The following is a 54,732-nucleotide window of genomic DNA, read 5'->3' on the forward strand; positions in this document are numbered from 1 at the left end:
TCGCTGGCCTACATTGCCAGTCGGTTTTAGCAGACCGTAGATCCATGGCGGGTTATAGTTCCACTATAAGTCGTTAGACCCTTGCGTCCCTTTTCTTTGCGGTAGGACGGGAGGGGGACGCGCTCGCGCGTGCTGGTTCCTTGGATCCCAGTCTGCTAACCCCCTTTCGTTCTACCACCATAATCAATTGACGGTGATCTTTGGTGGTAGAGCTCCATAAATTCTAGGAGTTGACCATGACCTTTTTTATATTAATCCCCTATCCTCTCTCGTAATTTTATTTATTTAAAATTTAGGCTTTCTCTCACCTAAAATATTTTAAATTTATAAATAATTTTATTTTAAAATTTTAATCATTTTATTTTCCTGTATTACAGGCGGGTTAACTATTGCCTTTAAAAATGATTTTAATACCTTAAATATAAGCGGCTTATTTTTTATTAATAACTTAGTGAAAATTATCACGAGAATAATATGAAACTTTATAAACCTATTTTGGCTTTAAGCCTTTTAATAGGCGATTACGGTGTTTCTGGTTGCGACATTCACACTCAGCAGGATTTTGAAGAAATTTGCCTGTCTGGTGGGCACACCCAAGCCAGTTGCGACTGTATTTACCAACGGCTTGAACAAGTGTATTCGCATAAGCTCATACAACGTCTAGAACATGTCAGTTTGCAAAGTCCTGCTCTCCCACAGGACTTTGCCCCTACTTTTTTTAGTGTGATGCGGCGGTGCGATAAAGAAGACATGGGCTAAGCGTTTGGCTTAGCTCCCTTATCTCTGTGTCGCAATGGTGGATAACTTTAAATCAGCGCAAAAAATTAAAGTTCTGTTGTGGCACGGGGGCCTTGGGGGAATCAAAGCGAACTGATCATGACTAAGATATAGGCTTATCTGTCAGCCTTCTGAGTTCGCTCTACAGTAATATAGTGATTAGGAATCACTAACTGCTTTTCAATATCTTTTACCTTGTGTAAGACATTAAGGAAATTAGACATACAGTGATACCAATATAAACATTAATTTTCCAGTCTAATGGCCAATCATCAATAGCGGTATATTTCTTATTTTCTATGAGCCAATAAGCAAAAAAAAATGTAACTTTGTTAATAAAAATTAAAAGAGGAATATCTTTCAATAATTTTAAAATCATTAATCAAATCAGATGTATGAAATTAGAAAAACCGAGCTAATGTTTAACTCGGTTAAAAAAGGCTGTCAATTTATTTTAGGGTAGGCAGTTATTATATTTCTACACTCACTCTGTATTGTTTTAACCAACTATTTAAACCGATGGCTAATTCCATTCCCATACGGTCGTACATTGGTGAAGAAGAACCTAAATTTTTCTGTAAGAGCTGATTTACATTATGCTTTTCAAGCAAGCCGTAAACTGGGGCGTTACTATCATTTATAATTGCTTCAATACCCTGTCTTAATGCTTTTTCGTACGATGGATCTTGTGTTGATGGATAAGGGCTTTTCACACGCTGCGAGATTGATTCAGGTAAAATATCTTTGGTAGCAGCGCGTAAAATACTTTTTTCACGACCATCAAAAGACTTCATTTGCCACGGAATATTAAAAGCATATTGTACTAAACGATGGTCACAAAATGGCACACGTACTTCAAGCCCAACAGCCATACTCATTCGGTCTTTACGATCCAACAAAGTCTGTACAAAACGAGTTAAATTTACATAACTCATCTGACGCATTCGTTTATCAACAAGACTCTCATTTGATAATATTGGGGATTCAGCCAAAGCTTGTGAATAACTATCTTGGACAAAATCATCCAAATCTAATTTTTTCAAAAGATCATTTGAAAACAATGTTTTTCCATCAAAATATTTTGCTGTAACCGAGGTTAGCCAAGGAAAAGTCGTCGAATTAATCGCTTCAGGGTCATGGAACCAACGATATCCACCAAAAACTTCATCCGCAGACTCTCCTGATAAAGCAACTGTAGAATTTCTTTTTACTTCTTCAAAAAGTTTATATAGAGATGGCCACATATCTCCCCAGAATGCAGGAGGGAGGTCCAAAGCGCGAATAATCTTTTCTCTTAAATGACTGTCTGCCATATCTTTACTATCTATTAAAATTTCCTTATGAGATGATCCGATCATATCAACAAGATCTTTAACAAAAGGAGCATCAGGAGTTCCTCGAACGGAATCACTTACAAAACCAGACCCATGATTCACAAAGTCCAAGGAGAAAGACCGGATATTTTCATGACCACCATTTAATAATTTTTTTGAAGCTAAAGAAGTAATAATGGAAGAATCTAAGCCTCCTGAAAGTAAGCTACATAATGGAACATCAGATACAATCTGTTTTGAAACAATATCTTCTAGTAGATCACGCGTAGTGCCTATAGTTGTTTCCAAATCATCAGTATGTTCAATAGCCTCTAACTTCCAATATTGAAATTTTTGAATACCGGATGAATCAATTTTTAAAAATTGACCTGGACGAATTTCATGCATTCCATGAAAAATACCATGCTCTGGAGTTTTCACCATTTCAAAAATTTCACGCAAACCATCCGCTTTTACAACAGATTTTGCCAAATCATTTGCTAATATTGCTTTCGGTTCAGATCCAAACAAAACACCATCTGCTGTGGGGTAATAATATAAAGGTTTAACCCCCATACGATCACGAACCAGAAATAAACTACGAATACGATCATCCCAAATCGCAAATGCGTACATTCCATTCAGTTTATCTACAAAATCTATTCCCCATTCAACATAAGATTTTAAGACAACCTCTGTATCACTTTTAGTATTAAAAACATGACCACGAGATATCAGCTCAGCACGTAATTCTTGAAAATTATAAATTTCACCAGTGTAAATCAAGGCAACTTTATTATTATCATCCACTAAATCAACCATAGGCTGTTTACCACCAGCCAAGTCAATAATAGAAAGTCGTCTATGCCCCAAAGCAATTGGACCATTAATCCAAATGCCTTCCTCATCAGGACCACGATTCATCATAGTCTGTACCATACGACAAATCGTTTTTGCTTCATTATTCAAATCACGACTAAAAGAAAGCCAACCAGCGATACCACACATAAATCACCTATATAATATTAACCAAGTTTTTCTAAATCATTACTACTAAATAAAAATCGTAAATTAGTATTTTTAAAATACTTATACTTAACATCCTCTCCAATATTAATATCAATTTGATTTAATAAATCTTGAAGATATAGAGCATAATTTAAATCCGAAAAATCAGTTTCTGGCATTTGTTTAAATTTAATAAAATTTAAAACATCAACCACCATTTTTGACAGCTTTAAAATAGTCTTGTATTGCTCTTCAACCGAAGAAAAAGTTTTATTTTCATGTAAAATAATTTCATTAAAATCACTATCATATTTCCAGATTTTCAAATAATCTGAATCCCAAGTTGGATTATCATAAACAAGTGTGACATATATTAAATTTTGATCTTTATCCTTAAAAATAAAGTCAATATTTCTATTTCTAGTTAAATTAACAAAGCTACTATAACCAATCACCTTTGCTTGATTCAATTCTGCGATTAAAGAAACAGAATCAGCAACATTATCACCAGAAATTGAGAAATCCGAACGCAATCCAATGATTTTTTTTAAAATCAATTTATCTTTTGGATAGCAAATATAATTAATCAAATCCAAAGGATGAATTACTTCACTAATAACACCAGTTGTAGATCTATAATCACCTAAACGATTTTTAGCCCAAGCAAAATTACATTTAACTAATCTAAGGTTTTCAATAAATATAAAGTTTTTCAAAAAAAATGTATTTTCAGAATATCTTTCAACCAAATCCATACAAAAACCAGAGATATTCGCTAAGTTTTCTTTAGTGAGGCTACAACTATCAGATGGTGAAATTAAGGGCTTTTCTGCTATAACAAACCCCTTAAAGTCTTTTAATTCTTTGATTACATCAAAATGAAATCCATCCGAATTAGAAATAATAACAAGATCAGGTTTAAAATTAGACAATGCAATAAATGCTGATTCAAAATAAAGAATATCTAATCCTTTGTTTTCAAGATCACAGTATGCAACTTCTAAACTGTATCTGTCTGAAATATTTTTTAAACAATTAAGATATCTATTTCCTGCATACCCCATACCTATAATCAATACTTTCATAGTTGGCTCAAACTCTTATAAAAATATTTTTCACCAGTATCATTAAACCCGATATTTAAATATGAACTCTCCGCCATAACTGTTGTTTGTAAATAAATTTTAAAGACTGAATTTTCCAGAAACCAACTCTCTATTACTGACATATTTTCACGCATTATTCCTTTTTTTCTATAATTTGGATCAACTACGACTGTTTGAATCCAGCCAGACTTTCCATTTAAACAACCATTAATAGGTACACGCTTATCTATTATAGCAATAGCGCAACCTATAACCTTTTGTCTGTCTAAATCTTCATTAACTAAAATTAAGAAACTTGAGTTACCAATATTTTCTTCCAACCATTTTTTATAAGCATTTAACCATTCAATTTCCTCTTTCGCATTTTGAGAAGAATAATGCCCACTACTATTGGAAAGTAAAATTTTTCTTAATCCGCATAACTGATTAATGTCTTTATATTCAGCTTCACGAATACAATAATCTTTTTTTACAATTATATTAGACATAACGCTTTAACCCAAAATAATCAAAGACATCTTTTAAAGAACTAACTAAATGATTAATATGCTCGTCAGAATGATTAGGAGTAACATTAATCCTAAACCTTTCTGTGCCCACGGGAACACTTGGAGAATTAATAGGTTGGATATAAATATTGTGTTTTTCTAATAAATAACTTGCAGCTTGTTTGCATTTAGTTGAATCACCGATGATTACCGGTAAAATATGAGTTGAACTATCAGGATGAATAGGTATACCTGCTTCATCAAATAGGCATCTTATTTTTTTTGTCTTTTGTGTTAATATTTCTCTCTCAATATTTGATTTTTTTAAATATTCAATACTTACATAACAAGCAGCAACTATTGATGGAGGTAAAGCAGTTGTAAAAATGAATCCTGAAGCATATGAGCGAATTGCATCTATAATATAGTTACAACCAGCGACATAACCACCAATTACCCCCACAGCTTTAGCCATAGTTCCTTGTATAATATCTATTTTATTCGCAATGCCTAAACTAGCTGCAATACCCGAGCCATTTGGACCATACATGCCAATTGCATGAACTTCATCTAAATAAGTCAAAGCATTATATTTTTCTGCCAAAGCCACGATTTCTTTAATTGGGCTAATATCACCATCCATAGAATAAACAGATTCAAAAGCGATAATTTTTGGTCTACTTATAGGCTCTGCTTTTAAAAGCTCTTCTAAATGATTTACATCATTATGATGAAATACTTTCTTAGAAATACCTGAGCTTTTAATACCATTAATAATTGATGCATGATTTTTTTCATCAGAAAAAACTATACAATTGTCATAAATATTCAACAAGCATTGTAAAGTTGCATCATTAGAACTGTATCCCGTAGGAAAGACTAGAGCTGCTTTTTTACCATGCCAATCTGCAATACTACTTTCCAATTCTTTAAAAAAAGAATGTGTACCGCCAATATTCCTTGATCCGCCAGAGCCCACACCGTGACTATCGATTACTTTATGCATTGTTTCTTTTAAAATTTGATGTTGAGACATACCTAGATAATCATTACTACACCAAACAATAACTTCATTATTTGTATTCAAACATTTTGCAAGCGGGTACTGCTTACATATCCTATCTATAGTCGTAAAATCCCTATACTGAGAATTATCCTTTAATTCCTGTACCTTTTTTTCAGCCAACAACGTATACATGATTGCACTCCATTATGATTTTTTGAAATTTAATTGAATGAAAAGCCCAATTAATGCAACTAATCCAGCAAGGATAGGTAATAACCATGGGCTAAGATTAAAGTAATAAATTAACCCACCTAACCCAGAACCAATTGCACCACCTAAATATAATGCAGACTCATTTAAAGCTACTGCTAAATTACCACCTCCTTTATTTTCTCTTGCATTAATTAACTGATCATTTTGGGGAACTTGTAAAGCCCAACCCACAGCACCCCATATTGCAATAGGGATTAATACCAGCCAAGAATTAATATAGGCCAAAAAAGGAATTACGATCAGAGATAAAGCAAGAATCAGCATAATAATTGCTATTAATTTTGTATTTTTTACTTTATTAGAAAAATGACCAATAATGTAACTACCGACTATTCCACCTACCCCCCAAACCCAAAGAAACGGAGTAATATTACTAACAGAACCAAAATCTGAATAAGCCATAAAAGGAGCTAAATATGTATATAAACCTAAACTAGAAATAGCAGCAATTAATGAAATAGATAAAATACCTAAAACTTTTTTATCTTTTAATATCTTTAATTTATCAATAAGACTCTGCTTTTCTAAACTAATTTGAGGAAGTTTAACAACTAAACCAATCAGGGAAATCAGTCCTAAAATCGCTATGATAAACATTGAAATCTGCCAACCATAAGCTTGTGATATTAGCAGACCAATTGGTACACCTAAGACTGTACCTGCCGCCATTCCACTCATAATTAATGAAATAGCTTTCCCTCTATTCTCGACAGATACGACGGCAGTAGAAACTGAGATACCAATTGCCAGATAAACTCCCGCACCTATTCCCGAAAATATTCTCGAAATAAATAATGTTTTAAAGTCAGGAGCAATACCGCTTATAAAATTAGCTATTGCAAATACGAATAATGCTAATATGATACCAAGTTTTTGTTTATTTTCTGGCAACAATGCCACAACTAATGGTGAACCTATACCATAAGCAAGAGTAAAAGCAGTAACTAATTGAGCAGTTAAAGCTATAGATATATTAAATTCATTTTGAATAAATGGAATTAGCCCAGCAGTAATATAAGATGACATTCCCAAAGAAAATGCACCTAAGGCTACAAAATATACAATTTCAAAATTTATTTTATTCGACTTTGTAGAACTCATATTAATGTGTCTTAGCTGATATTTGTTTTTAAAATACAAAATATATAAAAAAAGTAAATAACTCACTTTTTTGGTACTATATTTAAATAATGTTATTAGGTATAATTTTTGGTAGTTAGTAACGAAAACTGAATAATGAAAGAAAATAGATCAGGTTGTCCTGTAGAAGAAGTTATGATTCAACTTGGTGGTAGATGGAAAATGATGATTCTGTCTTATTTATTAGAACAGCCACGTCGATTCAATGAAATTAAAAAAAGTATCCCAAATATTTCCCAGCGTATGCTTGTTTTAGAATTAAAATCACTTGAAGATCAGGGTTTTATATCTCGAAAAGTCATCGATGAAAAGCCCGTAAAAGTTGAATATTCTATTACTAATGATGGAAAATATTTAGAACCACTAATTATAAATTTGCGAATTTATGGGCAATGGATTAGAGATAGGAATGTTGAATTTTCATAAGAACTTTCACAGTAAGATTTTCTTTTAAAACTAAAAAAGAGAAAAAAATTGTTACGTGATTTCCCTGTTTTTATGGATAAAATTCATAAAAAGTTCATGTTTTTTTTTGTTAATTTTTTTACCAATCGGTATATTTATTCCAATTTTCTTCAAACTTGCTTTGGAGTTTCAATATGAAACCAACTTAATTCAATGAATCCAAAAATTTCTTGTGTCTAGCCCTCTCAAAATGATGTGTACGGATCAAGATTTATTCATAGTTAATTAATAGCTACTAAATTATTAATATAAATAGGCAATTATACCAATATGTTTAACTATATTAGTAAACAAAAATTTTCTCCAATTTTTTTATAATATATTGAATAATTTAAATTTTTAAAAAACTGGGAGCAAGTGATTTTATAATATCCCCAATTTGTATTTGTATTTGTATTTAATAGCTTTCTCCAATATTAATATAACACATTGTTATTAAATAGGTTTTAAAAGTTAATATCTTTATTACTTGTGGATATCTAATACATAATTTAATTAAAATCTTGGCTGCGCCAGAGGGATTTCGTTTACATTGTTCCCAAGCTTCAAGTGATAGTTTAGCCAAGCCTCTTACAACAAGATAAGACTTTACTCTAGATCTATATTTGTAATCTGTTATGTATGTGCAGTTATTTTTGGTAGTAAATCTAGTACAGCCCTATCTCTAAAAGATACATTTAATATTAAAGATAAAATTCTTTAACTACATAACTTAAATAATAAAAAACCCCGAAACTTACGTTTCAGGGTTTTTCACGAATCTTGGTGGAGATGGCGGGAGTTGAACCCGCGTCCGCCAGCATTACGCTCGAGAATACTACATGCTTAGATATCGTCTATTGTTTTAACACCAAGTGACCCGACGAACAGGGTACAAGTTGCGATCCTCTAAGTTTGGTATAAAGCCCCGAGGCTTGACTCTATACGGACTTGTGTGCGTGCGCTACGGTCGGGTTCCTAAACCACAAGTATTCTAGGAAGCGGACAAACTGCCCTTAGGCAGCTAGAGCGTAAGTTTCGTCGTTTGCGACTAAAATATGCAAATTTGATTTACGAGAGAAAATGCGCTCTCGGCATGCATCTATGAGTTTCATCACCAGCGTCGAAGCCAATAACATCCCCATGAATGTCTGAACATCATAGCATAACTAAAATAAAATACTGTGCATTTTATCAACAGTCTGCTACTGATGAACATATTTACATAATTGAGTCCGTTTTGTTTTTTTCAAGGGTCACATAAAAAAGCTGCCAAAATGACAGCTTTTTTAAAGTTTGGTCTATAAAGCACCATTGCCTAACACAATACCTTCACGGCGTGGGTCTACCCCACCTGCGTATTTACTCTGATTATTAATATTTACTTTCATAATCGTAGAAATACCGCTGGTTTGCGCAGTGTTGGCAACGCCATGCCCTTTTGCTTTTAAGCCTTCAATCAAATCAAGCAAAGAAAGCTGCACATTCGAGCTATCCACATTGGTGTTTTTGCTATTGGTCGCACCAAAGTTAACAAGCGAGGTCGCCTGCTGTGCATTTAAGTTCCAGTCCAGCGCACCCACCAAAGTTTTAACCACATATTGAATGATCGTACCACCACCTGGTGAACCTGTTGCCATATAAAACTCATCTGGCGTGGTGCCTTTAAACACCAAAGTTGGCGCCATGGTACTGCGTGGGCGTTTGCCTCCTTCTACACGGTTGGCAACCAGTGCTCCCGTGCTGTCTAGCGGGTTGGCACTAAAGTCAGTTAACTGGTTTGACAGCAAGAAACCATCTACCATGTGGAATGAACCCATGCTCGATTCAACAGTCGATGTCATTGAAACCACATTGCCATAGGCATCTACAATCGTGAACTGAGTTGTTCCGTGTTCAACAGTCGTGTCGACACCCGAAGCTGGGTTGAAATTACCCGCTGGCGCAACGCCCATACTTTGATTCGGGTTAATCAGTCCTGCACGTTGCTTCAAGTAATTTTTATCAATAAAGCTTGCAATACCCTGTGCTGGTAAGGCAACAAAGTCAGTGTCTGCCACATATTTATCGCGGTCAGCGTAGGCCAAACGCTCTGCCTCAGACACTAAATGCACGCCCATTACATCTGGCACACCACCTTCATTTTCAGGGTTTTTAGGTGGATAAAGCGACATATCAAAGTTTTCTAAAATACCCAGCGTCTGTGCAACTGCAATTCCTCCCGAAGATGGAGGCGGCATGGTACAAACATAGTAACGGTCACGGTACGTCGTACAAATCGGGTCGCGTTTTTTAACCTGATAGTTAGACAAATCCTGCAAGGTCATTAAACTTGGCGTAATTGGAGTTCGTGCTGGGTCATCCCCTAATGTCTGTCCTGCTTTTGCCACAATCGCTTGGGCAATTGGACCCGTGTGCAGCGCATTTGCGCCTTGTGTGGCAAGTGCTTCTAGAGTTTTTGCATAGGCTTTATTGGTCATGGTCTCACCCACTTTACGAGGTGAACCATCTGTGTAGAAATAGGTTGCCATTGCATTTGCATCGAGCGCTAAGTTGTTTGCATTACTTGCAATTGCATCTGCCAAACGCCCCGGAATACGGAAACCGTTATCAGCCAAACCAATCGCTTCACCAAAAAGCTGGTTCCACTTAAGCTTGCCATGTTCTTGTTGAGCTTGTTCAAGTAAACGCATTACACCCGGTACACCAATCGAGCGACCACTACGGCGGGCACTTGGTACAGGCGCTGGTGAATTGGGGTCATATATATCTTGGCGAATTAAATAATATTCGTTGGCTGCGGCTGGTGCGGTTTCACGGCCATCGTATGCAGTGACTTTTTTGGTTTTGGCGTCGTAATACATCATAAAACCACTACCAGCAATGGTGCTCGATTGAGGTTCGACTAAACCTAGCACCGCTTGTACCGCAACGGCTGCATCGACTGCGCTACCGCCTGCTCTTAAAACATCACAACCCGCTTTTACCGCAAGTGGCGTATTTGCCACCACCATATATTTATCTGCGTATTTGACCGTGTTACCGAGTCTATAACCCGATGCCCCCTCAGGCGCTGCTGGGTCACCATTTTGGTTTGAACCGACCACCACGTTTGATCCGTCTTGTGCCAGTTTGCTACAACTGGTGGGGTCATTATCAACAATTAAATTGGGCGGGGTTGTATTTGAATCATCCTTGGGCTGATCTGACGAGGAGTCATCTCCACATCCTTGTAATAAACCGACTGCTAATAAACTACTGAACAAAAATGAATATCTTTTATTCACGTGATAACTCCAATATATACGCCTGCCTATCCATGCAATTGCCATGCAAGCTTCTTTGTTTTCAGGTATTAAGTTTTTTTAATCTTTGATAAAAATAAGGTTTTATAATATTGAATGTTTAAGGGCGTTTTATCCTGTGCCCTGTCTTATGCCTCCTTACTTGATATCACACTCTTTTATAACTGATTTGCCCGATTCTGGCATGCTTTATTTCGCTAAATACAGGCAAAATCTGCCATTTATAGACTCGCTCTATTTTTTAATAGATCTAAAAAAAAGCACCTCCGAAGAGATGCTTTTTTTGTTTAGTGAGATGGCATTCCGCTGACATCTCCTTTGGGTTTCGGACACAGCCAAATGACCAGCCCCGCAAAAACAAACACCATTGCAAACAGCAAAAATACATGGTTTGCCGACATGGTAATCGCTTCTTTATCAACAAGGTTTGAAATAATCCCTAAAGTCGAGTCAGCCGAAAAACCATTTTGCGCAAGGTTATTTTGAACTTCGGCAGTATTTAGGTTTGATACCATTTCACTACGTGCAACTTTAGCGTGGTCGTCCCACACGGTCACTGCAATTGACGCACCAATCGCCCCTGCCATGGTTCTTAAGAAGTTCATAAGACCGGCAGCAGATGCAATCTCTTGCTGGAGTACTGAACCGAGTGCAATATTCGACAGTGGAATAAAGAAGAACGGTACAGCAAAACCTTGCAAGATTTGCGGCCAAGCCAGTGCCATAAAGTCGGCATCTGTGGTCCAGAATGCCCGCATTAAGGTCACGCCACCCAGCAATATCAAACCAAAACTCGCTAGTGCTCGTGGGTCATGTTTGGTCGAAAGCTTTGCCACAATCGGTGACATGGTCAAACTACCAAAGCCCATGGTTGCGGTTAAATAACCAGCCCACGTGGCGGTGTAGGAAAGGTTCATTTGCAGCCACTGTGGAATCAGTACAATACTGCCAAAGAACGCTCCAAAGCCGAGCGACAAGGCCAGTACTGAAATTGCAAAGCCCCTATGCCTAAAGACTTTCACATCCACGACGGGATGCTTATCTGTCAGCTCCCATATGAGGAACACCACAAAGCCTATGGCGGCAGTCAAGCCTAACACCACAATGCTGGTGCTATTAAACCAGTCGCGTTCGTGCCCTAAATCGAGCATAAGCTGTAGCGCACCAATCCACAGAATTAACAGACCTAAACCGACGGTATCGATTCTTAAAGAAATCGTTTCTGTTTCGGCTGGTTTAAGCAAACGGATTGCCGCTAAAACACAAACAATGCCGACCGGAATGTTAATAAAGAAAATCCAGTGCCAAGACAGGTTATCACTAATGAGACCACCCAAAATTGGTCCTAAAATTGGCCCAACGACGGTCGTCATTGCCCATAGGCCCATCGCCTGTGCATGCTTTTCTTGAGGGAAAATACGCATGAGCAAAGTTTGGCTGAGTGGCATGAGTGGGCCACCGCATAGACCTTGTCCAATACGGAAAAACACCAACATGCCTAACGAGTTTGCTAGACCGCACAAGAAAGAAAAAATGGTAAAACCAATCAGGCCAAAAATAAAAACCCGAACAGTTCCAAAGCGCCCTGCAAGCCAACCGGTTAAAGGTACACAAATCGCTTCTGCAACTGCATACGACGTAACAACCCATGTTCCTTGTGTACTTGAAACAGCAAGGTTACCGGTAATATGCGGTACAGATACGTTGGCAATGGTCGTATCAAGCACGACCATAAAGTTCGACAAGGCAATAACAAACGCTGCCAGTAATAAACGGCCACCGCTTAGTTCGGCAAAAGGTGTTTGCGTTTTCATAAGCGTTTACTTCGCAGATAAGTCGACTTTTGCTTCCATCGACAAGCCAACACGCAGTGGGTGTTCAGCAAGTTCTTTCGGGTCAAGTGCAATACGAACTGGTAAGCGTTGAACCACTTTAATCCAGTTACCTGTTGCGTTTTGAGCCGGAATTAAGGCAAAGGCAGAGCCTGTACCACCAGAGAAGCCCATCACTTTGCCGTGATATTCAACATCGTCACCATATAAATCTGAAGTAAGCGTAACGATTTGACCCGGACGGACTTTTTTCAACTGACTTTCTTTAAAGTTCGCATCTACATATAAATCATTCAGCGGCACAATCATCATCATGCTGGTGCCCGGTGCAACACGTTGACCAACTTGAATATTACGACGTGTGACCACACCATCAACTGGCGCACGAATCACGGTACGTTCTAAATCAAGCTGAGCTTGTTCAACATGTGCCTGTGCAACTTGTACATCAGGTGTTGAAACTTCGCTTACACCCTGAATTAAGGCTTCGTTTGCAGCTAAGGTGCTTTCGGCAGCTTTACGACTTGAAGACGCTTGCGCTAAACCAGCTTTAGCAAGCTCTAGCCCGGCTTTGGCTGTTTCAACTGCACTTTGTGCCTTAGTGAGTTCTTCTTTAGACACTGCACCAGACGCGGCAAGTTGTGCACGGCGGTTAAGTTCTAACCCAGCTTTGTCGTAGTCAGCTTGCGCTTGAGCAACCTGTGCTTTAGCACTGTTAATTTCGTCAGCACGAACCACAACTTGAGAGTTTAAAGAACTACTGTTTGCTGCGGTTTGTTTGTATTGGCGTTTTGCTTTTGCGAGTTCCGCCTCAGCTTGCGCTAATGCAATTTTGGCATCACGGTCATCAATACGAACCAGCACGTCACCACGATGTACCGTTTGGGTATCTTTTACGACAACCTGAGCGACCTGTCCGCTCACCATTGAAGTAATTTGCGCGGTTTCAGCACCGACATAAGCATTATCCGTACTCACGGAGTTGTTCAAAAATAATGCCCAAATTGCATATAAAATAGCGGCGATCAATAAAATCAGCGCAAAAAAACCAAGAAATTTTTTGCGCTTGTTTTGATTGTTGTCATCCGAGGCAGATGTTGTTGGCACTGTTTCTTCTACATTGCTTTGTGCATCAGTCATGGTATGTTCCTAAAGATGAGTTGGCTTTGCCATCAATCTCGCACTACACCTTGTTATAGAGTTTTTATTTTTCTATAAACAAGACATATCGCATTGTCAAAGGAGGTAATTTTAACGCTAAAACCTCATAATATGAGAATAAAAATTTATAACTCATGCGTTCGTTCTAATTAAATTAATGTTTATCTCAAAGTTTTTGTGAAAATTCCTGCTTTTCAAACACTAAAAAAAGCGCACTCGGCGCTTTTAAATGGTTCAATTCATTGCTTAATAGGCATATGAAGCAATACCCGCAGCAATGGCTTTATCTTCATCATTGACCATGGTCATGCGCATGGTGCAGCCCTTACGACCTAAACGTAACACTTCAGCACGGGCAATAAAATACTTACCACGCCCCGGTGCTAAATAATCTACACGCATATCGACTGTTGCCAAACGCGACACTTGTTTAATCGTTTCAGTTAAAGTTTCTGGGGTTGAACGGCGATAGAGATGTTCCATGGCCACAATTCCACCAATACTATCGAGCAAGGTTGCAGCAACGCCGCCATGCAAAATCTGAAATGCCAGATTGCCAATCAGGTTGGGTTGCATCTCGATATAGCCTTCAATGTGCCCGTCCACTACACGCATAATCATTCCACTATGCTTAAAAAAAGGAGAGCTATTAAACGCCTTACATAATTGGTTGAGAACCACAGTTAGGTCAGTTTTTGCACCTAAATGGATGTTCCCAGTCCAATTTTTCTTTTCATCACTCATACGTTGCCTAAATTTAAAAGCATGATAAACACCCATAATTTTGTACAAATCCAGCATTATGGGGCTACAATACAGCAGTCGGTTGACAGTAATGGAATATCCGCCAACCTATCCTAGTGTAATACCGAACATCGAGATTGTTATGACTTATACGTTCAATCGTCCTGCATTTCCAGCCACTCGCATGCGCCGTATCCGTAAAAATGACCAGTTGCGTGCGATGGTCAGCGAAACACAGCTCACTACCAATCACTTGATTTATCCAGTATTTGTATTACCGGGACAAAATCAAACCCAAGATATTCCAAGTATGCCAAACATTCAGCGTTTGTCGGCAGATTTGTTACTGAAAAAAGCTGAAAGACTTTTGGAATTGGGCGTATCAAAACTGGCTCTTTTTCCAGTTACCCCGCAAGAAGATAAAAGCCTCACCGCAGAAGCTGCATGGCACGAAGATGGTTTAGTCCAAACCACGTGCCGTTTACTTAAAAAAGAATTACCAGAAATGGTACTAATTACTGATGGTGCCCTCGACCCTTACACGACTCATGGTCAAGACGGCATTATTGATGAAACGGGCTATGTGCTGAACGACGAGACTGTAGAGTGCTTAATTAAACAAGCGTTAAGTCACGCAGAAGCAGGTGCTGAAGTGATTGCACCAAGTGACATGATGGATGGCCGCATTGGCGCGATTCGTCAAGCTTTAGAAGCCAATGGTCACATCTACACCAACATCATGGCCTACTCTGCGAAATATGCGTCAAGCTTCTATGGTCCGTTCCGTGATGCTGTTGGCTCTGCATCCAACCTAAAAGGTGGTAATAAGTATAACTACCAGATGGACTTTGCCAACCGTGCCGAAGCGTTACATGAAATCGCGCTTGATATTCAAGAAGGCGCCGACATGGTGATTGTAAAACCGGGCATGCCATATCTGGATGTGGTACGTGAAGTGAAAGATACCTTTGGTGTTCCGACATTCATTTACCAAGTGAGTGGCGAATACGCGATGTTAGCTGGCGCAATTCAAAATGGCTGGTTATCAGACTCAGTCATTTTAGAATCACTCATGTGCTGCCGCCGCGCTGGTGCAGACGGAATCTGGACTTACTTTGCAGAAACCGCTGCCGAAAAACTCAAGGAAATGAACTAAGTTCGCAGAGAAAGGATAACACTGCATGCATATTGCAATCATTGGCGCGGGCATAAGTGGATTAATGTCTGCGCTGGAGTTGGTTGAACAAGGCTGTACCATCAGCATTTTTGATCAACAACAAGCGGGACAAGCAGCCTCTTGGGCTGGCGGAGGTATTCTCTCTCCGATGTATCCGTGGCGCTATGTGCATGCAGTGAATCAACTTGCTCAATTTGGTAAAGCCTCTTATCAAGAATGGAACCAAAAGCTCTACCCTATTACAGGGATTGATTTTGAAATTCATGACACCGGCATGCTGATTTTTGATGAAGAAGATTTTGACGTTGGTTTGTCCTACGCCGAACAGTATCAAGAACCGATGCAGCGCTGTGAATATTTACAGCGAGATGCGCTAGAACAAGTTAATCCGCATATTTCCGATCAGTTTCAAGAAGCCATTTATTTCCCTGAACTGTCTAATATTCGCAATCCACGAGTATTACAGTCCCTGATTAGCTATTTAAAACAACATCCAAATGTTGAGTTTTTTGAGCACTCTGCTGTTAAAAAACTGATTCAACATGGCGACGTTATACAAGCCCTACAAACTGAAGATGGTCGAAAACATACAGCAGACCATTTTGTAATAACTTCGGGGGCTTGGAGTCATTACTGGAACTCACAATTACAACTCGACATTCCAGTCGAACCTGTTCAAGGTCAAATGCTGTTATTTAAAACCCCTGCTCACTGGCTACCGACCATGTGCATGAATCGAGTGATGTATTTGATTCCACGTATGGACGGTCATATTGTTTGTGGGTCAAGCATGGCACATCGTGGTTTTGACACTTCGACCGATGAAACCACCCAGCACAATATTTTAGAAGCATGTTTAGAAATGGTGCCTGAACTGGCCGATTTCCCGATTGTACAGCGCTGGGCAGGCCTCAGACCAAGTTCACCAAATGGCGTTCCGTACATTGGCAAAATGCCTGAAATGGATAACCTCTGGGCAAACTTTGGTCATTTTAGAAATGGGTTATGTATGGGTGCAGGCTCTGCACAATTGCTCCGTCAGCTTATGCTGGGTCAACCGACATTAGTTGATGCCAAAGCATATTCGCCAGAGCGTTTGCAAAATAAAATCTTAGCCTGACGCGAGTACATTCTCTAAAGCCATTTTTAGTTGAGGATAAGCAAATTCAAATCCTTCTGCTTGCAGGGCTTCGGGTTTAACGTATTGACCATTCAAAATCAATTGCGATTGTTCCCCCAACAAACAGCGAAAAACCTTACTAGGCGCCGGCAACAGTGGTTTCTTATTCAAAACTTTGGCAGCTTGTTCAACAAATACCCTTTGGGTCACATTTTCTGGCGCCACAACATTGTAAATTTGAGCAGATTGAGGATGCTGAAATATAAACTCGATAGCGCTTAACACGTCTTCAATATGTACCCATACTACAGGCTGACGACCGTGACCAATTTGACCGACTAAATTGAGTCGAATCGGAAGCAAAATTTTAGGCAAAATGCCACCGCCCTGCCCAAACACTACGCCTAAGCGAATAATTTTAGTATTTTGCTGAGCGTCTGCTAAAGCTGCGTGTTCCCACTCTTGGCAAAGCTCGGACATAAAAATAGGCTGTGGCGAGCTTTGTTCGGTGCACACCTCTGCCCACTTTTCTTGATCATCTATTCCGTAATAACCAATTGCAGAACCAGAGACAATCACTTCTGGAAAAATTTCAGATTGCTTGAGCCATGCATATAACTTTCGGGTCGTATTTACTCGACTTTCAATGAGTTGTTTTTTACGTGACTCAGTCCAGCGTTTTTCGCCAATATTTGCGCCTGCCAAATTCACTACATAGTCAACTTGACGTGTCGAAATATCTTCAAATTTTTGCACCCACTGTAAGGCAGGATGGTCAGATTTCTTTCCAGCCTGCCGCGTCACAGCAATCACGTTATAATTTTTTTGCAGCAGGAACTTAATTAAATGCGTTCCGATAAAACCACTGGCACCCGTGATTAATACATTCTTATTCATAATTCCTCCAAAGCCGAGGACACAAGTTTTATTTCATTATATAAGACTCATTTATATTTAATCGTAGCTGTTTATGTAGTGATCTATTGCACATTAAACATTTTGTCTGCCATTCGCTGTGCCTGTTTGCCATAAAACCAGTAGGTAATTAAATAAAGCGGAATAGCTAACATTAAAAGCATAATCACCATAATGCTCAAGAACTGAGGTTGTTTGAGGTAAAGCATAAAGTTCTGCAAAATCTCTGGGTCTTTTCTAGCAAATAAAAACAGGCCAAATAAAACACCACATAAGTTATAGCCCCAAAAAATCAGGGTAAAACCTAAAGTAAATTTCTTTTTTTCTTGTACAGTCGGTGCACGGCGTTCTTTCTTTAAAAATTTAAATAAGACAAAAATCATTGCCCCCAAATATGGAACGGCTGTTAAAATACCGCCTACACTCGCTGGTAATAGTGCTGCAACCACACCTACAATTAAGGTGAGTACAATGCATAAAGCAAAAAACCAGAGAAAGTAAGTACGTAATTTGGTCATATTTTTGCCTAATTTATGGGTTCAAAAAATAATTATAAATTTTTTTCGATTTTTTTTCATTTTTCTGTCAACCAATTCGAATCTCTTGACGTTATATAGGGTAATAAGGTCGCAGCAACCGAATACTTCCTTTGCACGGCATCCGCAAAATTGTTTCGGTGACCTTTCATTACGACTCTTTTCTTCCTTCAGATTAGGTTTTGTTAGCAGCCGAAACCCTTGATGAAGTTTTTGACCGACGATTCTCTCATCACTCGAATCGTCGGTTTTTATTTTCTGGCACTTTCATTTATTTTACGCTCAGCATACACAATAGTCCTTTCGTGGCTATAAAGGCTATGCGTATACTTTTTGCACCATAAAAATATGTTTTAAATAATATGAACAATATTGCCTATTTTGAAATCCAGTCTTCAAATCCTGCCCGTGATGCGCAGTTTTATCAAACTGTGTTCGGCTGGCAATTTAAACTCGATGAAAACTTACCGATTGAATATTACCGCATAGAGACACCTTCAATTATGGGTGGACTATTAAAACGCCCAGCCCAAACGCCGCCAATGGAATATGGCACCAATGCATTTACCTGCTCGATTCAAGTCGAAAACTTCGATGAAGTAGCTGCAAAAATTTTAGCGCAAGGTGGCATTGTCGCAATGGATAAATTCGCCATTCCGGGCCGTGCTTGGCATGGTTACTTTGTCGATTTAGACCACAACGTTTTTGGTATTTTCCAAGTCGATGAAAATGCAGCTTAAAGATCTTATTTAACGACTCTATTTATTTTTTTATGTATAGCCACCGCCTTGTTATCGTTGGCTATTTCATATTGGTTATTCGGCAAAGCTAAAAGTGGCTTCACATGTAATTGGGAAATTCACCGAATTGGCAATCATGCATTCATGATGCGCTTCTTCATGCAATTTTGCTGCAAGCTCTTGGTCAGCACCTTTTTCCAAAACAATCTCTGGTCTTAAAATAATTTGGGTAAAGTGACCACGTTTGACTGGATCTGCATCCTCCATAAAGCCAAGTGCTTTGTCGATATAACTCAGCACATGAATATGATTAACTGCACATAGGTGTAAATACCAAAGTTTATGACAAGCTGAAGCTGATGCAACCAATAAATCCTCTGGGTTCCATCTGGTCACATCACCTAAATAGGCTGGGTCTGATGAACCTTGTATCGTGGCTTTTTGCGGATGTTGAATACTAAAGTCTCTTTTATATGAACGATAAGAAGAAGTGCCAGTTCCTGTATTCCCTTCCCACTGTATTTTTACTTCGTATTCATGAATGGTCATTTTGTTCTCAAAGTCCATGGTTTGACCTGATAGTAACAAAGCAAAGTTTAAAGTGAAAAATTAATTTAAGTTTCAACTTAGGCTTAAATAACGAGCACTTTAAAATGTCTTGATAAAATCTCTTGTCAATTTATGCTAACGTATCTGTGTTTATTTTGGCTTGATGTCTGTTTCTATGTCCGTACATTTTCTACATACTTCTGACTGGCATTTGGGGCAGTTTTTTTATAATCATTCACGCCATTACGAACACCAACAATTTTTAAGCTGGTTGCTCACTCAAATTCAAGAAAAACAACCGCATGCCTTGCTCATTGCTGGCGATATTTTTGATGTGATTAACCCCGGTTCTCAAGCACAAAAACAACTCTACCAATTTTTAGCAGATGCCCATCGCATTGCACCGCACATGCAAACGCTTATGATTGCGGGTAACCACGACTCAGGCTATCGTATTGAACAGGTCGAACCACTCTTAGAAAAATACAACGCAAAAACCGTGGGCGTGGTTCGTTGGAATGAAGATAAAACGCTAGATCTCGATCGACTACTTTTACCTATTTATAATCAAAATCAAGATATTGTGGCGTGGTGCCTTGCCCTACCTTTTTTACGTTCAGCCGAAATCACGGGCTTTAATGAACATACCACCAACAGTAAAAACGCGATTGCCTATTTGCATCAGCAACTCATTGCCGAAGCCAAACGTCGTAAGACACCAGACCAAGCGCTTATTTTGATGTCGCATGCACACATGCAAGGTGGAGAAACATCTGACTCTGAACGCCCAATTATTATTGGTAATGAAGAGGCGCTTTCAACGACATTATTTGAAGATGCTGTCGATTATGTCGCTTTAGGGCATTTGCATAAGCCACAAAAAGTAGGTCAGCCTCATATTCGTTATAGCGGTTCACCGATTCCGCTTTCATTTAGTGAAATTAACTATAAGCACCAAGTGGTTGAGGTCAAAATTGACCCAGCTCAAGAGACAGACAACCGTTTGCAATTTGAAGCTATAGAAATTCCGCGTTGCATACAATTGCACCGTATTCGTGGTGAGTTAAACGAAGTATTGCAACAACTTAAAGCATTGCCAAAGGGCGTGATTGAGAATATTGACCACCGTGAATATGTCGATATTGAATATTATAGTTTAACGCCGCCGCAACCTAATTTACGTCAGCAGTTTGAAGCGGCTCTACCGCCTGACCGCTACCGTTTAGTGCGCATTTCACGTCAATATGTGAATAAAGATGCTACCGATTCAAATACCACTCAGCAAATCGCCCTTGAACCGCCAACACCAGAAAAACTCTTTCAAAATATTTGGGAAAAACAAGGTTACAGCGCCGATGACGCGGTCTTAAAAGATTTTCTGAGTCTGGTACAAGAAGCACAAAAAAATCTTGAAAATGATGCAACCCCTTAAGGATATGTCATGAAAATTTTATCCATTCGAATAAAAAATCTGGCATCTCTTTCTGATGAACACTTTATTGATTTTGAAAGCGCACCTCTCGCCCATGCGGGTTTAATTGCGATTGTGGGAAAAACAGGAGCTGGTAAGTCGACCATTTTAGATGCCATGTGTCTGGCTTTGTTTAATCGGGTTCCTCGCCTTAAAGACAGCGATGGTAAATTAAAAGATGTTGATGGTTCAGAGTTACTCACTAACTCACCTTTAACTGTCTTACGCCGTGGTACAGGACATGGGTTTGCTGAGCTTTGCTTTATCGCACAAGATCAAAAACGCTATTTGGCACGTTGGGAAATTAAACGTGCGCGTGAAAACCCAAATGGTAAATTACAAAGCGTGCAACGCCATTTAAAATGCCTGACCGATGGCGTGGTACTTGCAGACAAAGCCAAAGCGGTTGATGAAAAAGTTAAGCAAATTACCCAGCTTTCTTTTGAACAGTTTACTCGTGCTGTACTACTTGCTCAGTCAGAAGTGACCGCGTTTTTAAAAGCACGAGACAGCGAACGCGGTGAGTTACTCGAATACCTAACCAACTCCAGTATTTTCGCCAAAATTGGTGAATTGGCTTTTCGTAAAACCGCAGATATTGCAAAGCAGCGTAAACAGCTTGAAGAGTTCTTAGGCCACATTGAAATTTTGTCTGATGAAGAAATTGCGGCTTTTACCGAACAATATCAGCAAGCCGAGCAAAACCATCAACAGTTAGAACAACAAAAAAATGTCTTAGACAAACAACAACAATGGTTTGAGCGCAAAGCGAAACTTGAGCAAGAAGTTCAAGCTAAACAACAACAGTTTCAAACTCAACAAAATCATCATCAACAATTGGCTGGTGAGCGTGAGCAATTAAAACGACTCGAAGTTTTTTCTGAAATACGCCCACAAGTTTTTCAGCAATCTCAAAATTTACAAACCCTACAACAACTTGAGCCGAAAATTCAGCAAGCTCAAACCAAGTTTAATGAGTTGGTGCAAATTTTTGAAACGGGACAAAAACAATATCAACTTGCAGAACAAGAGCTCAAACAGACGCTCGATTTTGAGCAGCAGCATCAACAAGCTTTAAATCAAGTTCGACAGTCCATTCAAGAACGCGCCTTTATTGCCGATGAATATAAAAAGTGCAAAGAAAAAAGAAACGTACTTGAGCAAAAACTCAGTCCACTGCACCAGCAGCAAAACACTGTGCAACAGCACATTGCGCAGCTTGAGCAGAACCAAATTCATCTACAACAACAGCTTACCCAAACTCAGCAATATGCTGTGTTGGATAAAGGCCTTTCAGCCCATTTAAATCAACTTGGGCAATTTATTCAAAATTACCAAGCAATTGAACAGCAGCTCGGCAACCCTGCCCTTGCTCGCCAGAAGCTATCAGAAGCTAAAAGTGAACTCGAACAGATCACTGTTTCTGTAGGCACAGTTGAACAGATTGAGTTAAAGCTTGAACAACAGCGTAAAGATAAAGATCAGAAACTTGCTCAAATCACTCAGTTAGATCTGATTCAGCAAAAAATAAAAACTTATCATGAGTTATATGCTGAGCTTCAGCAGTTTGCTGAAAAACATACTCAAACCTCAGAGCAAGAACAGCGGCTAAAAACCCTTTGCCAGTCGACTGAGCAAGAGTACCAAACAGCAAAAACTGAACGTGAAAATTTACAGCACATCCTGCAACAACAGCGTTTATTACACACCGAAAATATTGAGCAGTTACGGGCCAATCTTAAAGAAGGTGAAGCGTGTTTAGTATGTGGAAGCACACATCACCCCTATCGTGTTGATGACAGTGCAGTCTCCAAGGCCTTGTTCGATTTACAGCAACAGCAAGAACAACAGGCTATTGCATTAGAGCAAACTAAATTTAATACATGGCAAACACAGCAACATGCGCTTACCCAGTGTCGTGCCGAGCTTGAGCAAGTTCAGAAATACTTAACTCAACTTAAAGCCAAACAATCAAGCTTGCAGCAAGAACTTGAGCAGCAGTTTAGCCTCAATCAATTGCAAATTGAGCTTAATCAGTCTCCTGAACAAATCTTGCTAACGCTGAACGAACTCAGACAAGCGGCACAAACTGTTTTAAGTTCATTTGACTCAGAAAACTTGCGTTTAGCCCAAGCAATTAAACAACACAATCAGCTTGTTCAAACGATTCAACGTAATGAAAGTTTGCTCAATACGGCACAGCAATGGCAACAACAAGTTCAACATATTGTTGAGTGTTTATCTGAAACCGAGCAGCACGCGTGGCAGCAGTCGAGTAGCCAAACGGCTAAGCAGACTTGGGCGATTCTCGACACACGTGCTAAGCAGCTTGAACAACAAGAACAGCTTGCACAGCGTTTTGAACAGCAGCAACAAGAACTTAAAATGTTAGCTGCCAATCTTGAACAAATGACCAAGCAAATTGATGAGGTCGATCAAAATCTCAAAGACATTACGCTTAAAGGCCAACAGAATAATGAAAAAGCGGTGTCGCTCATTCAACAAATGACTGGTCGCGCTGACATTAAACCGCACGAATGGTTAATTGAGCACGATGCCAAACGTCAGCAGCAACAAACGGCATATCACGAAGCTAAACAGCGTTTCGAACAAACCAGACAGCACTTTGAACAGCAAAAACAGGCGCTCGATCAACTTAAGCATCAACATCAACATACCTCGCAACATCAGCATCAGATTGATGAGCAAATTCAAAACTGGTTAAAGGCCCACGCTGATTTTCAAGCATCTGATCTTACGGCGCTCATGCAGATTAATTCTGCCCAAGAGCAAGACATTCGTAACCAACTTAATCATGCTGAGCGTCTATTAAGTGAAGCTTCTTCTGCCCTTAAGACCATGCAAGAGCAATTGAGCGAGCATTTACAAACTCAGCCAGATATTGAAAATGAAAAGCTCGTTAGCCTTATTCAAAACAATATTGCAGAGCTTAAAGCACAACTTGAAGTACGTGATCGGCTTAAGCTTAAGCTCGAGGTGCATCAGCAAAATCTTGCGAAGCAGCAACAATACGCTGAGCAAATTCAAAACATTCAGCAAGAAGAACATCGCTGGAGCAAAATTTCAGGTTTAATTGGCGATGCTAAAGGTAAAGAGTTCCGTGACTATGCCCAGCAATATCACTTAGATATTTTAGTAGAACATGCTAACCAGCAACTGGCGATGCTTTCTCAGCGTTATACGCTTAAACGTCTAGAGCAATCGTTAAGTCTTGCGATTATTGACCACGACATGGATGGAGAAACCCGCTCTGTCGCATCTTTATCTGGTGGTGAGTCATTCTTAACAGCCCTTGCCTTGTCTTTAGCGATTGCCAATATGGCATCGGGTTCAATGAAAATTGAATCTCTGTTTATTGATGAAGGCTTTGGTACTTTGGATGCTTCTTCTTTGCACATGGTCATGAATGCTTTAGATCAATTGCAAAATCAGGGACGTCAGGTCATTCTCATTTCACACATTCAAGAAATGCATGAGCGTATTCCTGTACAAATTCAGGTGAAACCACTTGGTGCTGGCGCAAGTACGATTGAAGTCGTGGGTTAATTTATTAGCATTTCATATCTTAAACTTGATTGAATCTTATATAACAAAGGGGCGTATTATTTACGCCCCTTTGTTTCTAGTATTACCTTGTACTAATTTTTTATTTTTAAAACATCAAAAAATTAATTCACGGAGAGTACGACAACTGCAAAACCGATACAGTACATACCGAACAAATGCCAGCGTCCATGTTCTAACCATGAAGACAACCATTTTAGCGCCAAAAGACCAGCACCGAAGCTAAAGCACATGCCCAATAAGCTTGGAACCATCGAATGGAACACTTGTCCATGCGCCACGGTTTGTAAGCCTTGAGCGTGAATTAAACGATATAACTCTTTTAAAATAACGGCTGGTGTTAGTACCACAGCCAACGCAAAACTGAACTCTTCAGCCTTTTGACGTGATACACCTAAAAATAAACCTGTAGAGATGGTTGCACCAGAACGTGAAAAGCCACGGAAAGGCAAACATAAAGCCTGCACCGCCCCAATAATAGAAGCACTACGCAAACTAATTTCACCCTGCTGACCACGATCTAAACGTGAAGATAAAATAATAAGAACACCTGCCGAAATTAGCGCGGCTGCCATGAGTTTTGAGTTACTAAATAAATGCTCAATTTCGAAACTGCTCGCGCCGCCAAAAAACACATGTTTAATCAAAGATTGAAGCGCTAAACCAAGCACGCCTGTAATAAGCGTTGCCAAAATAATATAGAAGGCTTGTTTTTCAAAACTTTCCCAAGAAGAAAAATAGGTTTTTTTCCAAGATTTCCAAAAGTAGACAATCACTGCAAACATCGTACCTGTATGTAACATCACAAGTAAGAAAGTCATATCAGGTGCAGATGGATCATACCCCATTAACTTTTCAGCTAAAATAACGTGTGCGGAACTAGAAACTGGCAATAATTCAGCGAATCCCTGAATGATTGCCAGAATGAAAACATGCAACAAATCCATACCCTACACACTCAAATATTAAAATATCTGGGTTATAAGCTAGGAAAATTAAATTTAAATTAACAAATTACAGTTACCCGACAAAACGTTTATCTAAATTGTAAAAGTCATTTTTTCTCAACTGTATCGCGCTTTCCAAATAAAGCCGTTCCTACACGTACCATGGTTGAACCTGCGACAATCGCAGCGTCTAAATCACCTGACATTCCCATGCTTAATGTGTCCCAGTGTTCTGGGTAGGCATGTTTTTCTTTCACAGCATCGAACAAGGCTTTAGCATCTACAAAAGCGGCTGTATTGTCTGGTGCTGGAATTACCATCAAACCACGTAGTTTGATTTTTGCTAATTGGCTAATTTGAGCGACTAACTCCGCAACCTCATCTGGTGCACAACCATCTTTACTGTCTTGCCCATCAATATTCACTTGCAAACAAATATTCAAATCAGATTGATCTTGAAGTCTTTGATTAGATAATCGCTCAGCAATAATTAAACGATCTACACCATGCACCCAATCAAACTTTTCAGCCAAATGTTTAGTCTTGTTGCGCTGAACATGACCAATAAAATGCCATTCAATTTCTAAATCGTGTAAAGCTTCGATTTTTTCCAAAGCTTCCTGTAAATAGTTTTCACCAAATGCTCTTTGCCCTGCTGCATACATTTCACGCAAACTTTCACTCGGATGTGTTTTTGATACGGCTAAAAGTTGCACAGTTTCAGGCGCACGCTGAGCATGTTCACAAGCAACTCTGATTTGCTGTAATACGTGCTGCCGCGCATCTTGCAGGTAATTCATTGACAAGGTTCTCATTTTCAAAAAACTTTTTTGCTTTTCACCTAAAGCGAGGTGTTGGTAAGCCTCGGTGAAAGCCGTATATTATTCTACAAAATAATGACATATTTTGATTTACTTGGGGAAATTATGGATATTACAGAGCTACTCGCCTTCTCTGTGAAAAATGGCGCGTCCGATTTACACTTGTCTGCTGGCATGCCACCGATGATTCGCGTTGATGGTGAAGTCCGTCGCATTAACTTACCGGCTCTAGATCATAAAGATGTTCACCGTCTGGTCTATGACATCATGAATGATAAACAACGCCGAGACTACGAAGAAAAGCTCGAAACCGACTTTTCTTTTGAAGTGCCAAATGTTGCTCGTTTCCGTGTTAACGCATTTAACCAAAACCGCGGTGCTGGTGCAGTATTCCGTACCATTCCATCTAAAGTACTTACTATGGAAGATTTAGGCTTAGGTCAAATCTTTAAAGATATTTGCGACTATCCACGTGGGATTGTACTGGTTACAGGCCCAACGGGTTCGGGTAAATCTACGACGCTTGCAGCGATGATGGACTATATCAACGAAAATCGTTATGACCATATTTTAACGGTTGAAGACCCTATCGAATTTGTACACCAGTCGAAGAAATGTTTGATTAACCAGCGTGAAGTACATCGCGATACACATGGCTTTAACGAAGCACTACGCTCAGCACTGCGTGAAGACCCAGATATTATTTTGGTCGGTGAAATGCGTGACCTTGAAACCATCCGTTTAGCACTTACTGCTGCCGAAACGGGTCACTTGGTATTTGGTACGCTCCATACGACTTCTGCTGCAAAAACCATTGACCGTGTGATTGACGTATTCCCTGCCGAAGAAAAAGACATGGTTCGTGCCATGTTATCTGAATCTTTACAGGCTGTTATTTCACAGACCCTGCTTAAAAAGAATGGCGGTGGGCGTGTCGCAGCACATGAAATCATGATTGGTATTCCTGCCATTCGTAACTTAATTCGTGAAAACAAAGTCGCCCAAATGTATTCATCAATTCAGACTGGTGCAAATCATGGCATGACGACACTCGACCAAAGCTTAAAAGGTTTAGTTTCTCGTGGAGTGATTAGTCCACAAACGGCTCGTACTGCTGCAAAACAGCCTGAATCATTCCTATAAAAATAATTAGAGAATAAATATGGATTTTAATGACTTACTCAACCTCATGGTTGAAAAAAAATCATCCGATCTTTTTATTACAGATGGTGTTGCACCATCTATGAAGATTAACGGACAAATTGTTCCAATTTCAAAGAATAGTCTTTCAGGCGAAGTAATTGGTCAACTATTACATTCCATCATGAGCGAAAAGCAACGCAAAGAATTTGCAGACACTCGTGAATGTAACTTTGCCATTATGAACCGTGATAAAACTGCCCGCTTTCGTGTGAGCGCTTTTCAGCAGCGTGACATGCCAGGCATGGTACTACGTCGAATTGAAACTAAAATTCCTTCAATTGATGACTTGCAGTTACCGACTGTTCTTAAAGATTTATCAATGACCAAACGCGGTATCATTATTTTTGTTGGTGCGACAGGTACGGGTAAATCGACGTCTTTAGCTTCAATGATTAGCTATCGTAACCACAATACTAAAGGTCATATCATTACCATTGAAGACCCGATCGAGTTTATTCACGAACATGCGGGCTGCATCATTACCCAACGTGAAGTCGGAATCGATACGGACTCATTTGAAATTGCCTTAAAAAATACTTTGCGACAAGCACCAGATGTCATCTTGATTGGTGAGATTCGATCTCGTGAAGTAATGGACTACGCGATTGGCTTTGCTGAAACAGGTCACCTTGTATTAGCCACAATGCACGCCAACAACGCTAACCAAGCACTTGACCGTATCATTCACTTCTTTGAAAGTGACCGCCACAGTCAGCTCTACATGGACTTATCTCTTAACTTAAAGGCCATGATTGCTCAGCAACTTATTCCAACGCCTGATGGCAATTCTCGCCGCGCCGCAATTGAAATTTTAATTAACTCACCATTAATTTCAGATTACATTCGTAAAGGTGAAATTCATGAAATTAAAGATTTAATGAAACGATCACGTGAACTCGGTATGCAAACCTTCGACCAAGCATTGTTTGATCTCTATAAAGCAGGCCAAATTACCTACAAAGATGCATTAAAACATGCCGATTCACCAAATGATTTACGTTTGACGATTAAGCTTGCGGAAGAAGGACCTGATCAAATTGCAGGCACAAATCAGCATTTAACCTTCGACCGACAGTAATTTCTTCATAAAAAAAGGAAGGTTAAACGTAACCTTCCTTTTTTATTTGTTTCCTTTGTGTGAAAACGATTATTTCTTACGCAGAACTTCCTGACATTCAGGTTCGTTACAGTAACCGTAGAGGTTTAATGAGTGACCCGTTAAGGTAAACCCATGTTGCTCTGCTACAGCATGCTGTTCCTTCTCGATAACATCATTAGTAAATTCAATAACTTTGTTGCAATTATGGCAAACCAAATGATCGTGATGATCTTCTTGCATAATTTCGAAAACAGAATGATTATTTTCGAAATGATGACGCTGAATGATACCTGCAGCTTCAAATTGTGTTAACACACGGTAAACTGTCGCAAGACCGACATCTTCCCCTTGTTCTAACAAAGTCTTGTAAATATCTTCAGCACTAAGATGATGTTGCTTTGAATTTTCTAATAATTCCAAAATCTTAATTCGTGGAAGGGTAACTTTAAGTCCAGCTTTGCGCAAATCTTGATTGGAAATAGGCATGAAAAAAGGTCTCTCAACAAATCTCAAGTTGGAATAGGCAATAGAATTTAGATGAAGTATGATCTATCCTTTGATCAAATGCATCATAATTTATTGGGATAGTGTAGCAAAATGCAAAAACTCGTGCTGACGTTATTAGTCACTTCACTCCTTGCTGGTTGTTCAATCTTTGGTGTATATAAGGTTGATATTCCTCAAGGGACTCCTTTGACCAAAGCTCAGGCCTCTCAAGTACAAGTCGGCATGAATTTCCAGCAAGTGCGTTTTTTGCTTGGTAGTCCAACTGTGACTGATCCACTCAATCCTCAGCGTTGGGACTACATTTACAACTATATCCCGGGAACGTATGCTAAAAAGGCAAAAATCCCCGCAGCACATGGTCAGCATTTAAAAATTTACTTTGATGGCACTGGCACAGTAACTAAAATTGAAGGTTTAGAAACTATTCCAGAGTCGCAACCAGGTTTACCTGCTTCTAAAGAAGCGATTTTAACTGCCCCACCACTATAATCGTTTTTTCTAATAAAAATAAACCCCTCAAGTGAAATACTTCGAGGGGTTTTATTTATGGGGCTTATTGCTTTAAGCGATTACTTTTAATATATCGCCCCACAGGATTTTGCTCGGCGCGTTTACGGCGTATATCCTTAGGATTAATCGTTAAAGGCCGATAGACCTCTACCCGATCACCTGCTTGTAAAATCGCATGTGCTTCAACTTTTGCACCAAATATGCCAAGTTGTAATGGCTCCGGCAAACTTATCTGTGTCTGCAACCCACTCGCTTCAACTGCTTGTAATGCTGTCATTCCAGCTTCAAATGGAATAGCAACTAGAAACTGTTGCTCTGGGGCTGCAAAAGCAACCCACACTTGCTGAGCTTTTTCCATCAGATAATTTGTCCAACTACCGCAATCATGGCAATTACAATTGAAAGCGGTAAAACAATACGTACCGCAATACGCCACAAGTTATAGAACAACTCATTGCTAAAATTCATTGATTTACGCAAGTGGCTAATTTTCATAATCCAGCCAGCAAAAATTGCATAGATCAGGCAAATGAGTAATCCCCAAAGCATCAAAATCAGCGTAAAGATGCCGTGAAGTTCCGGCACAGCCCAAACTGCAATTGCTACAACAATAATCACCCATTGTAAAACGTACACCAGTTGACGTTGAGCAAGCTGTTCTTTAGCAAGTTGAATAAACAGCGCTGTTGTCATTACCGCAGTAAAAAGCCAGGTAAAAACAGGAAGCTGTGCTTGAAGAGAAAAGAAACCAAACGCAACAACAGCAATTAACTGAGCTAACCAGATTGGAAGTACAGTTCTTGTAGCGCCTTCTTGAGAGTGAATTACAGACAAGCTATTTTGCCAGTAAAGTCCTAAGCCTAAACCACTCGCAACAAGAGCAAGTACAGTTGCATTACCCCACTCTTTAAACTCAACATTTGTCCAATGCCAAGGCTGTAAAGTCGTTCCCATTGTATTAGCTAAAACAAGAGAAGCAATTACACCGACTGTCATTAACACAATTAAAATCTGACGCGGAATAAAAGATAAAATTAAAGCCGCAACTGCAAGACCAGCAAAAATAATTTGCCCAGAAATACTGTTATTAAGCTGTACTGTCAGTAAATTGCCAGCAGTACTCAGTACATTCCCGGCTAAAAATGGAATAAAAATAACTGCAAGCCAACCAGCCAAACGCCATTTTGGTGAACTATCTGCTTCACGAGTTAAACTTGATAAAGCATTTAAAGCAGTAGTCTTCGACCGTTTTGCTAAGGCAATTTCTAAATAACAAACTGGCAGAGCTAATAACAGCATTGTGCCCAACCACAATAACCAGAAATCGATTTGACGATCAATCTGGATCCCCACAGCGGGTGCCAATGTCGCCATAATGATGAAAGACAAGCAAAACGCCATCAGGGGCGATAACCATCGTGACATAGGTATGTCCTGCATTATGCATTCCTTGAAAAAGACTATAGATATTTTGCCCGTCTCATGCCTGAAAATCAAAGCTTGCTCAATAAAAAAAGCAAACTACCGAAACGATAGTTTGCTGCGCTAACTAAAATTATAAGTTTTGTTATTTAAGTTATGCGAAAAACCGAGCAAACCAGTTTTTCCCTTTCTTCTTTTCTTTTTCTCTAATAATTCCCATCATATTTTCTTTTACAGCCCCTACATAATCGGCATCATCATGTTGAATATGGTTAATTAACCATTTTGCTAAAATTTCTTGTAGCTCTTTTTCAACAGTATGTCCCATTTCAAAACGCTCACGATATAACTCTATCTTTTTAATAAATAAGTCATGTACACGTTTATGTGGTACACGATATTTATAATCGGCTTCCTCTTGTAAACTTTCTTCGAAAGTAAAATGAGATTGCGTGTAATCAATAATATTATCTAAAACATCTTTAATTCGACGTCTATCTGCATCATCTTTTACATCATCAATTTCATTAATATAATCAAGTATTCGTTTATGTTGCTCATCAATAACATCAATACCCGTATTATATTCTGAAGCCCATTTCATTTTCATACATCTCCCCAATGATGTTCAATGACTGTTGCATAAACCTCATGATATATTTAAAGAATATAAATAAAAACAAAGCTATTTTGTCGGGTTTATCATATAAAAATTATATTAAACATAAATTATTGTTTTTATTTATTTTTTAAAATTTTAACCAACTAAAATAATAAAGTATTTTTTAAACAAAATACTTTATTATTAAGCGTTTAATATATATAGATATTCCTATTTATATATTTTAAATATACTTTATATTAATATTGATCTGCACGAGTAATACGTTTAAGTTCAGGATTTTCCTGCTCACACTTTAATCTCTCTACATAAGTAATTGCTTTTTTAATTGGTTCGCCATGTTGAAATAAAATCATTTCACCGGGCTGATAAGCTGTCCAATTTTCATTATGTGTTAAAGGTTCAGTTGTTATTACTGCCACACGATCTTCAGGGGTTGTTACCTGACTAAAATCGACTTCGACATCTAAATCAATTAAATGAGCCTGATTAAATGGATATTCTCGAACCAACCAATGTAATTTAGTAATCGCGTAACTAAATAATGCCTTGCCATTCGATAAGCAATAATTAAATGTGCCGTACTCAGCAATTTGTGGCGAAATTTTTTCTAATACTTCAAATATCTGCTCAAGGCTTGGTTCTTCATAGCCAAAAGCTTCAACAAGTTGATCGAGCAAATAACAAAATGCGCGTTCACTGTCTGTATTCCCCACTGGCGTAAAACGTCCACTCAGTGGTGGATCAAAGTCATGTAAATCACCATTATGGGCAAAAATCCAATGACGCCCCCACAACTCTCGAATAAAGGGATGAGAATTTTCTAAAGTGATTTTACCTTGAGTCGCTTTACGAATATGCGCGATCACGTTACGTGATTTAATAGGATAATTACGGATAAGATCGGCAATTGGAGATTCAACTGCCGACTGGTTATCGACAAATAAACGGCAAGCCTTATCTTCGAAAAATGCGATACCAAATCCATCACTATGGTCTGAGGTAATTCCTGCACGCTGTGAAAAACCACGGAAAGAAAAAGTAATATCCGTTGGTGTTGCACAATTCATTCCTAATAGCTGGCACATATCGCTTTTAAACTACTTCTAATTACCCCATCTGCTCTATTGTGCATGAGAGTAAAATTGCTTGCAAATCTCAATATGTGCTGGCTATTAGAAAATACAACATATGATTAACGCTGACCCATTTTATTCATGACAAATGAAGTTGCCACTTTATTCACTTCCAGAAATACAAAATAATCTAGACAGTTAAACTCTTCATCAAAAAAAGCCTGTTTCGATAGTTTTGATTGCATGCTCAAATACATTTGGAAGAGTTTCGGCATACGCTCATCTTGTGGAAAGCTAAATTCAGGATATTCAGGTTCGTAGATTTTTTTCGAACGAATATCAATGGTTTTACTTTCAGATAATTGCTGAATCTGGCGATGCGTGTAGTACGCTCTAGCCAAATTATCTTGCAAATGAATACTGACACACCCCATCAAGTATTTAGCGCGCATTGACCATAGCACTTTCGGTGCAAGGTTCAACCACAGTGTCGATAATGCTTTACCATTACGAAAGCGAGGATGGACACAGGTACGCCCTATTTCTAATACATTAGGAAGATGTGATAACTGAGGAACAATATCAAACTCATGTGCGCTGTAGCTTTGTGCAATCTCATGACCTTGAAATAGTTTTAGACGGGTATATGCGACAATCTCTCCAGTCCACTTTTCACGTAAGACTGCATGCTCACAACCAAAATCATAAATGTCTTGGTCTAAGTTATCTTCAAAATGAATTCCAAATTGTTGGCTAAATTGTTGTGCACGAAACCGCTGTACATCTTGTAATTCTTTTAAATTATCAACCCATTCAAAACGAAATTGTGTCTGATTTATTGCTTTATGACGATTTAAAGGTAAAGTCCAGGTTTGGCGATATTGATTAAATTTTTCCAGCATAATGAACGCTCCTAGTGACACCCCTTACACTAGTCAAAGCTCATGACAAAAAAATGACCAAACTAAAGTGGTATAAAAAAAGACCACCTAGGGTGATCTTTTTATTGAGAATAGCGGATTTCTTAAGCTGTTTTAGTGCGATTAGAAATGAGTGTACCCACTCCATGATCAGTGAAGATTTCAAGCAATGTTGCATGTGGTACGCGGCCATCAACAATATGTGCGCTTACAACACCGCCTTTGACAGCATCAAGTGCACAGCCTACTTTAGGAATCATACCGCCATAGATCACACCTGTTTCAATGAGGCGATCAACTTCTTGCGTAGTAAGACCAGTTAACAAATTTTTATTTTCATCAAGCACACCAGTAATATTGGTAAGCAAAATTAACTTTTCAGCGCCTAGTGCTTCTGCAACCTTACCTGCAACTAAATCAGCATTAATATTATAAGTATTGCCTTCTTCATCCACACCTAATGGTGCAATCACTGGAATAAAGTCACTTTGAGTGAACATTTCCAATACATCTGTTTTAACGCCAGTCACTTCACCAACCATACCCAAGTCGATATGTTTGATAGAACCGTCTTCTTCTTGCTTTTCCATAAGTAATTTACGGGCACGAAGTAAATTACCATCTTTCCCTGTTAAACCAATTGCACGGCCACCATGTTTATTAATCAGGTTAACAATTGATTTATTTACGCTACCACCTAATACCATTTCAACCACTTCCATGGTTGCAGCATCAGTTACACGCATACCGTCAATACGGTCAGACTCGCGGCCTAACTGCTTTAAAAATGAGTCTACTTGTGGTCCACCACCGTGAACAACAATCGGATTTAACCCGACAGTTTTAAGTAAAACGATATCGCGAGCAAATGAACTTTCGAGCTCCGGATCAGTCATCGCGTTGCCACCGTATTTCACCACCAGCGTTTTACCAGTAAAACGTTGAATATACGGCAAAGCTTCAATCAAGATTTTTGCTTTGTCGACACCGATATGCTGATGTTGGGGCATTACGCCTCTCCTTACTTAGGCCTCTGAAAGTTCTTGTGCAATTTGCGGATAGTGCTCTTGCAACATATCTACAAATTTTTGCTGGATTTCCTTTAATCGTAAAGGATTATCTGCATCAAATCTTACTGTAAAATATTCACCAGTATTTGATGCTCGAATAATGCCAAAACCATCATCAAAATCAAGACGTACGCCATCGATTTTACTGATGCGGGCACCTAAACGATGACTTAAAATTTCAATATCTTGTAATACATACTTTGGATCAGACTGATACGTACCAATATAGGTATCTTCTGTACAACATCTTTCTGGATAAGGAGCAAATAATTCAGAAATTGTTGTCGCACTCGATTGAGTAAAATATTCCATTACACGTAATGCAGCATATAGACCGTCGTCGTATCCGAAACCACGCCCATCATTAAAAACGTAGTGGCCTGCATATTCTCCACCAAAAATGGCGCGTCCATTTGACTGAGATAAATAAGCTCTTAAGAAGCTACTTCCCGTGCGAATCATTTTTGCTTTTCCGCCGAGTTGTTCGACCGTTTTTTGAACCATGCGTGAACATTTCACGTCAAAAACAATTTCTTGCTCAGGGTGTTGTTCTAAGCACATTTGCGCAAAAAGTGATAATAAACGGTCTGCTGTCAATATCTGGGCTTTTTCATCGACTAAAACGACACGGTCTCCATCACCATCCAGAGCAATGCCGATATCTGCTTGCTGCTCAACCACTGCTTTACGCAAATGAGTTAAATGAGCTGCATGCGAAGGGTCTGGTGCATGATCTGGAAACTCGCCATTCGGATGGGTTCGTAAAGCAATGACTTCACAGCCCATTTTTTCCAAGATTAATTTTGAGCAGTGTCCAGCAGAGCCATGTAAACCATCTAAAATAACTTTTAAAGGACGTTTTAATTGAATATCTTTAAAAATGGCTTGCTGATATTTCTGGCAAAATTCAGCTTTAAATTGAGGTAGGGTTAACTCAAGTACAGAAATGGAATGAGCTGGTACATAATTTTGAGCTTCGTCACCCACCTGCTGAATCATTTCCGGAGACGGCGGTTCACCTTTTAAAATCCACTTAATACCATTATCCGATTTTGGATTATGGCTTGCAGTCACCATAATGCCATTGCCACCAAAATCTCTCGCAATGTAATACATCATTGGTGATGAACAACAACCAATGTTGGTAACTTTTAAACCTTGTTCTACTAAAATTTCTTCAATTAATTGTGCATAGGCTGGACTTGTGAGACGGGCATCATAGCCAATCACTAATTGGGTTTGTTCTGCTTGTTTGTATTGTTGTGCCAATCCGTAGGCAATCGAACGAACAACGTCCGCGGTTAAGTAAGAAAGTTTGCCTCTAATATCGTAAGCACGAAAAATACTTTTTGGAAATGAGTGTCTTACATTCATAGCGTATCTTCTATTTAAAGATCAATCCGATCTATCGCAAAAACATAGATTATTCAAAATTTTTGAAAGGTTTATTTGCTAAAAAAGTTAAAAGAATATGAGTAAAGCGTGTTGTAATATAATCCATTGTAACATTCAAGATATAAAAAGAAACGCCTGTTCAACAGGCGTTTCTTTTTCGTTAATATTTTAAAAAACTTATTGTTTACCTGTGTGACCAAAGCCACCAGCGCCACGTAAAGTTTCTTCAAATTCTTCTACTTGCTCAAATTCAGCTTGTACGACTGGCACTAAAACATATTGTGCCAAGCGCTCACCTGGTTCTAAACGGAATGTTGTTTGACCACGGTTCCAAACCGAAACCATCAATTCACCTTGGTAATCTGAATCGATCAAACCAACTAAGTTGCCAAGCACGATACCGTGTTTATGACCTAAACCTGAACGCGGTAAAATTAAACCAGCAAAATTTACATCATGAATATAAATTGCCATACCTGTTTTAACTAAAACAGTTTGTCCTGGTTCAATATCAATTGCTTCATCGACGCAGGCACGTAAATCTAAACCCGCTGAACCTGCTGTTGCATATGAAGGTAAAGGCCATTCTTTACCTAAACGCGGATCGAGCAATTTCACTTGAACTTTCATGGGATTTCCTAAAAATTAAAAAATTAACGCTTTAATAAAGCTTTTAAATTTGCCAGATATTGTTGAGCCTGTTCTTTAGGGTCAACATTAGCCGCAATTTTCTTTTTACGCCCTAACCACTCCAGCTCATCTTGCGGAAGTTCATCAAGGAAACGGCTAGGTGTCATCTGTTTCATCTGTCCGCCATTTTTACGCTGTTCTGCCAGTGTTAATGTTAAACCTTGGCGTGCACGGGTAATTCCCACGTACATGAGACGGCGTTCTTCCTCAATGGTTTCTGCTGCAATCGAGTTTTTATGCGGCAATAGTTCTTCTTCGAGTCCCATAATGTACACATATGGGAATTCCAAACCTTTTGCAGCATGCAGAGTAAGTAAGTTAACTTTGTCCGTATCTTCTTCTTCCTGTTGCTGTTCTAACAGATCAAGCAGAACCAGTTTTCGAATGACGCTTTCAATATTTTTTTCATCAACGTCTTCTGCACGGTTAATGAGGTTTTGAATACTGGTAAATAAATTCTCAATGTTATCGAGCTTACTTTTCTCTTGTGCAGGTGTTGCAGACTGTTCACGAACGTAATCCATATAACCAGCTTCGTTCATCATTTGACGAACTTTAGGCACAGGTTCATCGTCTTCTAACAATTCACGCGTAAATGTCGCGATAAAGTCAGCAAACTCATGAAGCTGAGTTTCTGCCTTTTTAGGAAGCACCATGCTTAAACGTTGATCAGCAGAAGCACCAAGTAAAGACAAATTATTTTCTTGCGAGAATAAACCTAACTTCTCAAGAGTAACTGGGCCAATCGCACGTTTAGGCGTATTAATAATACGCAAGAAAGCACTGTCATCTTCTGGATTAATAATAAGACGTAAATAACTCATCACGTCTTTAATTTCTGCACGAGCGAAGAACGAAGTACCGCCAGAGAGTTTATACGGAATTTGCATTTGGCGAAGCTGGGTTTCTAATACACGTGCCTGAAAGTTTCCGCGATACAAAACGGCATAATCTTTCCAGTTCTTACCGTTCATTAGCTTATGAGTCAGTAAGTCTTTGACTACGCGTTCTGCTTCATCATCATCATTACGACATGTAATGATTCGGATAACCTCACCATGCCCTTTATCACTCCACAATTTCTTATCAAAAATATGTGGGTTGTTTTGAATCACACAGTTGGCAGCTTTTAAAATACGGCTGGTCGAACGGTAATTTTGTTCAAGCTTAATAATATGTAGATTTGGGAAATCTTGTTTAAGCAACGCCATATTTTCAGGCTTAGCACCACGCCATGCGTAAATCGACTGGTCATCATCACCTACCGCGGTGAACTGACCCATTACCCCAACTAAAAGTTTCACCAAAATATACTGAGCGGTGTTGGTATCTTGATATTCATCGACCAATAAATAGCGAACACGGTTTTGCCATTTATCACGTACTTCTGCATTCTCTTGCAGTAAACGTGTTGGCATAACAATTAGGTCATCAAAATCAACAGCGTTGTAAGCACGTAAATTACGTTCATAAAGTTGGTAAAGATGGGCAAACTGTACATCTTCAGGTGTTTCACAAGTTGAATGTGCTTGCTCTGGCACGATCAGATCATTTTTCCAATCTGAAATTTTCTTCATTGCCTTAGCAATTAATTCTTTACTCTCTGCACCTGACAAATTGTCGCGATGCATCAAATCCATCAAAATACGTTTACAGTCATCTGCATCTAAAATCGAAAAATTAGCTTTTAAAGGTAAATTTTTAAGTTCTAAACGTAAAAGGTTTAAACCAAAAGTATGAAAAGTCGAAACAGATAAACCTTTTGATTCTTCACGTGACAAAAGCTTGGTCACACGCTCTTTCATTTCACGAGCAGCTTTGTTTGTGAAGGTCATCGCGGTTATACGATGCGCTGGAATACGGCAATGCTGCACCAAATAGGCAATTTTACGCGTAATTACCGATGTTTTACCTGAACCAGCGCCAGCAAGCACCAATAAAGGGCCCTGAGTATATTTCATGGCTTCTTCTTGCTTGTTGTTCAATTGACTGGCAGATGACATCGTGTATTACCTCTTAATTTTTCGAGCATGATTATAGTCATCTCTGTTTTAGAATCCCAATAGTAAATCTATGGATATGTATAAATGATGTCTAATAATGCAATTTATGCGCCGCAGAATGTCGTGATTATTTCTTATACTGCACCCATAAAAAAACCACCCGAAGGTGGTTTTTGAAACAATAAACTAAATCTTATTGTTTAGCATAAATGCTGATTTCTACACGACGGTTTTGTTCACGGCCAGATGCAGTTGAGTTATCTGCGATTGGGTTAGATGAACCAAAACCTTGCGCGTCGATACGGCTAGCAGATACGCCTTGGCTAGCTAAATAACTACGTACTGATTGAGCGCGTGCTTGTGATAATGGAATGTTAATTGAATCATTACCAGTGTTATCAGTATAACCTGTTACAAGAATTGCACTCTTGTTATCTTCAGCCAAAGTTTGAGCAACTTTGTTTAAAGTTGAGTAGAAGTTTGGCTTGATGTTTGATTTGTTTGTATCAAAAGTAATGCTACCAGGCATAATTAATTGAACAGAACCATCTGGATTACGGCCAACGTCTACGCCAGTACCAGCCATTTGTTGACGTAATTTTTTCTCTTTTTGGTCAAGGTATAAACCACTAGCACCACCAAGAACTGCACCAATTGCTGCAGCACGGTTGTTTTGACGGCTAGAGTTTGCACTTGATTTAGAAATACCGTAACCAGCTGCTGCGCCGATTAATGTACCTAATGCGGCTTTATCGTATTCAACGCCACCAAGGTTGTTACCTGTTGTTTGACAACCAGAAAGTACTACTGCTGCCCCTACCACTGTTGAAATAACTAATGCACGCATTGCATGCCTCCTCACTTTGAGTGTTTTGTTGTTGAGTGAATAATGAAACAAAAAGGAAGTATAAAACATTGATATTTTGTTAATAATAAACAGTTTAGTTATGTTTTTGTAATATTTTGATGCACTTTAAGATGCTACCTCATCACAATTTCTTCATTGTTGTCTAAGATATCGTTGTATTTCATATTATGACAGTTATAGTTGAACAACTTTTCTATGGATTTTAGACATTCGGGGTCATTCATATGTCAACTGCACCCAATAAGCAATCTGCGCTAAAAAAAATTACACGTGGACTCACTGTAGGTACAGTCATTACAGGAAGTACGTTTTTTCATGGTCCACCTGTTCTTGCACTAGGTCTGACTAAGCTTTTAAAAAAATCATCTAAAATAGATGAAACCAATATTCAAATTACAAACAGCTGGTTAGGGGTAAATAATTGGTTAATTGACCATGTTTTACCAAATCTAAAATGGGATATCACGATTGATGAGGGGCTTGACCTAAATATGCAAGGTCGTTATCTCATGACGTGTAACCACCAAAGTTGGGTTGATACGACGGTGAATCAATATTTTGGTTTAACCCGTATGCCACTCACCCGTTTTTTTACCAAATGGGAACTCATCTTTATTCCTTTCGTTGGGCAAGCTTTTAAAATTCTTGGCTTCCCGATGATGAAACGTCACACAAAAGAACAGGTTGCAAAGAATCCTGAACTTAAAGATCGTGACATGATGGAAGCACGTAAAGCTTGTGAACAGCTTTTAAGTCAGCCCTTCACATTATTGAATTATTTAGAAGGTACTCGTTTTACTCAAGAAAAACATGACCAGCAAAAATCGCCATATAAGCATTTGCTTAAACCAAAAGCAGGTGGCTTGGCACTTGCCTTGAATATTTTGGGTGACAAAATTGATGCCTTAGTTGATATGACAATTGTCTATCCTAATGGCGTTCCTGGATATAGCGATTTCTGGCTCGGTGATGTTTCAAGAATTGCAGTAAATTTGCGTAAAATTGAAATTCCAGACTGGGTTCTTGGTGGAAACTATGAACACGATGCGGTTTACCGTGAACGTTTCCAACAATGGGTGCATGAAATCTGGACCGAAAAAGATCAACTTATTGAGCAAATGAAATCTCAATATACCTCTACAAATATTTAAGAAAGCATCCGTTATTATGCAAAACAGCGCTGGGAAAAAAACGAAATATCATCATGTAGATCCAAACAGCCTTTCGTTTAAGCTGTTTTTGATCTATGACATCTTTATGGTGTTTATTATTATTTTTAACCTGTTCTGTCTTGCGACTAATTTCTTTTTAATGAGCAGTATTGGGGCATGGTTCTTTGAACACATTCATTTGCCTCAGATATTGAGCTTTTACCGTAATTCATTACACCCGTGGGTGATCACATCAGAAGCTTGGTTTATTGGTTTTTTAATTGTTGAGCTGCTCGTGCGCTGGAGCATTGCAATCATCAATAAACACCATAAACGTTGGTTCTTTTTCCCTTTTATTCACTGGTATGAAATTTTAGCCATTATTCCTCAGCTTCGTTTTCTACGTTTGTTCCGAGCTGGGATTATTGCTTATCGTTTACACGAAATGGGCTATCGAGTTATTCCAGAAAGCTGGAGAAAGACTGGTTTATTTTACTATCGCGTTGTCATGGAAGAACTTTCCGATCGTGTTGTTATTACAGTGATTGATGGCATTAGATATGAACTTCAAACCAGTTCTAGCCATAAACAGATTATTCACGACTTAGTTAATCATCATCGTGAGCAATTTACTGCTACCCTAACAGCATTATTACAAGAGTCTTTAGCGACTGCTTTAAAAGAACAAAAACCGGCAATAACAAAAGGTGTTGGGAAAATTGTAGATCAGGCCATAGTAGATACACCTGAGCTAACCCAATTATTACGCTTAATTCCTTTAGTCGGTGGTCGTATTGAACAGCAAATTCAGAGTATTGGCCAAAGATTAGGTGAAAATATTAGTGCAGGTTTAATTGAACCTTTAATTGAGGGATCACCAAACAGTCCGAATTCTACTTATCAATTAATTTCTCAAAAAGTGAGTGAAATAAATATTAATAATCGTCAGCTTGAGCAATTGGTTGAATCTGTCGTGTTCGAGACACTGGAGTCTGTACGAAAACAGGTCAAGGTAAAACAATGGCAACAAACGCTTGCGGAGTATGATCGAATCAAAGAATAAGCATTTACTTAATTTTTTATTAAACACGCTAGAGAATTGGCACGATTTGTTCTAGCATTTGCTCTATTTACAATAAACTTAACGATATTACAGCTCGTTTTAACGCCTTGAAGGAAGACTTATGGCTGATATCCGGATTACCGGCAGAATGGTTAACTTTAGCAGGATAACCTTCGATACCAATGATCATGATGTGATCCGCCAGCAATTATCAAATATATTAAATGAAGGTTCCTATCAAGGAACTTTAGTGATTATTGATAGTACGGTTGAGCAAGAGTTAATTGCATTAATTCAACTTCTGGTGAGCTTGGGTCTACAGCCTATGGCGGTAATCGACGGTATTTTAGGAGATGAAGCTCGCGCTATTCAATTCCCTGTTTTACCGGCAGATCAACCATTACAGCGTATTAAAGCCACAACAGAGCAAGTCGCAATTGTAGAAAAACCTGCTACCGCTCCTGCATCATCTTCAGCAGAAACAAAAAAACCACTAAACAAGATAGCGGTTGCTCATATTACCTCTTATCATGATGAAATTTTACGTACAGGCCAATCCCTCGTACAAGATAACGGCGATATTATTTTAAAAGCTGGCATGAATAGTGGTTCTGAAGTGATTGCATCAGGAAATATACATATTTATGGCACAGTTCGTGGTAGAGTCATTGCTGGTGCGGGCGGGCACGCAGCTGCACGCATTTTTTGCCAATCTTTAGAGGCTGAGCTCGTTTCCATTGCCGGAACGTATTGTGTCGCAGATGATATCCCTAAACATGTGGTAAAAAAACCAGTACATATTTATTTAAATGAAAAGCAAGAGCTTGAATTTGAAGCGATTGAACTTTAGTTTATTAAGCAAATCACCAAAAAACAGCCCTTTTAAGGGTGAATGACCATAATAGGAGTGGATTCGGTGGCCAAAATTGTTGTCGTAACATCAGGCAAAGGTGGTGTAGGTAAAACTACAACGAGCGCATCTTTTGCAACAGGTTTAGCCCTTCGTGGTCATAAAACTGTTGTGATTGATTTTGATGTAGGCTTACGTAACCTTGATTTAATTATGGGTTGTGAGCGTCGTGTTGTTTATGATTTTGTCAATGTGATTAACAACGAAGCACGTCTGCAGCAAGCCCTTATTCGCGATAAAGATATCGAAAACCTTTATATTTTACCGGCTTCACAAACACGTGATAAAGATGCGTTGAGCGACGATGGTGTTGCTCGTGTTATTGATGAGCTATCTCAAGAATTTGATTACATCATTTGTGACTCACCTGCTGGTATTGAACGTGGTGCAATTTTAGCCATGTATCATGCAGATGAAGCAATCATTGTAACAAACCCTGAAATCTCTTCAGTACGTGACTCTGACCGTATTATTGGTATGTTAGATAGCAAAACCAAAAAGGTTGAACAAAACGAAGGACGTATACGTAAACATTTATGTATTACACGCTTCAACCCTGAACGTGCAGACCGTCAGGAAATGCTGACCATTGATGATATTTCTAAAGATATTTTACGCGTACCGACATTAGGTGTTATTCCAGAATGTCCAAGTGTATTACAAGCATCAAACGAAGGTAAGCCAGTAATTCTGTATTCAGAAACTAAAGCTGGTCAGGGTTATGATGATTTGGTTGCTCGCTTTCTTGGTGAAGACCGTCCTTATAGACACATCACAGCTCAACCTAAAGGCTGGTTAGCACGACTATTTGGAGCGTAGATATGGCAGGATTCTGGAGTAAATTATTTAGCAGTGACGAAAAGCCATCAAGTGCTCAAACTGCAAAAGATCGTTTAAAAGTTATTGTTGCTTCTGAACAAGGTTTAGGCCGCCGTTTAAGCCAAGACAAGATTGATCAGATGAAGAAAGAAATCATGCAAGTGGTTAGTCGTTATGTCAGCGGTGTAGGTGAACAGCATATCCAAATGCAGGTTCGCTCCGAAGCTAATATCGAAATGTTAGAAATGAATATCAATTTACCTGAAGAACGATAATTCTATTTCTGACTATTCAATAAAACAGAATCAAGGCAAAATAACGCAAGTTATTTTGCCTTTTTTAAAACTGAGGAGATTGTCATGGCATTATCACAGCCAGCAACTTTCAATGAAGAATGGTCCGATGAGCGTGTTTTTGCCTACCTCAACCAACTTCCGCCAGCGGGTGTGAACGCAGATTTTCATGTGCTCTACCATGCATTCAAACATATGCGTCCAACAGACTATGAACGTCTTTTGACTCAATTTATTGCGGACGGACGCGATATTAATGCCAAAGACCCTGAAGGCCAACGCATCCATGATGTGATTGCCAAATTTCCGCGTCAATCGGCACCATTTTTAGAAGTTCTAGCAAAGTTTGCTTAAGCTTTTTTTATTTGAATAAGACTGCATAATCTATCTTAGTAAAACTTAAGAGATAGATTATGTGGTTTATTCAATTTCCTAAATTATTTACATTTATTACAAATAATCTTAAAGTCATCAACACCATTTTATTCTAAATATAAATTTATGAACCCAGAACCTATTAATTTAAAACAAACACAACCCATCCAATCAAATCATATAGAAAATTTAAAAATTATTAGTGTTAATAAGTTTATCTTTCTATCCTTAATTTCCTTTGGTTTATACCCAATTTGGTGGATGTTTAAAGCATGGCGATTTTTTCTAATCAAAGATAATTTAAATATTATGCCTGCTGCTCGTGCAATTTTTTCTATATTCTTTTTATATTCACTATTTAATCACATAAAAAACTACGCCAAAGAACAAGGGTATACTAATGATTTCTCTTCAGGTTGGATGTATTTAGCATATCTAATTACATCTTTACTAGCTAGCCTACCCGATCCTTACTGGCTTATCTCTCTATGCAGTATTATATTTTTAATACCAGCATTTAAAGCGTTGAACTATGCACAAAAACAATTAAATACGACAATTGAGCAAGAAAAATTCAATACACCTCAAATCATTTTAATCATTATAGGATCTATCATGTGGCTACTGATTATTGTCAGTTTTATTATATTATTTCTATATAAGTGATCTAAAATTTAGCAATTAAAAAAAGCCTCTTCAAGAGGCTTTTTTCTTATCTAAATTTACCGATTACCAATGAGGAAAATACCAAATACGGTAAAAATACCACCTGAAATACCATCAATCCATTTTGAAAAATTACGATAAGCTGATCTAAAACTTGGTAATGAAAAAATAAAAGTCACAAAGCAGAACCATAAAATTGTTTCGACTGTGACAATAATAAAGAGCAGCCAATGAACCTGATCAAGTTGAGGGTTGGCTAAAAATAAAGAGAAAACACTACCAAAATAAATAACAGCTTTAGGATTTGATAGATTGGTTATCAGGCCTTTAATAAAAAATAGATAAGGTGCTTTTGGTAGCTCTACAGCAACATTATCTTCTTGCTGATTTTTTGAAAATGCCGAACGTAACATCTGATAGCCTAACCAACATAAATATAAGCCACCGGCGATGAGTAAACCTTGTTTTAACCAAGCCATTTTCTCAAAAATAAGGTTTAGTCCCATCAGTGCTAAACAAGCCCAAAACATAACACCTGCTGTGATACCACCCACCACTAACATAGCATCTTTACGTGATCGACTAATCGCTGTTTGAGATACAAGAAAAAAATCAGGTCCTGGAGTAATAAGTGCACAAAAATGGATAAAAGCTAAAGTAATTAGAGCAAGTAACATGTTTTCCTCCAGATTTAATTCGTTGTTATTTATTTAGGAAAAATACATTAGCATTTTTTACTATACGTTAAAATCTTTAAGTCATTTTATAAATAGATCAGTTTATTTAAATTATAAAAAAAGCCTCCAGAGAGGCTTTTTTTAGGGATAAGTTCTTAAACTAAAATATCTCGCTTACCATTAGGTCCCATTGCGCTCACAATGCCGTTCTCTTCCATTTGGTCAATGATACGGGCAGCACGGTTATAACCAAGGCTAAATTTACGCTGTAGCGACGATGTAGAAGCTTTACGAGTTTCTAAAACGAATGACACACATTGATCATAAAGTGCATCACGGTCAGAACCACCCTCACCCTCTTCAAAACCACGTGAAGTCGGTTCTTCGTCAAATGGAGTCAAGATTTCGTCGACATAATCTGGCTCACCACGTTCACGCCAAGCATCACAAATGCGGTTGACTTCATCATCACTAATGAATGCACCATGCACACGCTCAGGCTCGATTTTACCAGGCCCTAAGAACAGCATATCACCATGACCGAGCAAATCTTCTGCACCGCCTGCGTCCAAGATAGTACGCGAGTCGATTTTACTGTTTACACGCAATGCGACACGCGTTGGAATATTGGCTTTAATCAAACCGGTAATGACATCAACAGATGGACGTTGAGTTGCGAGCAATAGGTGAATACCAGCAGCACGAGATTTTTGCGCTAAACGCGTAATCATTTCTTCTGCTTTTTTACCCACCTGCATAATCATATCGGCAAACTCATCCGCAACAATCACAATAGATGGTAATGGTGTTAAACGAGGTGCGCGTTCTTGTGTCGCCGAATCACTTGGTTTCCAAGTTGGGTCAATGAGATCTTCCCCATTCGCAATTGCTTCTTCAACTTTACGGTTGTAGTCACTTAATTTACGAATCTTTAAGAACGACATCAGCTTATAACGACGTTCCATTTCATTCACACACCAGTTCAACGCGCTTACTGCATCTTTCATGTCAGTAACGACTGGAGTTAATAAATGCGGAATATCATTATAGTTTGCAAGTTCAAGCTGTTTTGGATCGATTAAAATCAAACGCAACTGGTCAGGTGTATATTTAAGCAACATCGATAAAATCATCGAGTTTACCGCAACCGATTTACCAGAACCCGTTGTACCCGCAACTAGCATGTGTGGGGCTTTGGCTAAATCAGTTAATACGGGATTACCCGAAATATCTTTACCCATCGCCATACTAATGAGTGCACTTGGATCGCGATATGTTGGCGTTTCCAAAAGTTCAATCAAACGCACCATTTCACGAGCACTGTTTGGTACTTCAATACCAATATATGGTTTACCAGGAATGACTTCCACTACACGAACAGAGGCCATCGACATTGAACGGGCTAAGTCACGTGAAATATTGGTTACCTTAGATGCTTTAACACCCGGTGCTAAATCCAATTCAAAACGGGTAACTACTGGCCCTGGTTGAGCTTCAACCACTTGAGCCTTAACATTAAATTCTTGTAACTTAATTTCAAGTAATTCTGATAAACGCGAAAGCTGCTCTTCAGTGAAGTTAACTTTCTTATTCGGATCAACCTTATCAAGTAGATCAAGACCTGGCAAAGTTGGTAAATCCAAACGCTTCTTGGCAACCTGCATTGCACGAGACATTGGTCGACCAGCTGCATCTGTTAATGGCGCATCTAAATCGAAATCATCTTCATCAATATCAAGATTTTCTTGAGGTTTCCCAGCAGTTTCCTGCCATGCCTCAATAAACTCTTCTTTTGAAAGTTTATCGGCCTGAATAGTCGTTTGAATAGGAGCTTTTACAAATGCTGAAGATTGCGCATAACTACTTGCTCTGACAGGTTCAGCGGGCGCAATATCTTCATCTATTAATAAATCATCAAAGTCTTCAAAAACTTGTTCATTTGCTAAATTTTTAGGTGACTGATTTACATTCGATAAAGGTGAAGAAGTTTCATTAGCAATATTCACAGATTGCGAAGTTGGTTCTGCTTCTACATGTTGATCTTGAACAAATGGTGTATGTACATCTGTTGCAGTTTTACTGTTTGGAACCGCAGCAAGTAACTCATCAAAAATTTCATCATCATTCCAGTCAAGACCATGTAGGTCTTGTTTAGCTGCAGGTTGAGTTTGATGAACTTGTGAAATAGTTTGCTGGAATTGATCATGAGCAGGGGCTTGTTCTGTTGAATCATCAGCGGCTCTTAAAAGTGCATCAATTTCTTGCTTATGACTCGCATCATCACGTTGTAAAGCACGCCATACTTCACCCGTAGCCACTAAACGTTGGCTATCTTTTTCAAGCTTATGGGCTTGCTCAAGCGTATGTTCAAAGTTTTGAGTATTTGCAACTGGCTCAACTGCTACAAGTTCAGGTCGGCTCTGCTCTTTCGCTAATACATCTGCAAATAACCTTTCAGCAACCGCATCATGTCGTGTTGCTGTAGGTTGTGATTGAGTAGTTTCAGATTGAACTGGCACTTCTTTTTCATCTGAAGCATTGGCCTCAGCGTTTTGTGCAACTTTAACTGCCGCTGTTTTATTAGCAGGCTGAGTTGTTAAGTCATAATCCGATTCGTTTGGTGATACGTTTTTATAAAATAAATCTTGTAAATAGCTTGGTGTCGCTTTGAGCGTAACCCATGTTTTGCTCCATTGCACCCCAAATGCAAGAGTAAACAAAACCACTCCGAAAACGAGTAAGAATAAAGTCGCGCCGTAAATTGTTAGCAATTGAGATAGGCTTTGACCTAACTCGTAACCAATAATTCCCCCAGCCGCATTATCTAAAGTATCTGCCGGCACATTCCAATGTAAATAAAGCAGGCTAGACACAACCAAAATTAAAAAGAATTGTGCAGCATAACGAAATGGGCGGTTTAAAAAACTATGTGGCCACCACACTTGTATTGCTTCAATAAAAAGGAAAATTGGAATAAGCAAACTTGCCCATCCTAAAAAACCAAACAGCAAATCTGCAATCCATGCGCCAGCAATACCACTTGCATTGGATACTTGCTGAGTATCACTGGAAATATGCATCCAGCCCGGATCAAATGGTGTATATGTTACTGTTGCCAGAAACATATAAATCCCAAAAGAAACCAAGAATAATGTCATCAATAAGCGCTGTGCATAAACACTCGACACCGCAGTCATATACTGTCCTGTAACCCATTTAATTATTGGTTTAGAGATGTGAAGAACTACACTCTAGATCTTCAACGAATGAACTTTATATTATGCACCTGTTCTTACAAAAAAGGTGCATGATTCTTTACAGTTGTTGTTAACATGAGGCACTTCTATATTGTTATATAACTTAATTCGATTGACCTGATCAATATTATCCACATTGATTTAACGCTATTGATCGGCAAATTCACGTATAATTTTCAAAATTCTCGAAATAAATAAGGATACCCTCAATGAGTGCTCGTCATTCTCGGTTAATTATTCTCGGTTCTGGCCCTGCGGGCTATAGTGCAGCTGTCTATGCAGCACGTGCAAACCTTAAACCTACTTTGATTGCAGGTTTACAACTAGGTGGGCAACTTACAACAACAACCGAAGTTGACAACTGGCCGGGCGATCCTGAAGGTTTAACAGGTCCTGCATTAATGGATCGTATGCAAGCACATGCTGAACGCTTTGGTACAGAACTCGTCTATGACCATATTAACGAAGTGGACTTAAACGTACGTCCTTTTGTTCTAAAAGGTGATATGGAAGAGTACACATGTGATGCTTTGATTATTGCAACTGGTGCTACAGCTCAATATCTTGGCCTAGAGTCTGAACAAAACTTTATGGGACAAGGTGTAAGCGCATGTGCAACATGTGACGGTTTCTTCTACAAAAACCAAAAAGTAATGGTTGTAGGTGGTGGTAACACTGCTGTTGAAGAAGCGCTTTATTTATCAAATATTGCTTCACATGTAACGCTAGTACACCGCCGTGATAGCTTACGTTCTGAAAAGATTTTGCAAGATCATTTATTTGCCAAAGAAAAAGAAGGCAAAATCAGCATTATCTGGAATCACGAAGTTGAAGAAGTATTGGGTGACAATACTGGTGTAACAAGTGTTCGCCTTAAATCAACTCAAGATGACTCTAAGCAAGACGTAGAAGTTCATGGTCTATTCGTTGCAATTGGTCACAAACCAAATACCGGAATGTTTGATGGTCAATTAAACTTACGTGATGGCTATATTCAAGTACAAAGCGGTACTTCTGGTAATGCAACAGCAACTTCTGTAGCTGGTGTTTTTGCTGCTGGTGACGTCGCTGACAGCATTTATCGCCAAGCGATTACTTCTGCTGGGTCAGGCTGTATGGCGGCTCTTGATGCTGAAAAATATCTAGATAATCTTTAATTAATAGATTTCTAGAGTTTAAAAACAGCCGTTCTTATAACGGCTGTTTTTTTAGAATAATGACTAGCTGACATATATTAATTTTTATAGCATAACCTTAAAGCTGATCTTATTTTATTTTTATGAATACACTTCCACTTTCTCAATTCATTTTCCCAGACCCTATTGAAGCCGATCCAGATGGTCATGGTTTAATTTGTATTGGAGCTGATCTCTCCCCTTCTACCCTATATGAAGCATATACCCATGGATTATTTCCGTGGTTCAATGAAGATGAACCCATTTGTTGGTGGAGCCCTGAGCCTCGTTGTGTGATCTACCCTCAAAATTACAAGCCAAGCAAGTCACTCCTTAGAAACATGAAAAAACATGATTATACAATTACGGTTAATCATGCCTTCGAAGAAGTCATTCGCTCATGTTCTCTACCCAGAAGCTATGCAGATGAAACTTGGATTAGCGAAGATATTATTCAGGGTTATTGTGAGATGTTTAATGCTGGCTATGGATATAGTGTGGAAGTCTGGGATCAAAACGAACTTGTCGGAGGTCTATACGGCATTACGATTGGCAAAGGATGCTTCGGTGAATCAATGTTTAGTAATGAAACTGATGTTTCAAAAATGGCTTTTTATACATTAATGCTGATTGGACAAGAAAATCAGCTCCCTTGGGTAGACTGCCAGCTTGTAAATAGTCACTTAATTAGCTTGGGAGCCTGTACACTTTCTCGTCAAGACTACTTAAAATCGTTACAAGATGTAATTATTCACCCCTCTATCAATTGGAAAAAGTATCAAGAACGTGTATTTTCAAGTAAAACAATAGCGTTAGATGCAAAATTAATGGAATGATAACAGGAGGGACCAATCATGAAATCATATCACCCGAAGTCCCTTTTAAATGATCTGCAGTATTATATTACTCCACCTCATGATTGCAGCTACCTAGAAAATAAATCGGCGCGCATGGTGTTTTTAGACCCTATTCATCGGATTGATGTGGTCACTCTTTCAGAACTTTCTCGTTTAGGATTTCGCCGTAGCGGTGACTTCGTTTATCGTCCTGAATGCCATTTATGCAGACAATGCTTATCTTGTCGCGTTCCAGTTGCCGATTTCCAAATGAACAGCATGCAAAAAAAAGCGTGGAAAAGGAATCAAGATCTGACCATGACTGTCTTGCCAACTCAGCAAGCTGCTCAAATTCATTATGATTTATATGAACGCTATATTAATGAACGCCATGCTGATGGCGATATGTTTCCTCCTAGCTTAGATCAGTTTGAAAAATTTTTAGTACATAGTTGTACAGATAGTTTCTTTTTAGAGCTTTGGAAAGATAACCGTTTAATCAGTGTATCTACCTGCGATCTAATGGATGATGGACTGTCGGCTGTTTATACTTTCTTTGATCCAGATGAACATCGTAGATCACTTGGTGTGTACTCTATTTTGAACCAAATCGAATATGTGAAATCGCTTGGTTTAGAATATCTTTATTTAGGTTACTGGGTGCCACACTCAGCCAAAATGAATTATAAGTCGCAATATACCCCTTTAGAACTTTTACTAGATGGGCAATGGCGCCGCTTAAACAGATCCTTATCGCCCGACGAAATTCAACAGTTAGGTACGTCGCTTATGACAACATTACCTTCTGAATGGAATAATTTAATTATTAAATAATTTTGATCTAACTTTCTTATGAAAAGCACTCAGATCAAAATTTAGAATAAAGAAGCAAAATCATCTGTACAGGTTTTTACCATAATGACTGCATGTTCCCGCCCCCCTTCTGGGGTAGGATAATAATTGCGACGCAGGTCAATTTGGTGAAAACCTGTTTTTTCATATAAACCGATAGCAGCTTTATTACTTTCACGAACTTCTAGAAATATTTGTACTGGTTGATTTTTTAATTGATCAATTGATGCATTTAATAATTCATATCCAAAGCCCTGACCTTGCATTTTAGGATCAATGGCCATGAGCAATAAATTTGCTTCATCTAGTACTGGTTGTAAAATACAAAACCCAACGACTCTATTTTGTGACTCAATGACAGTGCATTGATAAGAATTCAAAGATTCTACAAATTGCTGTCTTGACCATGGGTGTGTTTGCACTGATTTTTCGATTTGTACAACAATATCAACATCAGTGTTTTGCATAATACGAATCATGGGTTCAGCACAATCAAAGTTTTAAAGTAATGCGTATTATAAAAACTTCACAAGAAAAAACGAGTAAAAAAAAGGACAATTAAATTGCCCTTTTTTACCATCTTTTTTAGAGACCTAGTTTTTCACGCCAAGTTGCTAACAGCGCTGTAGTATCAGAATCATTTGGATGAAATTTTGGTCTTAAGAAATCAAGTAACTCTGGAATTTGACGTGTCATAAAACCTTTACGACCATACATAAACTTAAGCATGTACTTCGTATCTTTCCAAGTTAATTTATCATCAGTCTTGAGTAACTTGGCAGTAAAATAAGATTGAGTTGCAAAGATTAATGCCATTGCAATAATCAAAGCTGCTGAGCGCATAAAGTAAGCTTTCGGACCTTGCCCATACATGCTTGTGTACACATCAAATGCCACAGCTTTATGTTCATTTTCTTCAACTGCATGCCACATCCATAAATGATACATCGTGTCATCTTGGAACATCGCTTGAATTTCAGGATTTTGTAAAAGTTCAGCTGCAATGGTAGACGTAAAATGTTCTAGCGCACATGTTCCCGTCAAATCAATCATTTCTTTAGTATAGCCAAAAGGTTTCATTAATTTGGTTACAACAGCCGTACCCATCTTAATGACTTTTCCTGTTTGCTTTTCCATATGGCGGACATCATAACCATAAGCCTGCGCTGAAGCATTAAATGCTAAATGCTCTTTCGAATGCATCGCTTCTTGACCAATAAAAGCACTGATTTCTTTTTGAAGATTTGGATCAGCAAGCTTTGGATCATTGCGAACAGCACGAGTACTATTTACAAAAAACTGCTCACCTTCTGGGAAAAGGGCCGATAATGCTGTCATAAAATGTGTTAATGCTGCATCATAATTTGCCCAATAACGTGGGACCTGAGCAAATTCAAAATCCATACGACGCACAGGGAAACTAGCGCCAGCACGATTGGAAATATTTACCTTAGCATTCATCTCAGACTCCTTTTAAGTGAATAGCTAATTCACATATAACTTTATTTATTTTCTTAATATTTATAATCATACGTCTTTCGATGTACCAATTAAGTGCAGATGAGGACAGAGAAATATCAGATGAGGTCATTAATACCCCCATAAAGGTGCATAGACTTACTTATAGTTATGGTTAGCAAATAATACTTAAAAAGAAAAAAGGGCTACTCATGAGCCCTTTCAAATCAACATAGATTTAAATTACAAACCTAACTTTGCTTTCCATGTTTTCAATAGACCAACTGTATCTAGGTCATTTGGATGAAAACCAGGTTTAAAGTAAGCTAGCATTTCTTTAGCCATACCACTAATAATGCCCTTAGATGGGCTATATCCATATTTATAAATTACTGATAGTTCATTTAAATTCAACTTATTGTCTTGCTTTAATAAACGAAGTACAAAAGATGATTGAATCAAAAAGATTAAAGTCATCGCAAATACTAGTGAACTCGTACGTAAAGCATAAGCTTTTATACCTTTACCAAATACACCCTCGTACACATCAAAAGCTACAGCTTTATGCTCATTTTCTTCAATAGCATGCCAATACCACATGGTTGACATTGTTTCGTCTGTCATCAACTCTTGAATGTGCTTATTAACTAATAACTGTGAAGCTATAGTAGCGGTAAAATGTTCAAGTGCTGTTGTAGCTGTCAGGTCAACCATTTCTTTGGTCATACCAAAAGGTTTAACAATTTTTACAAAAGCTTTAATTGCTGTTTGAATCGCCGTGTCAGTAAACTTCTCTAATGTTTCTACATCGTGACCAAACTTTTGAGCAGAAGCATTAAAATTTACATGCTCTTGAGTATGCATTGCTTCTTGCCCAATGAAGGCACTAATCTCTTTTTGTAATGCTTCATCATCTTTAATAGATCGGTGATAACGTACAGCACGTACACTATCTATGAAGAATTTTTCACCTGCCGGAAACAAGGCCGACAATGCTGTCATAAAGTGTGTGAGTCCAGCAGAACCATTCATCCAATATTCTGGTACATCATTAAAGTCAAAGTTCATACGACGTACAGGAAAGCTCGCCCCTGCGCGATTCGTAATATTCACTTTAGCATTCATACCCAAAGCTCCTTATTAAGTAATCCAAATTACTCAAACTTTATTGTTCGTTTTCTTGATTCTTATCATACAAATTTCATAAAAAGGATTAAGGGTAAATAAGGACATTGAAATATCAGTTAAGGCCAGCTTTTATAGTGATTGTTAGACAATTAAATATAAAAAAAGCGCTCTAAAAAGAGCGCTTTTTTTCACTGAAAGTGATTATGCAGTTACTTTCGCAACAACACCA

Annotated in this window: 50 protein-coding genes and 1 other RNA gene; 20 read left to right on the plus strand and 31 right to left on the minus strand. The window is 38.5% G+C overall.

The window, feature by feature from the left end:
* The first annotated feature begins 474 nt into the window (after positions 1–474).
* Positions 475–759 carry a hypothetical protein gene (locus I7H67_RS16985; protein ID WP_198308401.1) on the plus strand — a complete coding sequence of 95 codons (285 nt, stop codon included), beginning with the start codon at positions 475–477 and terminating at the stop codon, positions 757–759.
* A 488-nt stretch (positions 760–1,247) separates the two neighbouring features.
* Here the strand turns inward: I7H67_RS16985 and asnB are convergent, their stop codons facing one another.
* Genes asnB through I7H67_RS17010 form a run of 5 tightly spaced genes read right to left on the minus strand, consistent with a single transcriptional unit; the run spans position 1,248 to position 7,072 of the window.
* Positions 1,248–3,098 carry an asparagine synthase (glutamine-hydrolyzing) gene (asnB, locus tag I7H67_RS16990; RefSeq protein ID WP_198308402.1) on the minus strand — a complete coding sequence of 617 codons (1,851 nt, stop codon included), beginning with the start codon at positions 3,096–3,098 and terminating at the stop codon, positions 1,248–1,250.
* A 17-nt stretch (positions 3,099–3,115) separates the two neighbouring features.
* Entirely contained in the window at positions 3,116–4,183 is a 1,068-nt protein-coding gene (locus I7H67_RS16995; RefSeq protein WP_198308403.1) for a Gfo/Idh/MocA family oxidoreductase, read from the minus strand.
* Positions 4,180–4,692, minus strand: a complete 513-nt coding sequence (locus I7H67_RS17000) for a GNAT family N-acetyltransferase (protein WP_198308404.1) — start codon at positions 4,690–4,692, stop codon at positions 4,180–4,182. Before I7H67_RS17000 ends, I7H67_RS16995 begins: the two co-directional genes overlap by 4 nt.
* A complete protein-coding gene (gene hemA, locus I7H67_RS17005) occupies positions 4,685–5,890 on the minus strand; it encodes a 5-aminolevulinate synthase (protein ID WP_198308405.1) in 1,206 nt (401 codons plus the stop codon). The genes I7H67_RS17000 and hemA overlap by 8 nt, the downstream gene beginning before the upstream one ends.
* 12 nt (positions 5,891–5,902) lie before the next feature.
* Complete coding sequence (locus tag I7H67_RS17010; protein ID WP_198308406.1) at positions 5,903–7,072, minus strand: MFS transporter; 1,170 nt, start codon at positions 7,070–7,072, stop codon at positions 5,903–5,905.
* A 135-nt stretch (positions 7,073–7,207) separates the two neighbouring features.
* Here I7H67_RS17010 and I7H67_RS17015 point away from each other — a divergent pair, with 135 nt between their 5' ends.
* Positions 7,208–7,537, plus strand: coding sequence for a winged helix-turn-helix transcriptional regulator (locus I7H67_RS17015; protein ID WP_198308407.1), 330 nt, complete (start codon positions 7,208–7,210; stop codon positions 7,535–7,537).
* Between the two features lie 802 nt (positions 7,538–8,339).
* Here the strand turns inward: I7H67_RS17015 and ssrA are convergent.
* The 5 genes from ssrA to I7H67_RS17040 form a co-directional block, all read right to left on the minus strand.
* Positions 8,340–8,698: a transfer-messenger RNA gene (gene ssrA, locus I7H67_RS17020) on the minus strand.
* Between the two features lie 158 nt (positions 8,699–8,856).
* Positions 8,857–10,842 (minus strand): gamma-glutamyltransferase, encoded by a 1,986-nt coding sequence (gene ggt, locus I7H67_RS17025; protein ID WP_198308408.1) that lies wholly within the window; start codon positions 10,840–10,842, stop codon positions 8,857–8,859.
* A 305-nt stretch (positions 10,843–11,147) separates the two neighbouring features.
* On the minus strand, positions 11,148–12,674 hold the full coding sequence (locus I7H67_RS17030; RefSeq protein WP_013198748.1) for a DHA2 family efflux MFS transporter permease subunit: 1,527 nt from the start codon (positions 12,672–12,674) through the stop codon (positions 11,148–11,150).
* A 6-nt stretch (positions 12,675–12,680) separates the two neighbouring features.
* On the minus strand, positions 12,681–13,832 hold the full coding sequence (locus tag I7H67_RS17035) for an EmrA/EmrK family multidrug efflux transporter periplasmic adaptor subunit (protein ID WP_005303184.1): 1,152 nt from the start codon (positions 13,830–13,832) through the stop codon (positions 12,681–12,683).
* A gap of 267 nt (positions 13,833–14,099) precedes the next feature.
* Entirely contained in the window at positions 14,100–14,597 is a 498-nt protein-coding gene (locus I7H67_RS17040) for a thioesterase family protein (protein ID WP_004703260.1), read from the minus strand.
* Positions 14,598–14,739: 142 nt separating this feature from the next.
* Here I7H67_RS17040 and hemB point away from each other — a divergent pair, with 142 nt between their 5' ends.
* Both hemB and I7H67_RS17050 read left to right on the plus strand, forming a co-directional pair.
* A complete protein-coding gene (gene hemB / locus I7H67_RS17045; RefSeq protein WP_004794101.1) occupies positions 14,740–15,753 on the plus strand; it encodes a porphobilinogen synthase in 1,014 nt (337 codons plus the stop codon).
* A 25-nt stretch (positions 15,754–15,778) separates the two neighbouring features.
* A complete protein-coding gene (locus tag I7H67_RS17050; protein ID WP_198308409.1) occupies positions 15,779–16,894 on the plus strand; it encodes an NAD(P)/FAD-dependent oxidoreductase in 1,116 nt (371 codons plus the stop codon).
* Here the strand turns inward: I7H67_RS17050 and I7H67_RS17055 are convergent.
* Positions 16,886–17,791: a TIGR01777 family oxidoreductase gene (locus tag I7H67_RS17055; RefSeq protein WP_198308410.1), complete on the minus strand. Its 906-nt coding sequence runs from the start codon at positions 17,789–17,791 to the stop codon at positions 16,886–16,888. The two genes, I7H67_RS17050 and I7H67_RS17055, sit on opposite strands and share 9 nt — an antisense overlap.
* 83 nt (positions 17,792–17,874) lie before the next feature.
* Positions 17,875–18,327, minus strand: coding sequence for an ABZJ_00895 family protein (locus tag I7H67_RS17060; RefSeq protein ID WP_013198753.1), 453 nt, complete (start codon positions 18,325–18,327; stop codon positions 17,875–17,877).
* Between the two features lie 380 nt (positions 18,328–18,707).
* Here I7H67_RS17060 and I7H67_RS17065 point away from each other — a divergent pair, with 380 nt between their 5' ends.
* Positions 18,708–19,085: a VOC family protein gene (locus tag I7H67_RS17065; RefSeq protein ID WP_042897761.1), complete on the plus strand. Its 378-nt coding sequence runs from the start codon at positions 18,708–18,710 to the stop codon at positions 19,083–19,085.
* A gap of 75 nt (positions 19,086–19,160) precedes the next feature.
* Here the strand turns inward: I7H67_RS17065 and I7H67_RS17070 are convergent, their stop codons facing one another.
* Positions 19,161–19,634, minus strand: a complete 474-nt coding sequence (locus I7H67_RS17070; RefSeq protein ID WP_198308425.1) for an OsmC family protein — start codon at positions 19,632–19,634, stop codon at positions 19,161–19,163.
* A gap of 163 nt (positions 19,635–19,797) precedes the next feature.
* Between I7H67_RS17070 and I7H67_RS17075 the strand changes: the two genes are divergently transcribed.
* Positions 19,798–21,066 carry an exonuclease SbcCD subunit D gene (locus I7H67_RS17075; RefSeq protein WP_198308411.1) on the plus strand — a complete coding sequence of 423 codons (1,269 nt, stop codon included), beginning with the start codon at positions 19,798–19,800 and terminating at the stop codon, positions 21,064–21,066.
* Positions 21,067–21,075: 9 nt separating this feature from the next.
* Positions 21,076–24,672: an AAA family ATPase gene (locus I7H67_RS17080; protein WP_198308412.1), complete on the plus strand. Its 3,597-nt coding sequence runs from the start codon at positions 21,076–21,078 to the stop codon at positions 24,670–24,672.
* Between the two features lie 122 nt (positions 24,673–24,794).
* Here I7H67_RS17080 and I7H67_RS17085 read toward each other — a convergent pair whose 3' ends face one another.
* Entirely contained in the window at positions 24,795–25,637 is an 843-nt protein-coding gene (locus tag I7H67_RS17085) for an undecaprenyl-diphosphate phosphatase (RefSeq protein WP_198308413.1), read from the minus strand.
* A 107-nt stretch (positions 25,638–25,744) separates the two neighbouring features.
* On the minus strand, positions 25,745–26,437 hold the full coding sequence (locus tag I7H67_RS17090; protein WP_198308414.1) for a YggS family pyridoxal phosphate-dependent enzyme: 693 nt from the start codon (positions 26,435–26,437) through the stop codon (positions 25,745–25,747).
* A 126-nt stretch (positions 26,438–26,563) separates the two neighbouring features.
* On the opposite strand from I7H67_RS17090, the gene I7H67_RS17095 reads away from it, so the two are divergent.
* Complete coding sequence (locus tag I7H67_RS17095; RefSeq protein WP_003653239.1) at positions 26,564–27,601, plus strand: type IV pilus twitching motility protein PilT; 1,038 nt, start codon at positions 26,564–26,566, stop codon at positions 27,599–27,601.
* 19 nt (positions 27,602–27,620) lie between these two features.
* Positions 27,621–28,739, plus strand: coding sequence for a PilT/PilU family type 4a pilus ATPase (locus tag I7H67_RS17100; RefSeq protein WP_198308415.1), 1,119 nt, complete (start codon positions 27,621–27,623; stop codon positions 28,737–28,739).
* Positions 28,740–28,808: 69 nt separating this feature from the next.
* Here the strand turns inward: I7H67_RS17100 and fur are convergent, their stop codons facing one another.
* Complete coding sequence (gene fur, locus I7H67_RS17105; RefSeq protein ID WP_002121758.1) at positions 28,809–29,246, minus strand: ferric iron uptake transcriptional regulator; 438 nt, start codon at positions 29,244–29,246, stop codon at positions 28,809–28,811.
* Between the two features lie 111 nt (positions 29,247–29,357).
* On the opposite strand from fur, the gene I7H67_RS17110 reads away from it, so the two are divergent.
* Entirely contained in the window at positions 29,358–29,756 is a 399-nt protein-coding gene (locus I7H67_RS17110) for an outer membrane protein assembly factor BamE (RefSeq protein WP_003653245.1), read from the plus strand.
* 64 nt (positions 29,757–29,820) lie between these two features.
* Here the strand turns inward: I7H67_RS17110 and I7H67_RS17115 are convergent, their stop codons facing one another.
* From I7H67_RS17115 to I7H67_RS17160, 10 genes are all read right to left on the minus strand, one after another.
* Positions 29,821–30,135 carry an RnfH family protein gene (locus I7H67_RS17115; RefSeq protein ID WP_198308416.1) on the minus strand — a complete coding sequence of 105 codons (315 nt, stop codon included), beginning with the start codon at positions 30,133–30,135 and terminating at the stop codon, positions 29,821–29,823.
* The gene (locus I7H67_RS17120; protein ID WP_198308417.1) at positions 30,135–31,202 is read right to left on the minus strand and encodes a hypothetical protein; all 1,068 of its coding nucleotides are present in this window, start codon (positions 31,200–31,202) and stop codon (positions 30,135–30,137) included. The genes I7H67_RS17115 and I7H67_RS17120 overlap by 1 nt, the downstream gene beginning before the upstream one ends.
* Positions 31,203–31,353: 151 nt before the next feature.
* Positions 31,354–31,809, minus strand: coding sequence for a bacteriohemerythrin (locus I7H67_RS17125; RefSeq protein ID WP_151767741.1), 456 nt, complete (start codon positions 31,807–31,809; stop codon positions 31,354–31,356).
* A gap of 251 nt (positions 31,810–32,060) precedes the next feature.
* Positions 32,061–32,909: a class II glutamine amidotransferase gene (locus I7H67_RS17130; protein WP_198308418.1), complete on the minus strand. Its 849-nt coding sequence runs from the start codon at positions 32,907–32,909 to the stop codon at positions 32,061–32,063.
* Positions 32,910–33,016: 107 nt separating this feature from the next.
* Complete coding sequence (locus I7H67_RS17135) at positions 33,017–33,799, minus strand: GNAT family N-acetyltransferase (protein ID WP_004794129.1); 783 nt, start codon at positions 33,797–33,799, stop codon at positions 33,017–33,019.
* Between the two features lie 122 nt (positions 33,800–33,921).
* Positions 33,922–34,827, minus strand: a complete 906-nt coding sequence (argB, locus tag I7H67_RS17140) for an acetylglutamate kinase (protein WP_004794131.1) — start codon at positions 34,825–34,827, stop codon at positions 33,922–33,924.
* A gap of 15 nt (positions 34,828–34,842) precedes the next feature.
* Positions 34,843–36,261, minus strand: coding sequence for a phosphomannomutase/phosphoglucomutase (locus I7H67_RS17145; protein ID WP_005303157.1), 1,419 nt, complete (start codon positions 36,259–36,261; stop codon positions 34,843–34,845).
* A 198-nt stretch (positions 36,262–36,459) separates the two neighbouring features.
* On the minus strand, positions 36,460–36,912 hold the full coding sequence (dut, locus tag I7H67_RS17150) for a dUTP diphosphatase (protein WP_003653255.1): 453 nt from the start codon (positions 36,910–36,912) through the stop codon (positions 36,460–36,462).
* 23 nt (positions 36,913–36,935) lie between these two features.
* Positions 36,936–38,975 (minus strand): UvrD-helicase domain-containing protein, encoded by a 2,040-nt coding sequence (locus I7H67_RS17155; protein WP_005303153.1) that lies wholly within the window; start codon positions 38,973–38,975, stop codon positions 36,936–36,938.
* 193 nt (positions 38,976–39,168) lie between these two features.
* Entirely contained in the window at positions 39,169–39,822 is a 654-nt protein-coding gene (locus I7H67_RS17160) for an OmpA family protein (RefSeq protein ID WP_151767738.1), read from the minus strand.
* A gap of 245 nt (positions 39,823–40,067) precedes the next feature.
* Here I7H67_RS17160 and I7H67_RS17165 point away from each other — a divergent pair, with 245 nt between their 5' ends.
* The 7 genes from I7H67_RS17165 (at position 40,068) to I7H67_RS17195 (ending at position 45,120) form a co-directional block, all read left to right on the plus strand.
* Positions 40,068–40,994: an acyltransferase gene (locus I7H67_RS17165; RefSeq protein WP_198308419.1), complete on the plus strand. Its 927-nt coding sequence runs from the start codon at positions 40,068–40,070 to the stop codon at positions 40,992–40,994.
* A gap of 16 nt (positions 40,995–41,010) precedes the next feature.
* A complete protein-coding gene (locus I7H67_RS17170) occupies positions 41,011–42,057 on the plus strand; it encodes a preprotein translocase subunit SecA (protein WP_111856008.1) in 1,047 nt (348 codons plus the stop codon).
* Between the two features lie 121 nt (positions 42,058–42,178).
* Positions 42,179–42,907 carry a septum site-determining protein MinC gene (gene minC / locus I7H67_RS17175; protein WP_004641649.1) on the plus strand — a complete coding sequence of 243 codons (729 nt, stop codon included), beginning with the start codon at positions 42,179–42,181 and terminating at the stop codon, positions 42,905–42,907.
* 66 nt (positions 42,908–42,973) lie between these two features.
* Positions 42,974–43,786: a septum site-determining protein MinD gene (minD, locus tag I7H67_RS17180; protein WP_004794144.1), complete on the plus strand. Its 813-nt coding sequence runs from the start codon at positions 42,974–42,976 to the stop codon at positions 43,784–43,786.
* Between the two features lie 2 nt (positions 43,787–43,788).
* Complete coding sequence (minE, locus tag I7H67_RS17185; protein ID WP_003653273.1) at positions 43,789–44,061, plus strand: cell division topological specificity factor MinE; 273 nt, start codon at positions 43,789–43,791, stop codon at positions 44,059–44,061.
* Positions 44,062–44,145: 84 nt separating this feature from the next.
* Positions 44,146–44,433: a PA4642 family protein gene (locus I7H67_RS17190; RefSeq protein ID WP_003653274.1), complete on the plus strand. Its 288-nt coding sequence runs from the start codon at positions 44,146–44,148 to the stop codon at positions 44,431–44,433.
* Between the two features lie 147 nt (positions 44,434–44,580).
* Complete coding sequence (locus I7H67_RS17195) at positions 44,581–45,120, plus strand: hypothetical protein (RefSeq protein WP_198308420.1); 540 nt, start codon at positions 44,581–44,583, stop codon at positions 45,118–45,120.
* 56 nt (positions 45,121–45,176) lie between these two features.
* On the opposite strand, the gene rhtC is transcribed toward I7H67_RS17195, so the two are convergent.
* Positions 45,177–45,797 (minus strand): threonine export protein RhtC, encoded by a 621-nt coding sequence (gene rhtC / locus I7H67_RS17200; protein WP_111856004.1) that lies wholly within the window; start codon positions 45,795–45,797, stop codon positions 45,177–45,179.
* 155 nt (positions 45,798–45,952) lie between these two features.
* Positions 45,953–48,994, minus strand: a complete 3,042-nt coding sequence (locus I7H67_RS17205) for a DNA translocase FtsK (RefSeq protein ID WP_198308421.1) — start codon at positions 48,992–48,994, stop codon at positions 45,953–45,955.
* Positions 48,995–49,263: 269 nt separating this feature from the next.
* Here I7H67_RS17205 and trxB point away from each other — a divergent pair, with 269 nt between their 5' ends.
* From trxB to I7H67_RS17220, 3 genes are all read left to right on the plus strand, one after another.
* Entirely contained in the window at positions 49,264–50,211 is a 948-nt protein-coding gene (gene trxB, locus I7H67_RS17210; protein ID WP_004794149.1) for a thioredoxin-disulfide reductase, read from the plus strand.
* Positions 50,212–50,333: 122 nt separating this feature from the next.
* Entirely contained in the window at positions 50,334–51,065 is a 732-nt protein-coding gene (gene aat, locus I7H67_RS17215; protein WP_013198772.1) for a leucyl/phenylalanyl-tRNA--protein transferase, read from the plus strand.
* 18 nt (positions 51,066–51,083) lie between these two features.
* Positions 51,084–51,899 (plus strand): arginyltransferase, encoded by an 816-nt coding sequence (locus I7H67_RS17220; protein WP_005303129.1) that lies wholly within the window; start codon positions 51,084–51,086, stop codon positions 51,897–51,899.
* A 41-nt stretch (positions 51,900–51,940) separates the two neighbouring features.
* On the opposite strand, the gene rimI is transcribed toward I7H67_RS17220, so the two are convergent.
* The 3 genes from rimI to I7H67_RS17235 all read right to left on the minus strand — a co-directional run bounded on the left by rimI (position 51,941) and on the right by I7H67_RS17235 (position 54,500).
* Entirely contained in the window at positions 51,941–52,396 is a 456-nt protein-coding gene (gene rimI, locus I7H67_RS17225; RefSeq protein WP_198308422.1) for a ribosomal protein S18-alanine N-acetyltransferase, read from the minus strand.
* Positions 52,397–52,502: 106 nt separating this feature from the next.
* Complete coding sequence (locus I7H67_RS17230; RefSeq protein ID WP_198308423.1) at positions 52,503–53,378, minus strand: metal-dependent hydrolase; 876 nt, start codon at positions 53,376–53,378, stop codon at positions 52,503–52,505.
* A 240-nt stretch (positions 53,379–53,618) separates the two neighbouring features.
* Positions 53,619–54,500, minus strand: a complete 882-nt coding sequence (locus I7H67_RS17235; RefSeq protein ID WP_198308424.1) for a metal-dependent hydrolase — start codon at positions 54,498–54,500, stop codon at positions 53,619–53,621.
* Positions 54,501–54,732 lie beyond the last annotated feature (232 nt).

This window comes from Acinetobacter sp. ACIN00229, from assembly GCF_016106645.1.
In the GTDB taxonomy this organism is placed as follows: domain Bacteria; phylum Pseudomonadota; class Gammaproteobacteria; order Pseudomonadales; family Moraxellaceae; genus Acinetobacter; species Acinetobacter oleivorans.

What these genes read in the sequence shown, in the direction of transcription:
- I7H67_RS16985 (WP_198308401.1), top strand. Translation starts at nt 475, where the DNA reads ATGAAACTTTATAAACCTATTTTGGCTTTAAGCCTTTTAATAGGCGAT.
- asnB (WP_198308402.1), bottom strand. Translation starts at nt 3,098, where the DNA reads ATGTGTGGTATCGCTGGTTGGCTTTCTTTTAGTCGTGATTTGAATAAT.
- I7H67_RS16995 (WP_198308403.1), bottom strand. Translation starts at nt 4,183, where the DNA reads ATGAAAGTATTGATTATAGGTATGGGGTATGCAGGAAATAGATATCTT.
- I7H67_RS17000 (WP_198308404.1), bottom strand. Translation starts at nt 4,692, where the DNA reads ATGTCTAATATAATTGTAAAAAAAGATTATTGTATTCGTGAAGCTGAA.
- hemA (WP_198308405.1), bottom strand. Translation starts at nt 5,890, where the DNA reads ATGTATACGTTGTTGGCTGAAAAAAAGGTACAGGAATTAAAGGATAAT.
- I7H67_RS17010 (WP_198308406.1), bottom strand. Translation starts at nt 7,072, where the DNA reads ATGAGTTCTACAAAGTCGAATAAAATAAATTTTGAAATTGTATATTTT.
- I7H67_RS17015 (WP_198308407.1), top strand. Translation starts at nt 7,208, where the DNA reads ATGAAAGAAAATAGATCAGGTTGTCCTGTAGAAGAAGTTATGATTCAA.
- I7H67_RS17030 (WP_013198748.1), bottom strand. Translation starts at nt 12,674, where the DNA reads ATGAAAACGCAAACACCTTTTGCCGAACTAAGCGGTGGCCGTTTATTA.
- I7H67_RS17035 (WP_005303184.1), bottom strand. Translation starts at nt 13,832, where the DNA reads ATGACTGATGCACAAAGCAATGTAGAAGAAACAGTGCCAACAACATCT.
- I7H67_RS17040 (WP_004703260.1), bottom strand. Translation starts at nt 14,597, where the DNA reads ATGAGTGATGAAAAGAAAAATTGGACTGGGAACATCCATTTAGGTGCA.
- hemB (WP_004794101.1), top strand. Translation starts at nt 14,740, where the DNA reads ATGACTTATACGTTCAATCGTCCTGCATTTCCAGCCACTCGCATGCGC.
- I7H67_RS17050 (WP_198308409.1), top strand. Translation starts at nt 15,779, where the DNA reads ATGCATATTGCAATCATTGGCGCGGGCATAAGTGGATTAATGTCTGCG.
- I7H67_RS17055 (WP_198308410.1), bottom strand. Translation starts at nt 17,791, where the DNA reads ATGAATAAGAATGTATTAATCACGGGTGCCAGTGGTTTTATCGGAACG.
- I7H67_RS17060 (WP_013198753.1), bottom strand. Translation starts at nt 18,327, where the DNA reads ATGACCAAATTACGTACTTACTTTCTCTGGTTTTTTGCTTTATGCATT.
- I7H67_RS17065 (WP_042897761.1), top strand. Translation starts at nt 18,708, where the DNA reads ATGAACAATATTGCCTATTTTGAAATCCAGTCTTCAAATCCTGCCCGT.
- I7H67_RS17070 (WP_198308425.1), bottom strand. Translation starts at nt 19,634, where the DNA reads ATGACCATTCATGAATACGAAGTAAAAATACAGTGGGAAGGGAATACA.
- I7H67_RS17075 (WP_198308411.1), top strand. Translation starts at nt 19,798, where the DNA reads ATGTCTGTTTCTATGTCCGTACATTTTCTACATACTTCTGACTGGCAT.
- I7H67_RS17080 (WP_198308412.1), top strand. Translation starts at nt 21,076, where the DNA reads ATGAAAATTTTATCCATTCGAATAAAAAATCTGGCATCTCTTTCTGAT.
- I7H67_RS17085 (WP_198308413.1), bottom strand. Translation starts at nt 25,637, where the DNA reads ATGGATTTGTTGCATGTTTTCATTCTGGCAATCATTCAGGGATTCGCT.
- I7H67_RS17090 (WP_198308414.1), bottom strand. Translation starts at nt 26,437, where the DNA reads ATGAATTACCTGCAAGATGCGCGGCAGCACGTATTACAGCAAATCAGA.
- I7H67_RS17095 (WP_003653239.1), top strand. Translation starts at nt 26,564, where the DNA reads ATGGATATTACAGAGCTACTCGCCTTCTCTGTGAAAAATGGCGCGTCC.
- I7H67_RS17100 (WP_198308415.1), top strand. Translation starts at nt 27,621, where the DNA reads ATGGATTTTAATGACTTACTCAACCTCATGGTTGAAAAAAAATCATCC.
- fur (WP_002121758.1), bottom strand. Translation starts at nt 29,246, where the DNA reads ATGCCTATTTCCAATCAAGATTTGCGCAAAGCTGGACTTAAAGTTACC.
- I7H67_RS17110 (WP_003653245.1), top strand. Translation starts at nt 29,358, where the DNA reads ATGCAAAAACTCGTGCTGACGTTATTAGTCACTTCACTCCTTGCTGGT.
- I7H67_RS17115 (WP_198308416.1), bottom strand. Translation starts at nt 30,135, where the DNA reads ATGGAAAAAGCTCAGCAAGTGTGGGTTGCTTTTGCAGCCCCAGAGCAA.
- I7H67_RS17120 (WP_198308417.1), bottom strand. Translation starts at nt 31,202, where the DNA reads ATGTCACGATGGTTATCGCCCCTGATGGCGTTTTGCTTGTCTTTCATC.
- I7H67_RS17125 (WP_151767741.1), bottom strand. Translation starts at nt 31,809, where the DNA reads ATGAAAATGAAATGGGCTTCAGAATATAATACGGGTATTGATGTTATT.
- I7H67_RS17130 (WP_198308418.1), bottom strand. Translation starts at nt 32,909, where the DNA reads ATGTGCCAGCTATTAGGAATGAATTGTGCAACACCAACGGATATTACT.
- I7H67_RS17135 (WP_004794129.1), bottom strand. Translation starts at nt 33,799, where the DNA reads ATGCTGGAAAAATTTAATCAATATCGCCAAACCTGGACTTTACCTTTA.
- argB (WP_004794131.1), bottom strand. Translation starts at nt 34,827, where the DNA reads ATGCCCCAACATCAGCATATCGGTGTCGACAAAGCAAAAATCTTGATT.
- I7H67_RS17145 (WP_005303157.1), bottom strand. Translation starts at nt 36,261, where the DNA reads ATGAATGTAAGACACTCATTTCCAAAAAGTATTTTTCGTGCTTACGAT.
- dut (WP_003653255.1), bottom strand. Translation starts at nt 36,912, where the DNA reads ATGAAAGTTCAAGTGAAATTGCTCGATCCGCGTTTAGGTAAAGAATGG.
- I7H67_RS17155 (WP_005303153.1), bottom strand. Translation starts at nt 38,975, where the DNA reads ATGTCATCTGCCAGTCAATTGAACAACAAGCAAGAAGAAGCCATGAAA.
- I7H67_RS17160 (WP_151767738.1), bottom strand. Translation starts at nt 39,822, where the DNA reads ATGCGTGCATTAGTTATTTCAACAGTGGTAGGGGCAGCAGTAGTACTT.
- I7H67_RS17165 (WP_198308419.1), top strand. Translation starts at nt 40,068, where the DNA reads ATGTCAACTGCACCCAATAAGCAATCTGCGCTAAAAAAAATTACACGT.
- I7H67_RS17170 (WP_111856008.1), top strand. Translation starts at nt 41,011, where the DNA reads ATGCAAAACAGCGCTGGGAAAAAAACGAAATATCATCATGTAGATCCA.
- minC (WP_004641649.1), top strand. Translation starts at nt 42,179, where the DNA reads ATGGCTGATATCCGGATTACCGGCAGAATGGTTAACTTTAGCAGGATA.
- minE (WP_003653273.1), top strand. Translation starts at nt 43,789, where the DNA reads ATGGCAGGATTCTGGAGTAAATTATTTAGCAGTGACGAAAAGCCATCA.
- I7H67_RS17190 (WP_003653274.1), top strand. Translation starts at nt 44,146, where the DNA reads ATGGCATTATCACAGCCAGCAACTTTCAATGAAGAATGGTCCGATGAG.
- I7H67_RS17195 (WP_198308420.1), top strand. Translation starts at nt 44,581, where the DNA reads ATGAACCCAGAACCTATTAATTTAAAACAAACACAACCCATCCAATCA.
- rhtC (WP_111856004.1), bottom strand. Translation starts at nt 45,797, where the DNA reads ATGTTACTTGCTCTAATTACTTTAGCTTTTATCCATTTTTGTGCACTT.
- I7H67_RS17205 (WP_198308421.1), bottom strand. Translation starts at nt 48,994, where the DNA reads ATGACTGCGGTGTCGAGTGTTTATGCACAGCGCTTATTGATGACATTA.
- trxB (WP_004794149.1), top strand. Translation starts at nt 49,264, where the DNA reads ATGAGTGCTCGTCATTCTCGGTTAATTATTCTCGGTTCTGGCCCTGCG.
- aat (WP_013198772.1), top strand. Translation starts at nt 50,334, where the DNA reads ATGAATACACTTCCACTTTCTCAATTCATTTTCCCAGACCCTATTGAA.
- I7H67_RS17220 (WP_005303129.1), top strand. Translation starts at nt 51,084, where the DNA reads ATGAAATCATATCACCCGAAGTCCCTTTTAAATGATCTGCAGTATTAT.
- rimI (WP_198308422.1), bottom strand. Translation starts at nt 52,396, where the DNA reads ATGATTCGTATTATGCAAAACACTGATGTTGATATTGTTGTACAAATC.
- I7H67_RS17230 (WP_198308423.1), bottom strand. Translation starts at nt 53,378, where the DNA reads ATGAATGCTAAGGTAAATATTTCCAATCGTGCTGGCGCTAGTTTCCCT.
- I7H67_RS17235 (WP_198308424.1), bottom strand. Translation starts at nt 54,500, where the DNA reads ATGAATGCTAAAGTGAATATTACGAATCGCGCAGGGGCGAGCTTTCCT.